Here is a 49,464-nt window from a genome sequence, read left to right as displayed (position 1 = left end):
GCGGCCAGCGCGGCGGCGGTGTAGCCGACCGCCACCGCGACCGCCACCCCGCGCACCCCGGCCGGCCGGTAGAGCGCCAGCGCCGCGGCCACCGTCACCCCGTTGTTGACCAGGTAGAGCCCGAACGCCGTCCGCAGGTCGCGCATCGCCTGGAGCACCCGGACGAAGTACAGGTACGCCGAGAAGCCGGGCAGGCCCAGGGTGAGCAGCGCCAGCACCTGTCCGGTGAGCGTGGCACCGCCGACGCCCGCGGCGCCGTGGCCGAGCAGCAGCCGGGCGATCGGGTCGGCCAGCGCCGCGAGCACGGCCGCGATCGGGACCATCAGCAGCGTCAGCAGCCGCAGCCCGTCGGCCACCTGGGCCCCCAGCTCCTCGACCTCCCCGGCCGCCCAGGTCGCCGCCCAGCCGGGTTGCCGGGCACCCGTGATGGAGACCGCGACCACGCCGAACGGCACCTGGAAGAACGCGAAGGCATAGGTGTAGGCGCTCACTCCGCCCGGTTCGGCGGCGGCCAGCAGCAGCACCGCGAACAGCCCGGCCTGGTTGGCCGCGACCATGGCGAAGGTCCAGCCGGACAGTCCGGCCACCTGGCGCACGGCCGGATGTCGCGGCCGCCAGCGCCAGCGCAGCGGCGCCCCGGTCCGCCGCACCCCACCGACCAGCACCAGCGCCTGGGCGGCCACCCCGGCGGTGGTGCCCAGTCCGAGCAGGGTGAGCAGCCCCGGCGTGCCGAGCACCGCGGTGACGGAGCTGTGCCGCAGCCGGGGTGCGGCGGCCAGCAGCAGCCCGATCAGCACCAGGTTGTTGGCGATCGGCGCGAACGCCGCCAGGGCGAACCGGCGCAGGCTGTTCAGCACGGCGGTGGTCAGCGCGACCACGCCGTAGAGCAGCACCTGCGGAGCGAACAGCCGCAGCAGCCGGACGGCGACGACGCGTTCCGGCCCGGCCGTGGCGTGCACGGTGGCCAGCGTGTAGCCGCGCACCAGCACCCCGGCGCCGCCCACCACCAGCGCGGAGGCGGCCACCAGCAGCACCAGGCAGACGGTCAGCACCGCGCTGATCCCCTCCCAGTCCGGGCGCGACCGCTGCAGCCGGGCGACGAACACCGGGATCAGGGTGGCCGAGAGCACGCCGCCGAGCACCAGGTCGTAGACCATGTTGGGGGTGGTGTTGGCCAGGTTGTAGGCGTCGGCGAGCGGGGTGACGCCGAGCGCGTAGGAGAGCGCGAAGACCCGGCCGAGACCGGTCAGCCGGGACAGCGCGGTGCCCGCGGCCATCGCCAGTTCGGGCCGGATCCGTGCGGTGCGCGGCGGCGCGGGCCCGGCCTCGTCGACGGCCTGGTCGAGGGCGGTCACGAGCGGACCACGTCCGTGTCGCCGCGGCCCGCGTCGGCGCGGCTGGCCGCCACGTGGCAGTGCACCACGCCGAGCCCGAGCCGGTCGGCCTTGACCTGCCGGCCCGCCCGCGGCCCGTCCTCGCCCCAGCCCTGGGCCAGCAGCGCGGCCCTGGCCTGCCTCCGGTCGTCGAACGGCAGGTTGTGTCCGGCCACGTACTGGGTGGTCTCGTGCCCCCGGCCGACGATCAGCACCACGTCACCCGGCTCGGCCACCGCTATCGCCAGGTTGATCGCGATCGCCCGGTCCAGCTCCACCACCAGCTGCCGGTGCTCCTGACCGAGCGTGCCGGCCAGCATCTGGTCCACGATGGCGCGCGGGTCCTCGTCGCCGGGGCTGTCGCTGGTCAGGATCGCGGTGTCGGCGGTGATCGCGACCCGCCCGGCGTCCTGGCGCTTGTACCGGTCGCGGCCGCCGCGGCAGCCCACCACCAGGTGGACCCGGCCGCCCGGCACCGCGAGGGTGCGGGCGGTGGCCAGCTGGGCGGCGATCGCGCCGGGGGTGTGCGCGTAGTCGACCAGCACCAGGAACGGCTGGCCGACGTCGACCGCCTCCGAGCGGCCGGGGATCCCGCCGCAGCGGGCGATCCCCGCCACCGCCACCTCCTGCGGCACGCCCAGCGCACGGGCCGCCAGGTAGGCGGCGGCCACGTTGGTGGCGTTGCACTCACCGATCAGCGGGGCGGACAGGTCGACCCGGCCGTCCGGGCCGGTGAGGCGCAGCCGGATGCCGCGCCGACTGGAGCGCACCTCGGTGATCCGGACCTCCGCGCGTTCGCTGAGGCCGAATCCGGTGGTCGGCACGGCGGCCTGGGCGGCGAGCCGCTCGCCCCACTCGTCGTCGACGCAGACCAGCGCGGCGCGGCAGCGGTCGGGGGTGAAGAGCAGCGACTTGGAGTAGTAGTAGTGCTCCATGGTGCCGTGGTAGTCGAGGTGTTCGGGCGTCAGGTTGGTGAACACCCCGACGTCGAAGGTGATCCCGCCGATCCGGTGCTGGTCCAGCGCGTGCGAGGAGACCTCCATCACGGCGGCCTCCACGCCGGCCGCGCGCATCCGGGCCAGGGTCCGCTGCAGGTCCGGCGCCTCCAGCGTGGTCAGCTTGGCGGACCACCGGCGCCTGCCGATCCGGGTCTCCACGGTGCCCAGCTGCCCGGCGGTCCAGCCGGCGGCGCTGAAGGCGGAGTACAGCAGGTAGCTGGTGGTGGTCTTGCCGTTGGTGCCGGTGATGCCGACCAGGGCCAGGCCGTCGGCCGGGTGGCCGTGCAGCGCGGCGGCCAGCGGGCCGATCGCCCACCGCACGCTGGGCACCCGCAGCTGCGGCACGGCCAGGTCGAGCGGGCGCTGCACCAGCAGGGCCCGGGCCCCGGCCTCCACGGCCGTCGCGGCGTGGTCGTGGCCGTCGGTGTGCGCACCGTGCAGCGCGCAGAACAGCCAACCCGGCCGCACCTGACGGCTGTCGTGCGTGCAGTCGAGCAACCCGACGTCGCCGCCGGTGTGCTCGGCCTCCGGCCAGATCGCGGCGAGCTCGGACAGCGGCACCGGGCGCCGCACCGCCGGCCACGGTGTGGTGTCCTTGTTCGATTCGCTGCTGCCCATGGCTCAGCACGCTATGCGCATGATCGGTCACGCGCAGCTTGTGGGGGGCCACCGGGGGAGCGCCCGCGGGACGCCGGGCGAGCCGCCCGCCCCGCCTCAGGCGAGTTGCTTGTAGTAGAAACTCCCGTCGCGCAGGCGGCCGAGCGGGTCGGTGGCGTAGCCGGGGACGACCCCGAACCTCGTCCAGCCGCCCGCCCGGTAGAGGGCCTCGGCGGCACTGCCGGTCTCGGTGTCGAGCAGCAGCAGGCTGACGCCGCGCCGGCGTGCCGCCTGCTCCGCGGCGGCCAGCAGGCGGGCGGCCAGGCCCTGGCGGCGGCTGGCCGGGTGCACCATCAGCTTGACGATCTCGGCGCGGTGGCTGCCGTTGACCTTGCGGGTCAGGGCGAGGCTGACGGTGCCGGCCAGGGCGCCGTCCTGGCGGCGGGCCGTCCAGACCAGCAGGTCACCGGCGGTGACGGCCGGGCGCTGCGCCCGCCACCAGTCGGCGGCCCGGGCCGGCTCGAACGGCTGGTGGAAGCCCAGCGAGGCGCCGTCGGTGACGGCGGCGGCGAGCAGCTCGGCCAGCGCGGGCACGGCGGCGTCGAAGTCGGCTGCGGGGAGCCGGGAGGGCGTCAACTGCGGTTCGTCTCTCATGGCATGACCACCAGTAGTGCGTAACGGACTTCGCTCGGACCGGGGTTGTGGAAACGGGTCGGCCCCCAGAGCCGGAACCGCAGGCAGTCCCCCGCCTCCAGCCGGTGCGCCGCGCCGCCCACCGTGAGCTCCAGTTCGCCCTCCAGCGCCCAGAGGTGCTGTTCCAGGCCGGGGACGGGCGCCTCCCGGTAGGTGATGTCCGCACCCGCCCGAAGCACGCCCTCGACGACCTCGCCGCGCAGCCCGGCATGCGGCGGGGAGACGGCGCGACGGGTGAAGCCGGCCTCCTGGTCGCGCCAGACGGCCTGCTCCTGCGCGCGCACCAGCTGCGGCGGCTCGGCCTCCACCTCGGCCAGCAGCCGGGACATGGTGCGCCCGTAGGCGGTGCAGAGGCGGCCCAGCAGGGCGGCGGTCGGGCTGATCTCGGCGCGCTCCAGCCGGGAGAGCGTGGAGCGGCTCACCCCGGTGCGGCGGGCCAGTTCGTCCAACGACCAGCCCTTGCCGGTGCGCAGTTCGGCGAGCCGTTCGGCCAGCCGGGTGGTGACGCGATCGGCCTCGGCCTCATCCGGATCAGGAGTTCTCATATTAGGGAGGATATCCCGGATACGGGCGGGTAACCTGTGAGTCAGACGGTCCCGTGCCACAGCCGGGGTCGGAGTCAACGATGCGACGGCGACACGGGGGCGCGGCATGACGGTCGACCAACTCGGGGTGACCACCGAGGAGTCGTTCTACCGGGACCTCGGCGACGGGCGCTTCGAGAGCACCGGCGCCACCGCCGGTCCTTGGAGCAGCAAGGCGCAGCACGCCGGACCGCCCTCCGCCCTGCTCGGCCGGGCCCTGGAGCGGCACCAGCCGCGCGGGGGGATGCGGATCGCCCGGGTCACCCTGGAGGTGCCCTACCCCGTGCCGGTGGGCGAGCTGGAGGTCACGGTGCGAACGCTGCGGGGCGGCTCGCGCACCGAGCTGCTGGAGGCCGAACTGATCTCCCAGGGCCGGGCGGTGATGCTGGCCCGGGCCTGGCGGGTGGTGGCCAGCCCGGCGGACACGCCCGCGCTGCGCCCCGAGCCCGGGCCGGCCGCGCTGCCCGACTGGCAGCCGCTGCACACCGTGGCCGGCACCAACGCCGATGGCTATGTCTCCGCGATGGAGTGGCGCTTCCCCAGTGGTGACTTCAACACCCCCGGCCCGGGCAGCGCCTGGGTGCGGCAGCGGATCCCGCTGGTGGCGGGCGAGCCCGACACCCCGCTGACCCGGGCCCTCACGGTCGCCGACAGCAACTGGGCGGTCGCCTTCGAACTCGACCACGTCCGCCGCATGGTGATCAACACCGACATCACGCTGGCCCTGCACCGCGACCCGGTCGGCGAGTGGCTCTGCCTCTCCGCCGCGACGGCCGCCAGCCCGGCCGGCTCCGGTCTGGCCGCCGGCCGGTTGGACGACCGGGCGGGTGACTGCGGCCGGATCCTGCAGACCCTGCTGGTGGCCGAGCGCTGACTCGACTCGCCGGAACCGGCCGGATCCGCCGGCAATCGAGCGCTGACGTCCGTCAACTCCCTGGCGCCAGTTGCCTTCCGCGCACCGATGGCACCAGCAGCGGAAGCAAGGTGAGGACGGTCAGGGTGATCCCGCCCACCACCGCCACCCGGCCCGCGCCGAACGCGGTGGCGAGCGGGATCACGCTCAACTGGCCCACCGGAATGGCGATGTAGGCGCCGAAATCGTCATAGGCGGTGACCCGCGAGATCAACTCCTTGGGGATGCCGGTCTGCAGGGTGCTGTCCCAGAGGATGCCACAGACCGCCGAACCGGCCCCCGCCGTGAAGGTGGCCGCCGCCAGCGGCACCACCCCGGCGTGCAGGCCGAGCAGCACCAGCGGCAGGCCGCTCAACGCCGCCGCCGCCATCGCCACCACCAGCGGCCGCCGCACCGTCAGTCGCAGCATCACCAGGCTGAGCAGCAGCAGTCCGACCGCCTTGGCACTGTTGGCCGCACCCCAACCCGCCGCTCCCGTGGTGTGTTTGACGATGCTCGGTCCCAGCACCTGCCAGCTGCCCACCTGGATCAGGTTGAACACGGCGAAGGTGGCGGTGAGCGACCAGACCCAGGGCAGCTTGCGGAAGTACTGCCAGCCCTCGCGCAGTTCGGCCGGCAGTCGGCGGGAGGTGCCGGACGGCCGGGCCGGGAGCCGGACTTGGGTCAGGCAGGCCGCCGAGACCAGGAACCCGGCGGCGTCGCAGGCGATCCCCCAGCCGCCGCCGATGCCGGCCGCCAACACCCCGGCCAGCGACGGACCGAGCACCTTGGCGGCGTTGCGGGTCGACGCCAGCATCGAGTTGGCCCGCTGGATCGCCTCCGGCGCCACCAGCTCCGGCACGATGCCGCGCAGCGCGGGCGTGGTGAACGCGTCCGCCACGCCGTTCAGCACGGATGCCGGCAGCAGCAGCCACAGGTTCGCCCCGCTGAGCACCACGAAGGCCACGAACGCCTGGGTGACTCCGGCCGACAGGTTGGCCAGTCGCAGCAACCGGTCCCGCCGGTACCGGTCGGCCAGCCCGCCGCCGAGGATCAGCAGGGCGATCATCGGCGTCATCTGCGCGGCGACCACATAGCCCAACCACCGTGGGTCCGAGGTGCGTTGCAGGACGGCGAAGGCCAGCGCCACCGAGGTCATCGACCCCCCGAACAGCGAAGCCGCCCGTCCGACGAAGAACCATCGGAACGGGCGGTCTCGCAGTGGATTGGGTGGCTTGGCCCGTTGGGCGGTGACGGCGGCTGAGTCGAGATCGGCGTCGGTCATGGCGGACCAGTCTGCCAGCGAACCGACCCGCCCGCCGCCGGAATTCGACCGGTAGGACTCAGCCGTGCGTCTTGGCCAGCAGCTCCAGGACGTCGGCCGTGGTGCCGGTCTCGCCGAGGCGCGGGAAGATCCGCTCCACGCTGTTGCGGTGCGCCTCCTCGTCCCGGTCCGCCATCGCGTCGGTGGCCAGCGTCACGTGGTAGCCGTGCTCGTGGGCGGCGCGGGCGGTGGACTCGACCCCGATGCTGGTGGCGATCCCGCCGAGGACGATCTGGGTGACTCCGCGACGGCGCAGCTGGAGGTCGAGGTCGGTGCCGTAGAAGGCGCCCCAGTTGCGCTTGGTCACCTGGATGTCGCCGTCGTGACCGGCCAGCTGGTCGATGATCCGGTCCCAGCCCTCGGGCCAGGCGCCGCCGGCCGGCCTCGGGGTCTCGGTGCGGCCGGGCAGGACGTCCCCGCCGTCGGCGGCGAAGGTGACCCGGACCAGCACCACGGGCAGGCCCTTCGCCCGGAAGGCGTCAGCCAGTGCCACGCCGTTGGCGATCACCTGGTCGCTGCCGAAGGGGACGGTGGGCATGGCGGTGATGCCGTTCTGCAGGTCGATCAGGACCAGTGCGGTGCGCGGGTCGAGGGTGGTGAGGGCCATGGGTGGTGCCTTTCTCCGGTGGGGTCTTCAAGGACATTCAACAAGTCATCGACGGTCGACCGGGTGCACGCCCTGGCGACACGTGCGCTGTCGGCGGCGACGCAGCGAGCGGAACCGTCCCCGCGGGGCCTGGGCCGTCGTCTCGTCCATGGCGTCTCACCGTAAACCCTTCAGCCAAAACTGTCCAGCTTGGCTGTTCAGTTCAGCTGGACAGTTAGGCTGAAGACCCGGGCCGGTCGATCCAGAGCGCCGCCCCACGAGCCGCCACCCGGGCAGCGATCCGGTCGAGCGCCTCGCCCTGCGGCAGCGGGTCGAGGCGGCGCCCGTCCCGCAGCCGCAGCGCCACCGAGCCGTCCGCCGCCTCGCGTGCGCCGAGCACCGCCTGGTACGGCACCAGCCTGGCCTCGCGGATCCGGGCGCCGAGGCTGCCCCGCTCCGGTCCGGCCACCTCGACCCGCAGACCGGCCGCCAGGCAGCGGTCCCGCAGCACCTCGGCCTGCGCCAGCTCGTCCTCGCCCACCGGCAGCAGCGCCACCTGCACCGGCGCCAGCCAGGCCGGGAACGCCCCGCCGTGCTGCTCGATCAGGTGCGCCACCGCCCGCTCCACACTGCCGATGATCGCCCGGTGCACCATCACCGGCCGGTGCTTGGCGCCGTCGGCCCCGACGTAGTGCAGGTCGAACCGCTCCGGCTGGTGGAAGTCGACCTGGACGGTGGAGAGGGTCGCCTCCCGGCCGAGCGAGTCGACGATCTGCACGTCGATCTTCGGGCCGTAGAAGGCGGCTTCGCCCTCTTCCGCCCGGTAGTCGATCCCCTCGCTCTCCAGCACCTCGACCAGCAGCTTCACCGATCGCTCCCAAAGCTCGGGTGCCGCAACGTACTTGCCGCCGGGGCCGGGCAGCGACAGCCGGTACCGGGCGGCCTCGATGCCCAGTGCCTGGTACGCCTGCCGGATCAGCCGCAGCGCGCCACGGGCCTCGTCGGCCACCTGGTCCAGGGTGCAGAAGATGTGGCCGTCGTTCAGCTGGATCGCCCGCACTCGGGTCAACCCGCCAAGGACACCGGAGAGTTCGGAGCGGTACATCGGCCCGAGCTCGGCCATCCGCAGCGGCAGCTCGCGGTAACTGTGCGACTGGGACCGGTAGATGACGGCGTGGTGCGGGCACAGACTCGGCCGCAGCACCACCTCCTCCTCACCCAGTCGCATCGGCGGGAACATGTCCTCGCTGTAGTGCGACCAGTGGCCGGAGATCTCGTACAGCTCCCGCTTGCCCAACACCGGTGAGTAGACGTGCCGGTAGCCGGCCCGCCGCTCCTCGCCGCGGATGTACTCCTCCAACTCGTGCCGCACCACGGCGCCGTCCGGCAGCCAGTACGGCAGCCCCGCGCCCACCAGCGGGTCACTCCCGAACAGGCCCAACTCCCGCCCGAGCCTCTTGTGGTCGAACATCCTGCTCTCGCCTCGCCCTCTCGAACTCCCCCGAGGGCGGGCACCCGGCCGATCGCGCGAACGCAGCAGCCCCGGGGCACTCGCCCCGGGGCTGCTGTCAGTCAAGCATCACTCAGCGCGCCGGGACCTCCACCGGCGTCGTCGTCACAATGGCGCGCTGCATCATGTGATCCACGCTAGCAGAACCCGCCCCGCAGGGCGGACCCCGTTTTCCACCGGATCCGCGAGACGAACGCCCTGATGATCTGCCCGTGGGGAGTCCGCCGACTCGCTCCATACCCGACCACCGTCCGCCAGGGCGGCCCCGCAGCCTTGTGGGACGACATCGAAAAGGTTCTCGTCGCCTGGCGGGATACGGGGAGCCCGGACATCACCGCTGTGGCGTTCCGCGTTACCAACAGGTCTCACACGTACTGGATCGGCGACCACCCGGCTCTGCGCTGGCAGCACCTCCTCGTCTGAGTCACCAGGCCCGCCGACCATGCCCCGCTACCCGCCACCATGCGGCGGGATGCGCGTGGCGGCAGATCCACACGTCCGATGTCCTTCCCCGAGGGGCGGGCACCCGGCTGATCGCGCGAACGCAGCAGTCCTGGGCGCTCCGCCCCAGGACTGCTGTTGGAACCCCTCGCTCAGCAGGCTGACGAGGCTGGACAGTTCACCCGGTCCGGCGCAATCTCCCGAAACGCCGCCCGTCCGCGGGCTCCGGCCGTCATCATGGTGATCGTGATCCCTGACCCTCGCAGCACGGTGTCACCCGCCTCGACCGAGACCGCGTCCGGTGCTGCCCCGGAGCCCCCTCAGTCGGTACTGGAGCTGTACAAGCTGGCCGTGCAGATGGCCGACCGGGTTTCCGCGCGCAGGGGCCTGGCCAACGCCTTCTTCCTCTCCATCCAGACCGCCTTCATCGGTGCGATCGGCATCTCCCTGACCACCCTCAAGGACGAACCCCTGTGGACCGCACCGGTCGTCGCCCTGGCCGGGGTGTCGATCTGCATCACCTGGTGGCTGCAGCTGCGCAGCTACCGCGACCTCAACCGGGCCAAGTTCCAGGTCATCAACGCGCTGGAGGAACAGCTCCCGGTCAAGGTCTTCAGTGAGGAATGGGCCCATCTGACCGCCGAGAGGTCGACGTCGTGGCGGGTGCGCTACGCCGAACTCGGTTTCAGCGAACGGATGATTCCCTGGGTCTTCGCGCTCTTGCATCTGCTGCTGTGTCTGGGCAAGCTGCTCGGATGAGCTACCTGAGTGACGACGCCGACCTCATCAGGTCCCACCTGTCCGAACTGGCCCGGCCGCCCGAGGACGCGGACGCGCTCTTCCTCGGCTACGCGGTGCTCCTGCGGGCGAAGGGCGAACAGGTGACGGAGGTCGACGTCCATGACGCCTGGGCGGCCTGGATGGAGACCAGGAATCCGAGGCATCCGGCCCTGGTTCCGTTCGAGGCGCTGGATGCCCCGACCCAGAGTCACGACGTGCCGTACGCCGAGGCCATCCGCGCGGCGGCACGTGACCGGGCTGCCCACCGCGCCCGTTGATCACCGGTTCGGGGACGCGCTCCCCTGGTCGATGTGCGCCAGCACCTCGTTCAGCTTGCCCGAGAAGTACTTGTTGATCCTGCGCTGGCTGCTGCCCTTCACCGCCGACCTGTCGAAGTGAGCGAGGTGGGGTTCCCAACCCTCGCCGAAGTAGACCATGGCCTTGAAGAAGAACGCCTGCGTGGCCTTCGGGTTCGCCGGTGCGGGCAGCTCCGGGAGGATCGGGGGCTGCCACAACTCGCCGTATTTCCGCTTCAGTTCGAACAGCACGCCCTCGGCCTCAGCGATGCTCGAAGCCTTGAAGCGCAGGTAGTCGGTCACGTCGGTGACCAGGATGACCAGCCGGGACGGCTCCCGGCGCCGCATGACCTCGACATACTCCCAGACCGTGCCCGGGCCGGGGCCGGCTCCGAGGATGATGAGCCGGGCATTGTCCATCAACTCCCGGACGGTGTCCTTCCAGTCGTCGACGGGGAGGTAGGTCCGGCGCGCTCCGGAGCCGCCGGGCAGTTCCTCACCGGGCCTGCCGACCGCGATCAGCGGTCCGTACTTCCGGAACGTCTTCCCGAGGTGCTCCTCGTAGGTGCGACCCGAACGGACGATCACCCGAGCGGGATTGGTGAAGGCGTTGCTGTCCGATGCCGCGGGGGCGATGCCGGAGGAGACCAGGTCCTGGGAGAACGGTCGCAGGTAGAGCACGTAGGAGCCGGGCAGCAGACCTGCCACGGACGGGAGGGTGCGCGTCAGGTGCACCCGAGCACGCCTGCCCAAGGACAGGCTGACGACGAGGAGCGCGGAGCCCACGATCATGATGCCTGCGTACAGGAGCACCGCTACGAAGAAGGGCGGCCCGTCGTAGCCCGGCGTGTTCACCGTGTTCCCCAGCGTCCTCCCCCGGAGGGCGCCGACCAGAACGCCGGCGCCGCCCACCAGGCGCATGACCCAGCTCGCGACGCGCATCGCCCAACCGCGCCCCCTGCGTTGCGCCGGGAAGGTGACATCGCCCATCCGACAGCTTCCCCTCCCCGTCTGCGAACGCGGCGCCCCCGTCGTCCGTCTCACTGTGCCAGAGGATCCGACGTGCTGTCAGGCTCCCTGCAAAAGGGGGTCCTTCGCAAAAGGGGATCCTTCAGTACCGCAGCACCGCCGCGATGGACTGGCGGTCCGTCAGTGTCTCGTCCGGCACGAAGGTGACGGTGCCGCCGGCCTGGAGGGTGCGTTCCACGATCTCGTCGACCACGTCCTCGCGGACCTCCCCGGAACCGGTGGCCTGGCCCTCGGCGGGGGCCGGGGCCAGGTGGCCGTCGGTGACCTCGACGGTCTCCTGGTAGTGCTCCTCCACCACGAGTTCACCCACCCGGCCCTCGGAGACGGCCACCCAGATCTCGTCCAGCCCGGCGGCCAGCGTCTTGCGTCCGGCCGCCTGGTCGAGGCGGGCCAGCGCCGCCTCCCGATCGGCCCGCGCCTGCTCGGCGCGCACCACGGCGAGGGCCGGTGCCAGCGCGGTGGCGGGGCCGTCACCCAGGCCGCCCTTCTCCAGCCGGGCGACGATCACCTCCCGGTGCGCGGTGACCGACTCGAACAGGCTCACCGCCTCCGGCACGCCCACCAGGTGGACCGGGCGCGGCGCCTCCTTGAGCAGGGCGTCGAGGGCGGCGTCCACCTCCCGGTAGAAGATCCGGGTGTCCTCGTGGCTGTACACGCTCTTCGTGTCGCCGATCTGCTCCTCCCGCTGCGGGTCGAACTTCTCGGGGTTGGCCGGCCGCACCGGGAACCCGCCGGCCGTCGACTCCGCCAGGTCCGGTCCGGCGCCGCCCCACAGCCGCACCTGCTCCGCCCCCAGCGTGAGCACCCAGTACGGCGCGTACACGGCGCGGGCCGCCACCAGGTTGCGGGTGAGGAAGGTGTCGGAGACCACCACCCGCGTCGGGACGGTGCGCGGCAGCCTCCACATCTGGTGCTCGCCGGGCGCGGCGAACAGCAGCAGCCCGTCCTGGGCGGCGTGCCGCAGGTCCGCCTCGCCGGCCGCCCGGTCCAACTGGTCGAGCACGTCCAGCCGCTCCGCGCGGCCGAGCGTGTCGTCTCCCTCGATCCGCCGGCGCGCCTCGGCCAGCAGGTTCTTCAGCAGCAGGTTGTCCTGCTCGGTCCCGGTGGCCTGGCGATGGGTGGGCATCGCCACGGTGACCGCCGGCCGGGGCCGGGGCCCGGCCAGCGCGGCCAGGATCGCTGGGGTGAGGTCGGTGACGTCCACGGGCGGCCTTCCGGTTCAAAGTGCGGGACGGGTACGCATCCCACCCTCGCCGTGCGGCTCCGCTCCCGCATCCGGAGGCCGCGCCGAGGGGGAAGGCGCACCGGGCGAGCCGCCGGGTGGGGGATCCGGGAGGGCGCTGAACTGGTGGTTCCACCGATTCACCCGTCCGCTGCGTGGCGCTGCGGGCCCGTCGGGGAACGAGCTGGGCGGACTACCCCCAGACCCCGAGGAGGCTCCCTTGAAGCGCCTGCTTCACGCGGCCGGCGTCGCCGCCGTCGCTGCCGCCCTGTGCCTGACCACGGCCACCAGCGCCGGCGCGGCCACCGGAACGCTCACCCTCAACGGCCGAACGATCTCTGATCCGCACGGCTGCTACAACGCGGACCGCTCGCCGATGTCCATCGGCAACCAGACCGACGAGAACGTGTACGTCTACCGGGACAGCGACTGCTCGGGCTATCCGGTGGGCCTGATGCCGCCCGGTCAGGACGTGGTCTTCAATCCCGCCAGCAGCGTCTACGTCCGCTGACGCAGTCCCCGCCCAGCGTGCGGCCGCAGCGGGGCTGCCCCTGGTGGGGCGGCCCCCGCTCGTCAGGGCTGCTCGTTGAGGGCCCGGACCGCCGCCCAGGGGTGGCCGTGGTGGGCGGCGAGGGCGGCGCGGGCGGCGGCCGGGGTGACGCCGGCGACCAGGGCGACCAGGGCGGTGGGGGTCTCGTCGGCGCAGGCGGCCAGGGTGGCGGCGGCGGTCGCCGGCGGCACCTGGCAGGCTGTCACCAGGGTGCGGACGGCGCGCTCGCGCAGCTTGGCGTTGCGGGCGGAGGCGGCGATCATCAGATTGGACCAGGTGCGGCCGCTGCGCACCATCAGGGCGGTGGAGAAGGCGTTGAGGGCCAGCTTCTGGGCGGTGCCCGCCTTCATCCGGGTGGACCCGGTGACCACTTCCGGGCCGGTGTCCAGGGCGATGTGCAGGTCGGCCAGCGGGGCGAGCGGGGCGTCCGGGTCGCCGGAGAGCAGGGCGGTCGCCGCGCCGACGGCCCGCGCCGCGCGCAGGGCGGCGGCGACGTAGGGGGTGCGACCGCTCGCGGTGACGCCGATGACCAGGTCCCCGGCGACCGGGGTGTCGTCCGGGTGCTCGTCCGGTGCGTGGTCCTCGGCGTCCTCGCGGGCGGTGCCCCGGGCACCGGGTCCGCCGGCCAGGTGGGCGACCACCGTCTCCGGGCCGACGCCGTAGGTGGGGCCCAGCTCGACGGCGTCGCCGAGCGCGATCCGGCCGCTGGTGCCGGCGCCGTAGTAGTGGATCCGCCGGCCCGCGCGCAGCACGTCGAGGGCGGTGTCGACCAGCTCGGCGAGCTGCGGCAGCGCGGCCCGGACGGCGGCCGGCACGGTGGCGTCCTGGTCGTTGATCAGCTCCAGCAGCGCGGACGTACCGAGTTGGTCGATCGTCAGGGTCGTCGGGTTGCGTCGCTCGGTGGGCGGCAGGGAGGGCATCGACGGCTCCAGGGCAAGGGGACGGGCCGCCTCGCAGCGTAGGTGACCCGAGCGGGTGAACGGGACGGTGGTCGCGCCCGGAATGTCGGTATATTGCGCGGCATGACAGCACCTGTTCCCCGCCTGAACATCCAACAACTCTCCCGCGACAACTACGCCGCGCTGCTGAAGCTGAACGGCGTCGTCGATCGGGCCGCGGTGGACGCGGGCCTGGAGAAGCCGTTGCTGGAGCTGGTGCGGATCCGCGCCTCCCAGATCAACGGCTGCGCGTTCTGCCTGGACATGCACAGCAAGGACGCCCGGCACGCGGGCGAGTCCGAGCAGCGGATCTACACGCTGAACGCGTGGGCCGAGACCCCCTTCTACTCCGAACGGGAGCGCGCCGCCCTGGAGTTCACCGAGGCGGTCACGCTGATCCACGACGGCCGGGTGCCGGACGACGTCTACCAGCGGACCGCCAAGGTCTTCAGTGAGGCCGAAATCGCCCAGCTGCTCTGGGCGGTGACCGTGATCAACACCTTCAACCGGCTGGCGATCACCTCGCGGGTGCCGGTCGGCGGCTACGTCGCGGGGGATCCGTCCACCATCTGACCGCGCGTCAGCCGCGCTGCCAGACGGTGAAGTCCTGCTCGCCGTGGCTGGTTTCGGTGGGCAGGGTGGCGAGCAGGCGGTAGCCGCTGCCCGGAGCCCTGAGGGTGGTGGTCAACTCCTTGTCCAGGGCGGCGGTCGGGCCGTCGTCGAGCACGATCAGGGTGAAGTAGCGGTCGGCGATGGCGGCGCGGTAGGCGGGCAGGTCGGTCAACTGGTGCCCGCTCGCGTCGCCGTACTGGAAGAAGTAGGTGTTGAGCCACTGCTGCGGCTGCGACTGGTCGCGCAGGTAGTAGCGCGGCACCTCGTCCTCCTCCACCAGGTAGCGGTCCTGTCCGGGGTGGACCAGCGGGCGCATCGCGCTGACCAGGCCGGACGAGTCGGGCCAGCCCTCGTACATCGGTCCGGCCGCGTGTCCGGCGTAGAAGGCGAGCACTCCGCAGGTGCCGACCGCGACCCCCGGTACCGCCCGGCGCAGCAGCGGCCTGGCACCCCGGAAGGCGGGCAGGCCGGAGAGCCCGGCCAGCCCTGCCCCGGCCACCGGTGCGGCGAACAGCAGCCCGAAGCCGATGTGCTTGTGCAGCGAGACACTGGTCCCCAGGTGCGCCTGGTAGATGGTGGCGAGCAGCGCGGTGCCGGCCAGCAGCGCCCCGAGCAGCGCGGGCGCCCAGGGACGCCGCCGGTGCAGCAGGAAGCCGACGCCCACCAGCGCCAGCACGAACACCCAACCGCCCCAGACCAACGACAACCGCACGATGTTGACCAGTGGCTCGGCGCCGGCGGCCCGGTTCACCGTGGTCTGGGAGAGCCCGGCCCGCACGTCCGGCCCGGCCACCGCCAGCCCGATGGCCGCCGATCCGCCCGTGGCCGCCGCGAGCAGGAAGCCCCGCAGCAGTCCGCGCGGCCAACTGAGCCCCGCCGCGGGCACGGTGAGCACCGCGCTGAGCACCACGGTCGGCAGGTAGAGCCCCGAGGCGTACTTGACGCCGCAGGCGAGCACCAGCGGCAGCGCGGCGACCATCACCAGCACCGGCGAGCGGTGGGCGGTGCGCACCGTCCACCAGAGTGCCAGCGCCAGCAGCAGGATTGACGGCGCGTCATAGGTGGCGAGGCGCCCGAGGAACAGGGTCGGCGCGCTGGTGGCGAACAGGGTGCTGCCGATCACCGCGGCCGGTTTGCCGTACAGCCGCCGGGTGGTGGTCCACAGCAGCGCGGTGGCGCCGAGCATCATCAGCAGGCTGAACGCCCGCACGCCCTCCAGGCCGAACGCGTCGTCCAGCACGGCCGCCACCACCGGGTAGAGCATCGGGATGCCGGAGAAGAAGCCGGCGTAGGTGTCCCCCACCGGGGTGCCGTGCAGCAGGTGGCCGAGCTCGCGGTGGCCGGCGTAGGCGTACAGCGCCTCGTCCTCGAAGGCGGTGTTGGCCAGCCGGTAGGCGAGCGCGCACTGCACCAGCAGGATGGCGATCAGCGGCAGCCGGTCGGCGAGCGCGCTGCGCAGGCGTCCGGCCCGCCGCTGCGGCACGGCGTACACGGACAGGACGTCGATGGCGGTCACTGCCCGCTCCCGGAGTGGTCGACCTTCTGGATGGTGATCTGCTGCTGGCCGCTTCCGAAGGTGGCGACCGTGGTGGAGTGGGCGATGGCGGCACGCACCGTGGGCAGTCCGTTGGGGTCCTGGCGGATGATCGAGGTGAGCACCACGTAGTCGAGGTCCCGCCAGCCGTGCGGCAGGGTGCGGGTGACGGCCGGGTCGAGGTCGACCTTGTAGAACCAGATGGCGCCGAGCCCGGGTTGGAAGCCGTCCTTCACGGTGTCCAGCCACATCGCGTCGTCGACCACGATCCGCCGGTGGGCCGGGTCGGGGACGTTGGCGCGGATCCAGTTCGCCGCGGCCACGTACTCGTTGTTGGAGTAGGCGGTGTCGGCGGTCTCGTCGCCGGCCTCCCACTGCGGCGCGACCAGGCCGGCCAGGCCGATGGCGAGCACGGCGACCAGGTCGCGCGGGCCCAGCCTCCATCGGCCGAGGCCGAGCCAGCCGAGCCTTCCGATGGCTCCGAGCCGCAGCCGCAGCAGGCCGCGCACGCAGGCGTCGGCCGTCCCGGCGATCGCCAGCGCGAAGAACGGGATCACCTGGATCACGTACATCGCGGGCAGGTAGCCGTTGGGCCGCATGGCCACCGCGACCAGCAGCACGGCGGCCACGGCGATCTCGCGCAGCCGGCGGACCGCCAGGGCGGCCAGCGAGGCGGCCGTTCCGACGTAGATCAGCAGCGGGTCGCGGACCAACCACCAGTGCAGGGTCAGGTTGGAGACCGAACCGCTCTTGAGGATGTCGCCGGAGCCGCCGCGGCCCAGCTGGTACTGGAGCGCGCCGATCAGCGAGTTGTGCCCGGGGCCGGGGAACAGCTCGCCCTTCAGCACCGCGTAGAGCAGGTACTGGGCGCCGATGGTGGCGAACGCGATGGCGAAGCCGACCAGCGAGAACTTGCGCGTCGCCTTGTCGGTGCCGCGCCAGACGGCCATCACCAGGGCCGGCGCGGCGATCAGCATGGTCTCCTTGGAGAGCACCGCGACGGCCGCGCACAGCCCGGCCGCGATGTGGTGCCACAGGTGCCGGCGCGGCGAGAGGGCGCAGGCGAAGGCGGCGAGCATCCAGACGGCGGCGAAGTTGTCCAGGTAGATCTCGCGCTGCATGGTCACCGAGAGCGGCGACAGCCCGAACACCACGGCGGCCAGTGCGGCGGCCCAGCGCGGCAGGTCGATGCGGCGGGCCACCAGGTAGACCAGGGCGGTGCCGGCCGCGCTCACCGGCAGCATGATCACCCGGGCGTGCATCACCACCAGGGGGCCGTGCCAGAGCAGCGCGGGGATCCAGGAGAGCGCGGCGATCTGCACCCAGCCCAGCGGCGGGTGGTCGTACCAGTAGCTGTAGTGCGCCAGCCCCTTGCCGTGCTGGATCGCCCAGGCCTGCGCCAGGTAGGTGCCCTCGTCGTCGCTGACGGTCGGGAAGTTGTCGATGTTCAGCCCCTGCACCAGCACCACGGTGGCCACCAGCAGTGCGGTGATCACCAAGTCCGGCCGGGAGGCGAGGAGTCGGGCGAGTCGGCCGCGGGGGTCGGGCGCGGCCGGCGCCGAAGTCGGATCCGGGCGTTCTTCATCCAGGACTGTCTCGACGACAGTTGCCATCGGGTTGGGTTCCTTCCCCGGTCAGGAGGCGGTGCCCGCCTCGACGCCCAGGTGGGCGCCGACGTGGCGGGTGAGTTCCCAGTCCTTGCGCCCGCGCATCTCGCGCCAGACCGCGCGGATCGCGGCACCGGCCAGGATCAACTGGTAGAACGGGCCTCCGATGATCAGCTTCGCGTAGTGCGACGGCCTGATCGTCAACTGGTACTGCTTGCCGAAGTCGTGCAGTCCGACGGCTTCGAAGGCGAACATCGCCACCATCGGGATCAGCGGTGAGAACGAGACCATCGCCACCACGTCGGGCACCGAGGTGAGGAGCGCGATCGCGATCCCGACCACGATCAGCAGGCCGGAGAAGGCCTGCACGAAGGGCGTGGCGAGGGTGTAGCGGGCCAGCATCCGCTGCCGCACACTGGGCAGCGAGCGCCAGTCCCGCTTGCGGTACACCTGGAGGAATCCCTGGTTCCACCGGGTGCGCTGCTTGAACAGGGAGAGCACCGAGTCCGGCGTCTCCTCCTTGGTGACCATCGCGGAGTCGTAGGCCACCACGACCTTGGCGCCCTGGCTGGACAGCCGCACGCCCAGGTCGCAGTCCTCGGCGAGGCAGTTCTGGTCCCAGCCGTCGTTGGCCCGCAGCCGGTCGGTGCGCACGAAGACGGTGTTGCCGCCCAGCGGGATGAAGCCCTTGGCGGCGTGCAGGTGCAGCCGGCTGCGGAACCAGAAGAAGTACTCCAGGCAGTTGCGCAGGCTGTACCAGCTGGAGTGGAAGTTGATCAGCTGCACGCCGCCCTGCACCACGTCGGCCGCGGTGTCGCGGAACGCGTGGTCGACGTGGGACAGCAGGTCCGGGTGGACTTGGTCCTCGGCGTCGAAGACGCCCACCACGTCCCCCCGGCAGGTGGGCAGCGCCGAGTTGAGCGCCTTCGGCTTGTTCTTCTTCTCGTGGGTGTCGGTGACCACGAAGACCTGCTCGGGGTGGCGCGCGGCCAGCCGGTGCGCCACCTCGGCGGTGTCCGGGTCGTCGTGCCCGACGATCACGATCACCTCGAAGTCCGGGTGCGTGGACTCCAGGAGGCGCAGCACGGTGCGTTCCAGGACGGCCTGCTCGTGGCGGGCCGGCACCAGCAGTGAGAAGGAGAGCGCCCCGGTCCCGTCGGGGTCGGCGAACTTGGTCGCGGCGAGTGTCTCCGGTGTGCGCCACGCGTGCAGCATCCACCAGAGGGTGAACACGGCGACGGCGAAGAGCATGAGTGAGCACAGCACTATGACTGCTGAAATCATGAAAGGTGGTCCCCCCAGCACGAACCGGTCGTTTCCCCGGTCCGACTATGGATTATTGACGAAGGTTCGGTGCCGAGGGGCGGTTTCACCTGCTTTTGACCCTCCGGTTGCGACTTGTTTCAGGACGGATCAGGAGGTGTACGCGATCGTCGGCGCGGAGACCGCGAAGGTGTCGCTGGAGGCTCCCACACCCGCGGTGAACGCCGTGAGCACCTTGCTGGGCAGGGTGACGGGAACGTCCACCTGCTGGGTGCCGTCGATCTTCACCACCAGGTGGCTGGCGGTGGTGATGGTGATGTCGATCTGATGGCTGCTGCCCTGCAGGGCCGGGATGGTGGTGTCGGCGGCCAGCGGGGTGATCCCGGAGCTGCCGGCCGCGGTGGTGCCGACTCCCAGCACCGGCGCGGTGTTGACCCCGAAGTTGCCGAACACGCAGAGCCCGGTGACCACGGCGTTCAGCCCGCCGACGCCGAGCCCGCTGCCGGCGCTGCCCAGCGCGTTGGAGCCGTTGCCGGCGGCGTCGAGCAGCGAGAAGGTCAGGCCGTCACCGGGTGAACCACTGGTGCCGCTGATCTGCTCGGTGAAGGTGGCGTGCAGGCCGAGTGGAGAGACCGCCTTGCTGTTGACGACCGACCCGGAGGCGGAGTGCTGCCCGTCGGTGGTCAGGTTGACGGTGCCCGCGTTGTCCACCGCGACTCCGTTCAACTGCCAGGAGCTGTCGGTGAATCCGGGCAGGGTGCCACCACCGGTGGTGGCCGGCTGCCCGGTGCCGGAGAGCGAGACGGTGACCGTGCCACTGGTGGTGGTGAGGGTGAAGCTGCTGTTCTGGCCGCCGGTCAGGGTCGGGGCGAAGGTGACCGGAACGGTGATGGTGCCGCCGACCGGCACGGCGGTGCCGTTGGCCGGCAGGGTGGCGCCGAACGGGGCGGCCGGGGCGGTGCTGCCGCTGACCGTCTCGGTGGCGGTGCCGTTGTTGGTCAGCGTCACCGACTGGTTGGCGGTGCTGCCCACGGTCGCCGAGCCGAACGCCACGGCGGACGGCGTCGCGGTGAGCGGCTGGGGGGTGCCGGCGGTGGTGCCCGGCGGGGTGATCACCACGTTGCTGACGGTGTGCACGTCGGTGGAGGCGCCGGTGGAGCCGGTGAATCCGGCGTAGGCGGCGGCCGGGATCGTTCCGGTGACCGGCACGTAGTCCAGCAGCGCGGTGCCGTCCAGCGACACCTTGACGTGCCCGCCGGCCACCGTGACGGCGACCGTGTGGGTGCCGGTGCGTAGATCGCTGGGCGCCTTGGCGTAGGCCAGGTAGGTCAGGTTGTCCTTGCCGCTGCCCGGCCCGGCTGCGACTGCGACGAAGTTGCCCGTTCCGGTCTGGCCGCTCCACGAGCTGACCAGGTCGACGCTGAGCCCGGGCAGCCCGGAGAAGCCGAGCCCGCCGCCGCCCACACCGGTGGCGGTGGCGCTGCCCTTGGTCGCGTCGACCAGGGCGAAGGTCATGCCGTCACCGCCGCTGCCGCCGCCCAGTCGAGCGGTGAAGGAGGCGGTCAGGCCGTCGGTGGTGACCGGCGAGGTGTAGAAGGCGGAGCCGGACTGCTGGGTGGTGGCGGCGGTCAACTGCACGGCGCCCGCGGTGGGTTGGGTGGCGCTGCCGTTGGTGTGCCAACCGGTGGGCGGAGCCGGCAGGTTGGCAAGTCCGGTACCGGTCAGCTGGACGTACATGTCGCCCTGCCCGGTGTTGCCGGTGACTTCGTAACTGTCCGACAGCGCGCCCGCGGTGGTGGGCGAGAAGACCACCGGGACGGCGATCGACTGGTCGGGGCCGATCACGGTGCCCTCGGCGATCGCGTTGGGGCTGCTGAAGGTGCCGACCGGCGCCTTGGCCTTGTTCAACGTCACCGGGATGTTGCCGTCGTTGGTGACGGTGAAGCTCAACTGCTGCGAGGTGGTGCCGACCGGGACCGACCCGAAGGCCAGGGTGCCGGGGGTGATGGTGAGGTGCCCCTGCCCGGTGACGGCGGTGCCGTTCAGCGGCACCGTGAAGGTGCCCGAGGTCGAGGTGACCGAGAACGCGTCGTTGTCGGTGCCGGCCGCCGTGGGGTCGTAGGTGACGCTGACGATGAACGAGCCGCCGGGCGGGATCACCGTGCCGACGGCCGGTGCCCCGCTGACGCTCCACGGCGCGGCCGGAGTGCCGACCGCGGTGATCGTTTCACTGCCGGTGCCGGTGTTGGTGAACTGCACGCTGGTGGCGTTCGGCACACCGGTCGGCTCGTCGTCGAAGCTGACGCCGGACGGCTCGGTGGCGAACCCGGCCTTCACCCCGGAGCCGGTCACCGAGAAGCCCACCGTGCCCGCGCTGGTGGCCAGGTTGACGATGCCCGAGGTGGCGCCGGCCGCGGTCGGCGTGAAGCTGACCGGAATCGACAGGGTGTCGCCGACGGCCATGGTGTGCGGCAGGGCCGGTGCGGTGACCGCGAACGGCGCGGCGGTGCTGACGCCGTTGACGGTGAGCGCCTGGGTGGCGGTCACGGTGAGCGTGCCGGAGCCGCTGGCGCCGACGTTGACGCTGCCCAGCGCCACCGGGGAGCCGGTCAGCGCGGAGGCCGCCGGGCGGCCGAAGGACAGCAGGTGGCCGTCCCGGGTGCCGATGTAGACGTGGCCGTTGCTGGTGGTCGGGGTGGTGAACTTGCTGGCGGTGCCGATCGGCCCCGACCAGAGCAGGCTGAGCGAACCGTCGGCGTTGGGCGTGCCGTTGTACGCGTACAGCGTGCCGCCGTTGCCGTACATGTCATTGGCCTTCTCCACCCAGACGGTGGCCGAACCGGCCGTGGTGCCCACCGAACTGACGACGGGCGAGCCCTCGTTCAGGTAGCCGAAGTTGATCTTCCCCTGGCCGACCAGGGCGAGCGCCGGAGTGCCGTTGCCCGCGGTGCCGAGCTTGAAGGCCTGCATCGGGCCGCCGTTGCCGGAGTAGTAGACGTAGCCGCTGTCACCGCCCCAGAACGCCGGGTGGCAGTAGCAGCCGTTGTAGGGGCCGAGGGTCTGCACGTTCGCGTCGGTGCCGTTCGGGCCCTGCGAGTGGCCGCCCAGATTGTCCCGGTTCAGCAGGAAGATCCGGCCGTCCTTGCCCTCCTCCACCGCCAGGTGCGGTACGGCCGGGGTGCCGTAGCCGTCGGGGATGGCCATCACGCCGCCCGAGCCCAGGTCGCGGTCGTTGGTGTCCAGCAGGGTGGCGTCGGAGGGGCTGAAGTAGTCGGTCGCCTTGAGCGAACCGTCGGGCTGCACGCCCAGGCTGATGACCGACTCCGACATGGTGCTCGGCGGGCTGGTGCCCGGGCCGGGCGGCGGCGAGACGCCGTTGCCGGTGGAGAACATGATGTGGCCCTGGGCGTCGGCGACCAGGCCGCCGCCGGAGTCCCAGATGCCGCCGCCGTGGTTGCTGGTGCCGGTCTCGTCGGCCCACAGCGCGGTCTGGGTGCCGGCGGTGGAGACCCCGGCGACGTAACCGCGCCAGGCACCGTGGTCGCAGACCGAGCCGAAGCCCGCGTACACCACGCCGTTCAGCAGGAGCAGCCCCGGCCGCTGGCCCTCCTCGACCGGGTTGAACACCACGGTCGGGTCATTGCTCGGCGAACCGCCGATCTGCACCGGGAAACCGGGCTTCTCCGCTCCGGTGGCCGGGTCGATCGCGTGCATCTTCCAGACCGGGGCCTGGTGGTACTGGCCGCCGTCCTCCTTGGAGGTGAGGAAGAGGTAGCCGCTGGCCGGGTCGTAGACCGGGGTGGAGGTGATCCCGATGTAGGGGGCCAGGTCGCCGCAGGACCAGCTGGCACCCGGTGTGGTCTCGCCCGAGGCCGGCCAGGGCGCGCCGTAGGCGTCGGTCCACTTGACGGCGCCGGTGGTGGCGTCCATGCCGTAGACGTGGTTGGTCTCCGTCGCCACGACCACGGTGTTGCCGAGCACCACCGGCGCGGCGTAGACCTGGCCGTCGACCGCGCTGGAGAACTGCTGGCCGAAGTCCGAGGAGCTGACCTGGGCCGGCGTCAGCCCCGGCTCGTTCTGGTCCCAGCCGGTGCGGTAGCCGTCGACCGAGATGGTGCCGGAGTCGGCGTGCGCGGCGGTCGGCCCGGTGACGCCGAGCGCCGTGGTGCCGAGCGCCAGCAGGGCCGTGCCGAGCAGCGCGGCGGTCGTGCGGCGCCGGGCATGGTTGAACAGGACTTTCATGTGTGTGGAACCCCCCTGGGGTCCGGACGGGTACGAGTCCGGACGACTGTGCAGAGGAGCCCAAGTTAGCGATACGTCAGATCATGTGTATGACGTTTGGTCAACTCTTGGACATCCAGCGGGCGTCTGAGGGATGGGTGAACCACTGGTCAGAGCCAGCCGCGTTCGTCGGCGACCCGCAGCGCCTCGGTGCGGTTGCGGGTGCCGGTCTTGGCGATGGCCGAGGAGGCGTAGTTCCGGACCGTCCCCTCCGACAGGTAGAGCTTCCCGGCGATCTCCGCCACGCCGGCGCCCGACCGGGAGGCGTTCAGCACGTCCCGCTCCCGGGCGGTGAGCGGCGACGCCCCCGCCGCCAGGGTCGCCGCGGCCAGCTCCGGATCCACCACCCGCTCCCCCGCCGCCACCCGCCGGATGGCGTCCGCCAGCACCTCGGCCGGCGCGTCCTTCACCACGAAGCCCACCGCCCCCGCCTCCATGGCCCGCCGCAAGTACCCCGCCCGCCCGAAGGTGGTCAGCATCACCACCTTGCAGTCCGGCAGTTGCTCGGCCAGCACCGCGGCGGCGGCCAACCCGTCCAGCCCCGGCATCTCGATGTCCAGCAGCGCCACGTGCGGCCCGTGCTCACGGGCCGCGGCCACCACCTGGTCACCGCGGCCGACGTCGGCCACCACCCGGAAGTCGTCCTCCAGGTCGAGCAGCGCCCGCAGCGCGGTGCGGACCAGTTCCTGGTCGTCCGCCAACAGCAGACGGATCGTCATACCGCGTCTCTCCCCAGCCTCACCCGCAGCCACCAACCGTGTGGGCTCACCGGCCCGGCCTCGACGGTACCGCCCGCCGCCGCCACCCGCTCACGCAACCCGGTCAGCCCCTTGCCGACCCCGGCCACCGCGCCCCCGACCCCGTCGTCGCCGATCTCCACCGAGGAGGCGGTGACGGCGACCGTGCACCTGGTCGCCCGGGAGTGCCGCACCACATTGGTCAGCCCCTCGCGCACCACCCAGCCGAACAGCTCCCGGTCGCCGGCCGCCACCATCTCGGTGGTCGTCGGCAGGTCGGCCACCACCCCGGCCGCCCGCAGCAACTCCCGCCCCCGCGCCAGCTCCGCGGCCAGCGTCACCTCGCGGTAGCCCGACACGGCCGCCCGCACATCGGCCAGCGCCTGCCGGGAGAGGCCCTCCACCCCGGCCATCTCCGCCTGCGCCTGCTCGAGGTCCTTGGGCGCGAGGCGTTGCGCCAGGCGGCTCTTCACCGTTATGGCGGTCAGCGAGTGGCCGAGCAGGTCGTGCAGATCGCGGGCGATCCGGTTGCGCTCCGCCTCCGACGCCAGCCGCGCCACCTCGGCCCGGGCCGCCACCAGCGCCCGGTTGGTCTCGGCGATCTCGGCGAACGCGCCCACCACCAGAGTGCTGAAGAGGAGCCCCAGTGCCTGGAAGAAGGCCGGACCGGTGTGCCACGGGCGCACCGCCCAGGGCACCAGCAGCGCGCCCAGCGTCCCCACCACCATCACCCGCGCCGCGTACCGCCGCCGGAACGCGGTGAAGTACGCGACGATGACGGTGGCCAGGAAGAAGGCGTCCTCGTGGGCGAACGGCAGCGTGGCGAGGAAGAGCACCGCCAGCACCCCCATCAGCACCACGGCCCGGCGCTGCCGGTTCATGACCACCGCGCCGATGGCGCCCAGGTAGGCGGCGCAGAACGCCGCCACGATCACGTAGCCCGCGATCGCACCGGCCCCGTGGGAGTGCTGCGACACCCCGACCGCGGCGAGCCCCGGGTAGACCAGCATCCCGTTGGCCAGCACCACCCGCCGCCAGCCGTGCGTCCAGCGCGCCGAGTCGCGGGGCAGCGGTTCGCCTGCGCCCTGGGCCTGGGCCTGGACCTGGACCTGGACTTGGGCCTTGGCCTCGTTCTGGGCCCACCGGTCGTCGCAGGTTCTCACGCTCGGGTCGCCTTTCACGCTCGGGTCGCTGTTCACGCGTGAGTCGCCCTTCTCCCGTCGGCCGCCGCGCTCGCCCGGAACGCCCTGGTCAGAGCGTCGCGAACAGCGTCCGCAGGTGCCGCCCGTTGGTGACGACGGCCACCCCGAGCAGCAGCAGCCCGCAGGCGACCTGCTCGATCTTCATCCACAGCGGGTACGTCCCCGGCAGCGCCACGATGACGACGATGACCGCCACCAGGATCGGCGAGAGGAACCGCAGCCGCCGGAACGCCCCGCGCGACCCGGCCGCCGCCTTGGCGGTGAAGACGAACGTCAGCACGGCACTGATCGCGACGCCGATCCCCCGGCTCATGACCGCCTGGTTCACCATCGAGTGGTCGCCCTTCATGGCGAAGATGACGACGAGGGTGACCAGACTCAGCCCGAGGTAGGCGATCACCAGCTGCCGGACGGTACGGAACGCACGCACGGTGTCCGGGTGGGTCAGGCCACCGTGGCCGCTCTGGTTCGTGTTGCTGAAGCTCATGGGTTCCATCCTGGTCGGAGTGCGGGAGATCGGGCAGTGTGCCGACGCACGGGAGTCCCATGACAAATGTCAGCGGGGCGGCAGGCGTTACGTCAGCTCGTTCCTCATGGACCGTCAACTCCCAGCCGGGCGGCAGGCGGCCCGGCTGACTTCGGACGTGGAACGCGGTGCCGCCCAGCCAACGGCAGTTGGCGACAACGATACTGCCCCCCAACCGAGCTGGGCACGCCAATAACGGCGGTTCGACGAGCCGCCCCGGTGCTCCCGCTCCCCCGGCCGAACACGGGCTGGGCCTTCAGCCGCCGTGGCTTCCTCCGCCGAAGGGGCGTGGCAGGATCTCGATGGACTATGGCATTCCTGCCGGTCGCCGCGGCGGCAACTCCGTCGCACGATGGATCGCCCGGGCCGACTGCACGGCCCCCGAACCGGAAGACCTCCCGTGCGATTCATCGATGCCTCCTCCTTCACCGCCGACCACCCCTGGGGGGCGATCGACCTCGCCGCCCTGGACGACGCGACGGTCCGGCTGCACTGGACCGACCAGCCCTACGAATGGCACGTCAATGACGGGCCGGAGGTGTTCGTCGTCCTCGACGGAGCGGTCGACATGCACTACCGCGTCGACGGCGTCGAGCACGTCGAACGCCTCACACCGGGCCGGGTGTGCTGCGTGGAACCCGGCGACGCACACGTCGCCCGCCCCACCCCGCAGGCCCGCGTCCTGGTCGTCGAGAAGCGGGACAGCGACTGACGATGTGACTGGTGGCGATCGGACCCCCACCCGGCGCAAGCCGGGTGGGGGCGGGCCGATGCGGGACCGCGTTCCGGGGGCGGCGATGCGGGCAGCGCGCGGGCCGCTCAGGGCGTGGCGGCGGCCAGATCAGCGGTGATGCGGGCGTGCAGCTGCTTCATCGCGGCGAGGGTGGCGTCGATCTCGGGACAGGGACCCTTCTCGGCGGCCAGGGCGTCGAGTTTGCGGCCGAGGGCACGCAGGTCGGCGAGCGCGGTGTGGCGGTCGAACGGGTCGTCGAGGGTGTGGCCGGGCTCGGGGGAGCTCATTGCGGGGGCTGCCTTTCGTACAGGGTTTTCGGAGTTGGGAATGGGAGAGGCGAGTCGGGTCAGTAGCGGTGCGGCGCTTCGCTCAACGCGGCGCGACGCAGCATGCGGTTGGCCCGCTCGAAGCCGAACAGGCACCAGGGAACGGCGACTTGGGTACCGCTGTCGACGGTGATCACCGGGCCCGGGGCGACCAGGGTGGGGCGGCCGCAGCAGTGACAACGACCCGGCCGCCACTTGGTGATGGGCGGCGTGGGGATCTGCCGACCGCCGGTCACCGGCGGGCCCTTCGGGAGTGGCGGCACGTGGTCGCGCCGAGCGGCGGTTCACCGGGTGCGCGGGTGGTGGTCACGGCGCCACCTGGGAGTTCCCCCCGAGCATGCGGGCAAGTGCCCCGCTGCTGCATGTGGTCCTGGATGAGGGAGCCATCCGGCGCCCGGTCGGAGGCCCGGCGGTGATGCGTCGTCAGCTCCACCGCATCGAAGAGCTGACCGACCGGCCCAATGTGACGATCCAGATCGCTCCGTTCAGGCTGGCCTCGGAGCTGCCGTTCACCATGATGGTCACCCTGCTGACCATGCCCGATCGCTCGGTGGCGGCCTACTCCGAGTGCCAGCTGCGGGGCTTCCTGGAACGAGACGGCAAGACGGCCCGCAACTGGGAAGACCAGTTCAAAGGGACCGGCTCCGGCGGTGGAACCCAGCGCCCACCCGACGCGACGGTCGGCCGCGGGGCGTGTCCGCCACCAGCTCGAAGAAACGGAAACGGCCCGCCGGGCGAGCCGACGGGCCGTCAGTGTTGTTCGGGCTTGGTGCTCCAGCTGTGGATCGCGATGTGCCACGGCCTTGGGGCTTGTCTGCCGCTGGTGTCAAAACTCGGGTGGCCTCGGCGTGCCGCCCGGGTAGAGTGGCGCCGTGCCCGAGCTGAAGCAGTTGGATGCCGGCCATGCCCCGGCGGTCCTGGCCTTCGAGCTGGCGAACCGTGCCTACTTCGCTGCCTCGGTTCCCGACCGGGGCGACGAGTTCTACGACCAGTTCGCCGACCGGTACAGCGCCTTGCTGGCTGAGCAAGAGGCTGGTATCTGCGCCTTTTACGCGCTGGTCGCCGAGGATGGATCGGTTCTGGGCCGGTTCAACCTGTACGACTTCGAGGACGGCACTGCCGACCTCGGTTACCGGGTCGCGCAGCACGTCGCCGGCCGCGGCGTAGCGACGGCGACGGTCCGGGAGTTGTGCCGGCTGGCGGCGGCGCGGCACGGGCTGCGCACACTCCGGGCAGCCGCCGCCCACGCCAATGCCGCGTCCCAGAAGGTGCTGACCAAGGCCGGGTTCGTCCCGGTCGGCCCGGCAGACCCGGCCGACCTCGGCGGCAAGCCAGGCACCTGGTACCAGCGCGACCTGGCACTCCAACCGTAGACCGCGGTCTTGCCGGTGGACCGGCTGCGGGATGGCCGCGGCCACCGTTGATCATCGTGAGTCGTGTCGACAGACTTCCACACCGGCGCCACGAGGCCGGCGGCCGGCCCTACTTGTCGTGCGCGGCGGACCGTTTGGCGATCTCGGCCTTGACCGTCTCGTGCAGCTCGTCCGATGTGAAGCCGAGGTCGCGCAGGATCCGAGCGGCCAGACCCTCCCCGGTGCGGATCAGGCCCAGCAGTGTGTGCTCCGTGCCGACCCAGTCGTGGCCGAAGTCGGCCGCCGCGCGGTGCGCCTGCTCGATGGCCTCCTTGCTCTCCGGCCGGAACGCGATGTGACCGCGCAGCGCCTTCTGCCCGGTCGGCGGCATCGCTTCCTCGATCGCGTCGCGGACGCGCTGCTCCGACTCGCCCTTCGCCACCAGCACCTCGTACGCCAGGCCCTGCGGTTCGCCGAGCAGACCGAGCAGCATGTGTTCGGTGCCGATGAAGTCGTGCTTGTACGTTCGGGCGGCCTCCTGCGCCAGCACGATGCTGTGCCGGTTCAAGTTGGTGAACCGCTGGAACGCGGCGGGTGCGTGGCGTTGCTGGGCGGCCTGCTTGGTCACCCCGATGGCGTCGCCGATCTGGGTCCACGACGCGCCGGCCTGCCTGGCCTTGACGACGTAGTGGTCGATGAGCTGGTCACCGAGATCGGACAGGGTCTGGGCACGGAGTTGCGCCTCGCTGATGCGGGCCAGGTCGTTGGCGTCGGTGAGTTCCTCGTCGAGCCGGGCGATCAGGTCGGCGAGGCTGATGTGGAGTGGAGTCATGCGTCAAGCGTAAGTTGACGCTTCATCAGTCGTCAAGCCTCAATTGACGCACCGCTCGGCCCTCAGCCCTTCTCGCAGCCAGGGCCCAAGCGGGATCGACGGCCTGTCATCAACTGGCCCGACGGCTGAACGGGAGGCCGCGGCGGTACGTCAAGCGTGCCGAACCCGCCGTCGCCGCCCCACCCCGGAAGGTCTCGATGCCATGCGCGCCATGAGCCGGATGAATCTGCTGTTCACGCTCACCTCCCTGTCCGTCGTGCTCGTCGCCGTCGAACGCTTCTCGTTCACCACCCGGGTCCTGCTCCAGCCGTACGGTTTCCTACGCCTCCACGAGTTGGTCCAGCTGACCGTGCTGATCCCGCTCACGGTGATCGTTCCGGCGCTCATCTTCCGGGAGGTCTCCCGCGACTTCTCGGCCCTGCGGTCGAGGGAGGGGAAGTGGCTCTTCCTCGCCTTCGTCATCGGCACGTACTTCTACGCCACCGGGAACGGCCTGCACGAGATGGCCTCGGCCGCCTTCAACGAGCACTGCGACGCCAACGCTTTCACCGGAGACCTCTGCGGAGGCCTCTTCTTCAACGACTTCTACACCGGCAACACGATGTTCTTCGCCGGTGCCCTGCTGATGAACACGAGCCTGCTGGCGATCGAGAGCAGGAACCCGGACGAATCGTCCGCCCAGGGATCACCGGCCGCCCTCGTGCTCAACGCGGCCGTGTACGCAGTGACCGTCCTGGCGTACGCCGGGCTCGACCGGTCCCCCGTCGGCCTGGTCTACGCCGTGGGGATGCTCCTCGTAGCGGGTGCCTTCTTCCTGAAGGTCCGACAGCACTACCGCCTGTTCCCGTTCACCACCTACAGCGCACTCGTGTACGCACTCGGCGGGTTCGCATCACTGGTGGTCCGGATCTTCCTGTGACCACCCCCACCCCGGGGCGCCGGGCATCCGTGGCCACCGACCGTCGCATCGCTGAATCGATCAGCCGAAGTCCAGCGCCAGTCGATGCCAGGTGATGCCGGTGGACAGCACGAACAGGATGCCCGGCGCACAAACGCCGGTTTCGTCCAATGCGTGATCGCCGCGCCCAGGAACTGTTGTCCCGTAACTGCCGGCCGTCACTGGAGGGCGGCGCGTAGGTCCCGGGTGTACCAGTCGAACCGTGTGCCGCCCTTGCTTTGCGTCTGCCGGCCGGGGGTGAATCCTGCCCGCTGCGCCACTGCGGCAGATGCGGGGTTCTCCCTGGCCGCGCTGGCGGCCCGTTCGGCGATCGACACCACCCTCGACATCGGCGACCTCGGCACGGTCCCCGCCGCCGTCGAGGCCGTGGCGTACTTCACGATCGCCGAGGCGCTCACCAACGCCGCCAAGCACAGCCGGGCCACCCGGACCGCCGTCCGCGTCGCCCGCGACGGTGACCGGCTGTCGATCGAGGTCATCGACGACGGAGTCGGCGGCGCCGACGAGACGCTGGGTACCGGCATCGCCGGAATCCGCCACCGTGTCCTGGCGCTCGACGGCAGCGTCCACCTCCACAGCCCCGGCGGCGGTCCGACCACGATCACTGTGGGCCTGGCATGCGGGTCGTGATCGCGGAGGACAACGTCCTGCTGTCCAACGGGCTGGAACTCCTGCTGACCACCAAGGGTTTCCACGTCGCCGCGATCGCCCAGGACGGCCCCGGCTTCCTCGCCGCCGTCGCCGAACACCGACCGGACGTCACCATCGTCGACGTGCGGCTACCGCCGACCTTCCGCGACGAGGGCATCCACGCCGCCCTCCAGGCCCGCCGCCGGCACCCCGGCCTGCCCGTGCTCGTCCTGTCCCAGTACGTCGAGCAGCAGTACGCCGGTGAGCTGGTCTCCGACAAGCGCGGCGGCGTCGGCTACCTGCTCAAGGACCGGGTGAGCCGGGTGAGCGAGTTCATCGACGCGCTGCGGCGGGTCGCCGCCGGCGGTACCGTCATGGATCCCGAGGTGATCGGGCAACTCCTCACCGGTCACGCCCACGACCCGATCGCCGCGCTGACGCCACGGGAACGCGAAGTCCTCGCCCTGATGGCGGAAGGCAAGGACAACGCCACGATCGCGGCCCGGCTCGTCATCACCGACAACGCCGTCCACAAGCACATCGGCAACGTCTTCGCCAAGCTCGGCCTCTCGCCGGCCGACAGCGGCCACCGCCGGGTCCTCGCGGTCCTCACCTATCTCAGCCGCCACGGACGTTGAGCCGACCGCCGGCCCACGCCCACGCCCGGGCAGCGGCAGGGGCAGGAGCAGGAGCAGGCAGGGGCAGCGGCAGGAGCAGGCAGGGGCAGGGGCAGGGGCAGGGGCAGTACAGCCGACCGCTACCCCGGGCCGGGGCAGGGGCAGCGCATCAGTCCTGGTCCGCCCTGGACAGGGCGTCGGTGATCATGCGGGCAGCGAAGTCGTTGTCCTGGGTGATCCGGTTGATGCGCTCCGCGAGCAGGACGGCCGTGGCTTCCAGGGGAGTCATCTCGGCACGCGTCCAGTCACCGTACTGCGCGCGCCACAGATTGGGGCTCAGGCCGGTGGCCGCGGCGATGAGCAGGCCGGTCATGGTCGGAATGACCTCGGGCCGGAAGGTCCTGGGCATCATGCGCATCGTGGCCACGAGGCTGGGCACCACGTACTCGATGACGTCCTCGTCATGGTCCTCGCAGGCCAGCCGCAGCCACCGCATGTACATGTAGATGAACGTGCACGCGCCGTCCAGCAGCGCGTCGAATCCGGCCCGGTCCATGGACGCGGTGAACTGGTCGACCATCTGCCGCTGTTCGAGGTCCCTCTCGGTCCTGCCGTCGTAGATGGCCTTGAGCTGCGAGTCGATCACCATGAGCGCGGCACCCACGTCACCGACGGGAGCGTACTCGGGATCACAAGGCGATGACACAGGACTCCTCCTCAAGCAGCCACAGCAGCCGCAGCAGCCGCAGTGGGTAGCGACGCGCGTTCGTAGCGTATCCCTCCGTGCGAAGGAGCCGGTGAATCCTGATGGTGCCGCCTGCGGCGACCGCCCATCAAGTCGCCCCTTCCGCCCGCCAGTTCGGAACGGACGGACGCAACTCGAACCCTTGCGCCGGAGCTGGGCCCGGACCCAAGGGGGTCAGCCCACGTCGCCCGGTGCCGTTCCGGCACCCGCCCGGCCTCGGCGTGCGGCGGGCGAGGTACCGCGGCGTGCGGCGGGCGGGGTACCGCGGCGTGCGGCGAGCGGGGTACTGCGGCGGGCCAGCACGACGGCCCCGACGGCGATCCATGCGCCGTTGAGCACCGCGGACGGCCAGGCGTGGTGGTACCCGGAGTTGACCGTCAGCGCGGCGGAGCCGAGCAGGTTGAGGAGTTGGAACCCGGAGCCCGCGGCGCGGATGCGCGCGGTCGACGCGAGGGCGTAGGCGGCGAGCAGCAGCCCGGCTCCGAGCCATCCGACGGCGGTGACCGCGGCGCCCATCCGGCTACCGCTCCTCGCCGGGCAGCACCGCGTAGGCGCGGACCGGGAAGGTGCCCATGCCCTCGACGGCAGGCGGCGCGGCGTGGAAGCGGAAGCCATCCACGGGCAACTGCGCCAGGCCGCGCAGGTGTTCCACGACCGGGATGCCGGCAGCCAGCAGGGTGGTGTGGGCGGGTCGGGTCGGGTCCTCGGTGTCGTCGATGTTCAGCGAGTCGATGCCCACGAGCGCGGGCCGCTGATCGGCGAGCCACGCGGCGCCCCGGGCGGTGAGGAAGGGGTGGCCGCCCGAACCGTAGCGGTCGGTTCCCCAGTGCCCGTCCCAGCCGGTGTGGATCAGCACCGCCCGGCCGGTGACCTGGTACGGCAGCAGCGCGTTCCGGTCGACGGCGCGGCCTTGCGCACCGGTGACCCGGACCACCAGCCCGTCCAGGTCGACCAGCCCGTCGAGGGGCAGTCCCGCCAGGTCCAGCCCGTCACCGAAGCGGTGGAAGGGGCTGTCGAGGTAGGTGCCGGTGTTGGCGACCATCGAAATCCGGCCGATGTGGAACTCGGTGCCGGGCGCGTAGTGGTCGCGGGAGGCCTCTCGCGAGAGGTGGTCGCTGATCTCGGGCGTGGGCAGGCCAGGAAGGGTGACCATGCCGTGCCGGATCGGGTGGCTGAGCTCCACTGTCCGGCGGCCTGCCGCCCGCGGGGCCGCCCCGCCGGTGCCACGACCGCCCTTGTGCGGTTCGCGCAGCATCCGCTTGCCGCTGATGCGCACCGTTTCGACCATCAGCAGCCCGAGGTGTCGCACGAAGAGTTCGGCGAGTTCGTCGTCGGCGAGGTCCGGGCCGGGCACGTCCAGCCTGAACTCCCGGGTCTGCAGGCCGCCGCCGTTGGCGAACACCACGTCCGCGTCGAACTGCGCACGCCACTGCCCGCCGTCGGCACGGCCGGGGTCCTGGTCCATGTTCTCGGTCTCCATGTCCTCGATGATCACTGAAGCTGCACTGGAGGACAATCGAGGATTTCTTAAGTGCCGCTACAGTCAGGGTTATGGAACTCGACCCCAGACGTCTCCGGGTGCTCCACGCGGTGGCCGTGCGGGGCGGCGTGGTGGACGCGGCGCGACTGCTGCACCTGACCCCCTCGGCGGTCTCGCAGCAACTCGCCCAACTGGAGCGGGAGGTCGGCCAGCCGCTGGTGGACCGCTCCCGGCGCCGGGCCGGGCTCACCCCCGCCGGGCAGCTCCTCGCCGCCCGCGCCGAGCGGATCGAGCAGGAGCTGGCCGAGGCGCGCCGCGAACTCGCCCAGGCGAGCGGGCGGGTGACCGGCCCGGTCGTCATCGCCGGGTTCTCCTCGGCCATCTGCCACCTCCTGGTCCCAGCGCTGCGTCGACTCACCGACGAGCAGCCGGAGCTGGAGCCTCGGGTGGTGGAACTGGAGGGCCCCGCGGCGCTGCGCGAGCTGCGGACCGGCGGGCTCGACCTGGTGGTCACCGAGTACGACGTGGGCGGTCCCGGCACCACCGCGGCCCCGGCCGGTCTCTCCGCCGCGCCGGTCGCCGACGACGAGTACCGCGTCGTGCTGCCCGCCGACTGGTCACCTGCGCCCGGCAGCGTCAAGGACCTGGCGAACCGTCCGTGGGTGGCCGGACCTCCCGGGAGCGCCTGCGGGCGGGCGCTGGAGCGGATCTGCGCCGAGTACGGCTTCAGCCCGCGCCGCGTGCACACCGCCGTGGAGTTCCCCACTGTTCTCGCCCTCGTGGCGGCGGGCCTCGGCGCGGCGATCGTCCCCACCCTGGCCCTGGGCGGCGCCCGCGCCGACTTCGTCGAACTCCCCGCCCTGCCCGTCGCCGGCCACCGACGCATCGCCGCGCTCCGACGCTCCTCGGGCTCCGGCCCCGACCCACTGACGGACGCCGTGGTCGCGGCTCTGCGTCAGGCTGCGACGGCGCTGAGGCTGAAACCGCCGGCCGGCGAAGCCATCTGACGGGCTGCCCCGGCGACGGCGCTGAGGCTGGAACCGCCGGCCGGCGAGGCCACCTGACGCACGGACGGCGACCCGAGCCGGGGACGTCCGGGTCCGGCCCCCACCATGACCGTGGTCCCAGTGTCAGAGGTGTCTGCCAGGCTCCCGCCATGGAGATGACGCTGCAACTGACGATCGACTGCGCCGACCCACAGAGGCTGGTGGCGTTCTGGAGCGAAGCTCTCGGGTACGTACCCGAGCCTCCGCCGGGTGGCCATGCCACGTGGCGGGAGTACTGGGCAGCCATCGGGGTGCCCGAGGAGGAGTTGCCCGTCGGTGCGGGCGATGCCCCGGAGTCGATCGTCGATCCGGCAGGGCACGGGCCGCGGGTGTGGTTCCAGCAGGTTCCGGAACCCAAGGCCGCCAAGAACCGGATCCACCTCGACCTGAGGGTCGGCGGCGGGCGCGACATCCCGTTGGCGGTCCGCACCCAGCGGGTCGCCGGCACGGTGGAACGGCTGGTCGAAGCCGGCGCCGGCGTGCTCCGGATCACGGATGAACCGGACGCGGGGCAGTACGCCGTCCTGCTGCAGGATCCGGAGGGCAACGAGTTCTGCGTCGTCTGAGAGCGACCGCTCCGGCTCCCGGCGCCCGCCCGACCGGCCGCAGCCGTCGCCCCCGCGGCTGTGGCCGCTCTAGTATCAGCGTGCTGACTTACCGTCAGCAGACTTCCGAGCGAACAGGGGTGGGCGCTGTGACGGATGGCACCGGCTGGATGAGGCGCGGGATCGACGATTCGGTGGCGGCGCCGGTGGACCTTCGGGTCGACGTTCCGCACTCGGCTCGGATGTACGACTTCTGGCTCGGCGGCAAGACGAACTTTCCGCCCGACCGGGCCCTGGGCGAGGCGTTCGAGGAGGCGATCCCGAGCATCAAGGTCATGGCGCGGGAGAACCGCCGGTTCCTCGGCCGGGCCGTGCGTCACCTGGCCGGTGAGGCGGGTGTCCGCCAGTTCCTCGACATCGGCACCGGCATCCCCACGGAGGGGAACACGCACGAGGTCGCCCAGGCCGTGGCTGCCGACAGCCGGGTGGTCTACGTCGACAACGACCCGATCGTCCTCGCGCACGCCCGCGCGTTGATGGACAGCACCGGTTCGGGGCGTACCGCCTACATCCACGCCGACCTGCTGGAGCCGGAGAAGATCCTCACCGATCCCGTTCTGCTCCGCACCCTGGACCTGGACCGCCCGGTGGGTCTGACCCTGGTGGCCGTCCTCATGCTGATCGCCGACGAGGACGACCCCTGGGCCCGGGCCCGGGTGCTGATGGACGCCCTGGCGCCGGGCAGTTACGTGGCGATCACCCATCCCGGCTGGGACTTCGACCCGGCCGCGATGGCCGCGGTGGTCGAGGCCGCGGGCAAGGGGCAGATGACCCTGGTGCCGCGCACCCGCGAGCAGGTGGCGCGGTTCTTCGGTGACTGGGAGCTCCTGGAGCCCGGTGTGGTTCCCGTGATGGGTTGGCGCCCGGACGGCGAACCGCCCGCCGACCCCACCGCCGCCTACTACTGGTCCGGAGTGGCCCGCAAGCGGTGACGCGGGCACGGTGGTTCGGCTTCAGGGCGCGTCGAACTCCACGTACTCGGGGGCCGCGGGGAGGCGCCTTCATGCCACCGAGTGCTTCGGCTCCCGGTCGGCCCAGGGGACGCCGACCGGCAAACCGACTCGCCCCGGGTGCCCGCTCACTGAGATCCTCCAGGCATGGAGTTCTTCATCTACCACCGCGACCGTGCCGACTCCGGGGGCCTGCGCCGCCGCCTCGTGGAGCAGCACTGGTCCTACATGGACCAGTACGCCGCCGAGTTGATCGCCCGTGGCCCGACGCTCACCGACGAGGGGGCGGCCACCGGCAGTGTGCACATCGTCGACCTGCCGGACCCGGCCGCCGCCCGGGCGTTCGCACTCGACGAGCCCAACTACCAGGCGGGGGTGTACCGTGACGTGCTGATCCGGCGGTGGCGCAACCTGCTGGGGCGCACCATGTGGGAGTTCCCCGGGGGTTCGAGCGGCGGCCACCGGTATCTGGTGCTCGGGCTGGGCCCGGTGGGTGCCGTCGAAGCCGGCCTGCCGGCGGAGCAGGGCGACCTGATCGCCTACGGCCCGCTGCTGTCCGATGACGGCGCGCACCTGCTGGGCACGGCGGCGCTGGTCCGGGCGCCGGCCGCGGCGGCGGCACGCGCCGTCCTGGCGCCGGAGCGGTATGCCGAAGTCGAGGTGCACAACTGGGAGTTCGGCGGGCGGCGCTAACCTCCGCTCCGCCATCACCGCAGCCGGGCGCGGGAGCGGAAGGTGCGGCGGTAGCTGTCCGGCGGCACGCCGACCGGGCGGTTGAAGTGCCGGCGCGGCGTGGTGGCGGTGCCCAGGCCGGTCGCCTCCGCGATGTTGTCCACGCTGTGGTCGATGGTCTCCAGCAACTCCTGGGCGCGGCGGATGCGTTGGGTCAGCAGCCACTGCAGCGGGGTGGTGCCGGTCACCGTCCTGAAGTGGCGGCCCAGGTGGCGTGGGCTCATCCGGGCCTGGCGGGCCAAGTCCTCGACGGTGAGCGGCTGGTCTAGCCGTTCGAGGGCCCAGGGAAAGAGGTCGGCGAGCGGGCGGTTGTCCGGAGCGGGCATCGGGGTGGTGATGAACTGGGCCTGGCCGCCGTCCCGGTGGGGCGGCACGACCAGGCGGCGGGCGAGCCGGTTGGCGGTGGTCGAGCCGTGGTCGAGGCGGACCAGGTGCAGGCAGAGGTCCCTGGCGGCGGCCTTGCCAGCCGAGGTGAGCACGCTGCCGTTGTCCACGTAGAGGACGTCGGGGTCGACCGTGACCTGCGGGTACCTGGCGGCCGGCACGTCGCTGTGGGCCCAGTGCGTGGTCGCGCGCCGGCCGTCCAGCAGGCCGGCGGCGGCCAGCACGAACGCGCCCGTGCAGAGGGATACCACGCGGGCGCCGGCCTGGTGGGCCGCGCGCACCGCGTCGACCAGGTCTCCGCGGGCGAGGTCTTCGACGCGCCGGAGTTCCTGAGCGCGCTGTCCTCGCACATCTCGGTGGAGCTGCGGTAGCCGGGGCGCCCGTGCGGCCGGCGGGGATAATTCAGTGGCCGTTCGGGAGCGCGGGCTCCATGCTCGTCAGGTCATGGAAGAACCCGACGTCCTGGTGGACGAACCCAAGTACCGCATCCGCGCGACCCACACCGCGGACACCGTCACCGTCTACCAGGCCTACCGGCCGGAGATCGGCCTGGCGGCGGCGCGCGACGGCCGCTTCCCGGCGGCCTGGAAGCGTGACCGGATGACCTGGATCAAGCCCTCCTTCCTCTGGATGATGTACCGCTGCGGCTGGGGCACCAAGGACGGGCAGGAGACCGTCCTCGCCGTCGAGATCAGCCGCGAAGGCTTCGACTGGGCACTGCGGAACGCCTGCCTGTCCAGTTACCAGCCCGGCCTGCACACCGACCGGGTCTCCTGGCAGCGGCAGTTGAAGCGCTCCCCGGCCCGCGTGCAGTGGGACCCGGAACGGGACCTGCGGTTGCAGCCGCTCCCGTACCGCTCCCTGCAGCTGGGCCTGGCCGGTGAGGCCGCGCACCGGTACGCCGACGAGTGGGTCACCGCCATCACCGATGTGACGCCGCTGGCCCGGCAGATCCACGAGCTGGTCCGCGAAGGGCAGTTGGCCGCCGCCGGGCGCCTACTGCCGACCGCCGGGCCGTACCCCGCCGGGGACGAGCTGCTGGGTGCGCTGCGCGGCTGACACCGGGCTGCCCGCCTCCGCTTGCCCGCCTACCGCGAGAACAACCAGGCTGCCGCGCCCACGCGTTGTCATGCGGAAGCGTGCTCGGGTCGACGACCCGTCAAGCCGATCAACCGGTCCGCCAGCGGAGCGTCCGCCGCCACCGGTACCGGGGCACCGAAGAGCCCAGGGCTGCCGTTCGGCTGTTGCTCGACCACCGTGCGGACCCAGGCGTACGCCGTCTCCAACGCCTCGGCCAGCGCCGGGTCCTCGCCCGGAAACCGCTGACCGGTGGCGACGGCCAAGTCCCAGCCGTGCACCAGCACCTCGTCCACGGCCGCGGCCCCCGCGACCTCGGCCGGCATCTCGCCCCCACCCACCCGGGCGGTCCCCCGCCAGGCGTCGGCCGGGCGCCAAGCCTCGGCCAGGGCGTCGAGTTGGGCCGCGAGCCGGTCACGCCAGTCCGCGCCGAGGCGGCTCGCGTCCGGCGTGCGGGGCCGGCCACCGTCCGAGCGGTCCTCCTTGGCGCCGGCCGCGGCGAAGGCGATGCTCAACCCGTCGATGTGATCGAGCAGTTCGCCGACCGTGAGGCCACCGCACGGGGTGGGCGCGGTCAGTTGGCCGTCCTTCACCTCGCGGATGAGGGCGGCGAGTGCGCTGGTCGCGGGTGCGAGGTCCAGGGTCACGAGGTCACCGACTCCGTCCTTGCCGGGGCACGCTTGCGGGATGCCGTGGTCACACGTCCCCATTGTCGGCCGCCCCGAGCGTCTTCACCGGCCTCGACGCGTTCGGGCCTTCCCGGATCGGCCGAACGGCGGTACGCATGGGGACATGGACCGCCCCTTGCTCCTCCTCGACGTCGACGGCCCGCTCAACCCCTACGCGGCCGAACCCGAAAGGCGCCCACCGGGGTACCTCACCCTGCGCGTGCCGCGCATACGGGAACCCGGTGCCACGCTACGGGTGTGGCTCAACCCGGACCATGGTGCGGCGCTGCTGGCGCTGGAATTCGAGCTGTGCTGGGCCACCGCCTGGGAGGCTCACGCCAACCGCTGGGTCAGCCCGGCCGTCGACCTGCCCGAGCTCCCCCACATCGACTTCGGCACCGCCCTCCTCCAGGAGCGCCCCGACGGCGTGCACTGGAAGACCGAGCGGGTGGTGGAGTACGCCGCCGGCCGCCCGTTCGCCTGGGTGGACGACGAGTTGAGGGAGGCGGACGAAGCGTATGTGGCCGCTCACCATCATGGGCCCGCGCTGCTGCACCACGTCAACCCGAGGATCGGGTTGCGCGACGGGGACTTCACGGCGCTGGCTGACTTCGCCCGCTCACTGCGCAGCTGACGCGACGTCAGTCATGGCTTGACACTCTGCGCCGGTAGACCTGCCGGGAGCCGCCCTCCGGACCGGGCCCGGCGGCCTCGGCCGGGGTGAACCCGAGGCGCTCGTAGAAGACGCGGGAGCCGCCGGCCACCGCGCCCGGGTGGTCGGCACCGAAGGTCACCACCTCGAGCGTGCCCGGTGCGGCCACGAACCTGCGGACGGCGTCTTCCACCAGGGCGCGGCCGGTGCCGTTCCCGCGTTCCCCCTCGGCGACGACCAGCCAGTGCAAGTGGTACGTCGGGGGCTGCGCACCGAACAGCAGCGCGCCGTGCAGCCGGTCCGAGGCCGGGGAGGCGGCGACCAGCGCGGTCGACCGGCGGATGTTCTTGCGCACCGCCTCGTGGAACCCGGCGTCGCCGACCATCGGGCCGAACCACTGCTCGACCTGGCCCGCCAGGTCGAGGAAGCCGTCGAAGTCCTGCTCACGCGCCAGTCTGACGATCATGCGGTCATTCTGGCAGCCGGCACGGTCACTCCGCTGCCAGGTCGTAGACGGTGACCGGGACCCCACGGCCCGTCAGCCGCTCCCGCACCAGCGGCTCCACCAGCTCCCAGCGCCCCTCCGCCAGCCCGCACCCGATCCTCGGCATGTGCACGGACGCCCCGAGCCGCCGCGCCTCGCCCCCGAGCCGCCGCAACGCCTCCCCGATCGCCTCGTACCGCACCGGCGCCGGCGCCCCGGGTGCGCGCCGGCTGCGCACCCCGTGCTGGCCCACCATGTTCGCCACCCACAACTCGGGCTCCACCTGGACCAGTTGCAGCGCGCCCAGCCCGAAGTCGTTCCCCGCCCGCCCCCGGTACCACCCCCGGAACGCCTCCTCCGGCTGCGGCCACCGCCGGGAGATGTCCACCACGATCCCCCTCCCCCAGCGGCCCGCGTCATTGCACACGTGCGCGATCACCCTCGGCCCCTCGCCGTGCGGTGCGGTGGCGTCTCCGGTCCGATAAGTGATCGTCTCGCTCATGCGTCCGAGGGTAGCGACGGCGGCTGACAGCAGCCCTGAGCTCAACGCAGCCGGATCCCGCTCCCGCTCGGACCGACCGGGCCCGGTCAGCGGTAGCGTCGACAGTATGCGGGCAACCCGGGTCGTGCTCATCGGTGGCACATCGAACGTCGGCAAGTCGACCGCCGCCCAGGCCGTCGCGCGGCGGCTCGGCTTCGACTGCCTGTCGACCGACGGGCTGGCGCGGCACCCTGGGCGGCCGTGGCGGACGACCGAGCGGGAGGTGCCGGCGCATGTCGCCGTGCACTACAGCACGCTCACGGTCGACGAACTACTGGCCTCGGTGCTCGCCCACTACGAGCGGCTGTGGCCCCGGATCGAGCAGCTCGTCACGACATACGCGACCGGAGGGGGCGCGGGCCTCGTGCTGGAGGGCTCGGCACTCTGGCCGTCCCGCGTCGCCACCCTGACCGCTCCGGGCACGGCTGCCGTCTGGCTCACCGGGGATGCCGCCCTGCTCCGCGACCGGATCCGCACGGCCGGGCGCTACGGCCAGGCGACGGAACAGGAGCGGCATCTGATGGACAAGTTCACCGCTCGCACGCTGCGCTACCAGGCGGCGATGCTGGACGCCGTCGCCGCACTGGGCCTGGACCGCGTCGATGTGGGCAGCGGCCGGTCCGTGGCGGAGGTGGGGGACGCGGTGCTGGCACTGGCCGGATGACGGGCGGCAGCACCAGGTCCCAGGGCTAGCGTGGTGGACCATGAAGATCCTGATCGTTGGCGGTAGCGGCTTCCTGGGCCGCGAGTTGGCCCAGCGGGCCTCGGCGGCCGGGCACGCCGTGGCGGCGACCTTCGCGACCCGCGCCGGCGACCTCCCCGGGGTCCGCTGGCTGCACATGGACCTGGGTCGTGGCGAGGAGGTCACACGCGCGCTCCGCGGAACCCGGCCGGACGTCGTCATCAACGCGGCCTACCGCCAGTCCGATTGGACGACCACGGCCGACGGCGCGATCCGCCTGGCGATGGCTGCGAATGAGTGCGGCTCCCGGCTGGTGCACGTCTCCAGTGACGCCGTCTTCTCCGGCGCCGACGTCCACTACGACGAATCCGCCACACCTGACCCGATCACCCCTTACGGGGCCGCCAAGGCCGCCGCCGAGACGGCGATCCGCCTGTTCGTCCCGGCTGCCGCCATCGCCCGCACCTCGCTGATCATCGGCGACGGCGGCTCGGCGCACGAGGCCTTCATCCACGACCTGGCCACCGGGCGGCGCAGCGGCGTCCTGTTCACCGATGCCGTCCGGTGCCCCGTCCATGTCGCCGACCTCGCCCGCGCCCTCCTCGAACTGGGCGCCTCCGACCATGCGGGCATCCACCACCTCGCGGGATCGGATGCCCTCAGCCGCTATGAGCTCGGTCTGCTGGTCGCCGACCGCGACGGACTGGACGCCGCCGGGCTGACCGCCGGCCGCCTCGCCGACACCGGCTCCCGGGGACCGCTGAACGTGCGCCTGGACAGCACGCGGACCCAGCGCCTGCTGCGCACCGCGCTGCGCGGTGCCCGGGACTTCCTGCGCCGCGAGCACTGACCCTGGACCAGGAGCCATGGCATCGGCGTGATGGGGCCGCAGCCGCCGGCTCACGCGGAGACGGCCAGTCCGCTGACGAAATCCAGCACCCGCCGCGTCAGCAGCCGGCGGCCTCCGGGTAGCAAGTCCCCGGGATGTCGCGACGTCAGCCCAGCAGGCGCCAGTCACGTGGCAGGTCCGCACTGAGGAGTTCTCCGACCTCGGTCGGCGGGAAGGCCGGCCATGTCCTCGTCGCCTCGTGCCGGCGATTGAGGCGATGATCGAGGAAGCGCTGCGTCCGTCTCAGCCCGTCAGCGGCCTGGCCGGGACTGATGCGTCCGTCCTCGAGGGCGTCGGCGTAGTCATTCAGGTCAAGCAGGCGGTAGGGGTGGTCCGGCGGCCCGATGATGACATCGATCCACATGTCCTGGGTCTTCAGAAGACCATGGCCGGGGCCGCCCCACTCCAGGCTCACGAGGTCGCAGTACCACCAGCCGGCCTGCTCCGGTGGAAACATCACTGGCTGGTTGATCTGCATGTGCTCGTCGAGCAGTACGAACGTGCGCTGGACGTAGTCGGTCCCGTCCTCGTGAAAGCCCCAGTCGTAGGCGACGACGTTGCCGCGGCGGATTCCTGCTGCCCTCAACCTGTCGTTGTGCAGAACGGTCACTCGTTCGTCGGAGGTCACGGGGCACGGTATCAATGCCCAGCCCAGTTCAGCACCTCGCTGACGACCGACCGGACGGCAGTGTCGGCGACAAGCGACGTGTTCCCGGCCGCAGGAGGGCCTCGCGCACAGGCCCTCGCCGAAAGGTACCGCCCCGCGAACCTGTCGTGTCCGGTCAAACGAGCTCGGGGCATTCGGCTCCGCGCTTCACAACCCGCGAGCCAAGTCCCATCCCGCGCGGCCCTGCCGACCCGCACCGCACCGCCCGCCCCGGACCGGCGAGGGCTGCGGCCTACCCGAGCACCGGCGCCTCCCAGCCGTACGTGCGCGCCAGCCGACCGAGCACCAGGCGCTGCGGCAGCACCCCCGTCGCGGCGAGCAGCGCATCGCGGACCAGGACGCCCACCGGGGTACTGCGGGCCACCAGGGCGCCCACCCGACGGGAGCCGGCGACGATGGCGGTGGTGCGGGCCAGGCGGGCGGCGGTGTAGGCGGGGAGAGCGGCGACGGGGTCGACGGGGTCGGCGCCAAGGGTGGCGGCGAGGACCAGGGCGTCCTCGATGGCCTGGCAGGCGCCCTGCCCCTGGAACGGGGACATGGCGTGGGCGGCGTCGCCGAGGAGCGCGACCCGGCCGTGGTGGTGGGCGGGAAGCGGGTCGGTCAGCTCCCAGACGTCGTGCCGCAGCACCCGCGACGGGTCGGCGGCGGCGAGGAGTTCGGGTACGGGTTCACACCAGCCGCCGAAGTGGCGCCGCAGCTCGGCGAGTTCGTCGCCGTCGTCGGCGCGGCCGCCATGATCGGCCAACGCGGCGGCGTACACGTAGAGTTGACCCCCTTGGAGCGGCACGACGCCGACCAGTCCCCCACTCCCCCAGATCTCGCCGACGGCCGGTGGCGTGCGCGGCGGCTCGGGGATCAGGGTGCGCCAGGTGGTGAAGCCGGAGTAGCGCGGGCCGGGGTGGCGCGGGAAGAGGGTGGCTCGGGTGGCGGAGCGGATGCCGTCCGCGCCGACCACCAGATCGGCCGTCCGCTCGCCGTCGGCGGTGCGGACCACGGCGGGGCGGCCGGCGGTGCCGTGGTCGAGCAGTTCGGCCGGCGAGCCGGTGCGGACGGCACCGGGCGGCAGGGCAGCGGCCAGCGTGTCGACCAGCACCGAGCGGGCCACGGCCACCAGCTTGTCGCCGAAGACGTCGGCCATGGCGTCGTGGTCGACGCGGGCCAACCAGCGACCGGAAGGACGGCGCAGGCCGGCGGCGGGGTGGTCGGGGCCGGCGTGTGCGCGCAGGCGGTCGCCGACGCCGAGCCGATCCAGGGCCCGCAGGGCGTTGGGGGCCACGGCGAGGCCGGCACCGACGGGTTCGAGGGAGGCGGCCCGCTCGTGCACCGTGACCTGGTGGCCGAGGCGGTGCAGGGCGAAGGCGGCGGCAAGGCCGCCGATTCCGCCGCCGATGACGATTGCTTCCATGATCCAACCCCCGGAATACTACAGGCGTAGTTCGCATTGCATGTCGACGATACTACGGATGTAGTGAGGTTTGAGGCCGAGGGAGCGGAACAGCGATGATCGGAGCCATGAAGCAGTCCCAGCACCCCAAGCCCGGCCGCCCGACGTTGATCGCCGACACGGCGGTCGCGCTGATCGCCGAACGCGGCCTGCGGGGGCTGACCCACCGGGCGGTGGACGAGGCCGCCGGGCTGCCCACCGGCTCGACCTCCAACCTGGCGCGGACCAGGGCGGCACTGCTGGAGCTGGCGATCACCCGGATCGCGGACCTGGAGGCACCCGACGGCGCGGCCGAGCCGACCGTCCAACTGAACGGTGAACCGCGCGAGCTGCTCGCGGAGCTGGCCGCCGACTCGCTGCACCAGGCGCTCACCACCGGGCGCGCCCTGACCATCGCCCGCTTCGAACTCGCCCTGGAGGCCACCCGCCGCCCCGAACTACGCGCGGTCTACGACAAGTTGGGTGCCGGATTCGTGGACTTCGCAGCGACCCTGCTGGCCCGCTGCGGCTCGACCGCCCCGGAGGCGGACGCCCGCCGACTGGTCCGCTGGTGCGACGGTGTGCTGTTCAACTCGGCGGTGGGCAGCGGAAGTGGGCATCCACTGAATCGGTCGGAGCTGCGCGCGGAGGTGGGCGGCTACCTCGACGCCCTGCTGCCGGGCGGGCGCTGACGGGCCCGTCGACCGACGGCACCCACCGGTGGAAGCCGGCGTCACGGTCGCCGTCGGGGTCAGCTGCCCAGACCATGGGAACGGAAAGCATTGCCCCGCCCAGCGGAGACCGTGCCGTCGCGGCCGGGAAGGCCGACTGACCCTCCGTCAGACCTGCTGCTGCGCCAGCCATTCGTCGAACGTGGTCGGCGCGATCCGGGCTCCCTCGCCCGGCAGCAGGACGTTGCCCGCTGCCGCCGGGCCGAACGGACCGTCCCAGGTGGGCCGCAGCTTCACCGTGCGGCCGCGCACGGCAAGGGTGCGGCGGGCCATGTCGACCAGGTCCTGCGCTTCGGGGCCGGCGATGTCGGGGTGGCGGCCCCGCGCCCCGCCCACCACCAACTCGGCCAGGATGGCGGCCACGTCGTCCGGGGCGATCGGCTGGAGCAGCAGCGGGGGCACGAGGGCGGCGCCATCGTGTTCGGTCCAACCCACCACCATCTCGGCGAAGTCGTGGAACTGGGTGGCCGGGACGATGGTCCACGGCAGCGGGCCGGCGGCCACCAGCCTCTCCTGTTCGCACTTGCCCGCGTAGTGGGCGTTGCCGGCGATCCGGTCCATACCGGCGATCGAGAGCAGCACATGGTGGCGAACGCCGGCGCGCTCCCCGGCGGCGAGCAGGTTGCGGGTGGCGGCGCCGAGGTACGCCACCGTCTCATCGCGATCGAGCACCGGCGGGCTGATGGCGTCGACGACGGCGGCCACCCCGGCCAGTGCGGCGTCGAGCCCCTCACCGGTCACCAGGTCCACACCAAGTGCGCGGCTGATCCGGACGACCTCGTGCCCGTCGCGCTCCAGCGCGGCAGCGGTGCGGGCCCCGATGTTCCCGGTCGCACCGGCGACTGCGATTCGCATGATCGTCTCCCCAATCGGTCTCTGCCTGTTGATCTGTCGATCTGTCGATCTCCGCTTGCGCCGGATCCGGGATCGCCCGGACCGGCTGCGCCAGGCTATCTCGGACTAAAGACATCCGCAATGTCTTCAATGGGCTCGCCCCGGCTAGACTGACGGCCATGAAGTTGCCCGTGAGTACCGAGTGGGTCCTGCACTGCACCACCACGCTGGCCCAGCTCGAAGCCGGGGCGACGGCATCGGCGGCGCAGCTCGCGCTGTACTTCGACGTCCCGGCGCCGTACCTCGCCAAGCAGCTCCAACCGCTCGTCAAGGCCGGGGTACTGGCCGCGTCGACAGGCCCCCGGGGTGGATTCCGGCTGGCCCGGCGGCCGGAGGAGATCACACTGCTGCAGATCGTCGAGGCGGTCGACGGCGCGGCCTCGCCCTACGAGTGCCGGGAGATCCGCCAGCAGGGTCAGGGCGCGCTGTCACCCGACCAGTGCCGCCACACCTGCATCCTGGCCGCCAAGATGGCCGAGGCCCACGAGGCCTGGCGGACCACCCTCGCGAGCACCTCGATCGCCGACATCCTCGCCACGCTCCCGGCCGGCGCCCAGGCCCACACCCGCCGGCGGCTGACGGGCGCAGGCACGGGAACCACGGGGACAGGAACGAGCACGGGTACGGGGACGGGGCGCACCGGGACGGGGCGCCCGGGGGCGGGCACGGCATAGGACGCGACGGGATCGTCCTCTCCGGGTGACGACGCGCACGACGGAGCGTGTGCGGCGGCCGATCGGGCGGCAGCTCGCCCGGCCGGCCCTCTCAGCGGGGCTCGCTAGTGTTTATCGACCGCACATCGAGAGGCACCCCACTGATGGCCGAGAAATCCAAGGCACTCCTGCAGTTGTCCAAGGTGAGTCGCTGCTACGACGACCGGATGGCGCTGCATCCGATCAGCCTGTCGCTGGCGGCGGGCGAGTGCGTGGCACTGCTCGGGCACAACGGCTCGGGCAAGTCGACGCTGCTGCGGGTGGCCGCCGGGCGGGAGCGGCCGACGGCGGGGACGGTGTGGTTCGACGGGCTGCCGATGGACGAGAACGACCCGCGGATCCGCGCCCGCGTGGCGGTGGTCGGCGACACGGTGGCGCACTACCCGGACCTGACCGTGCGCGAGCACCTGCTGCTGGTCGCCGTCGCGCACGGGGTGGCCGACCCGCAGGAGTGGGTGGCCCAGGTCCTCGCCGACCGGCTGCTCACCGAGCGGGCCGACGTGCTGCCGTCGGCGCTCTCCTCGGGGCAGTTGCAGGCGCTGCTGCTGGCCTGCGCGCTGGTGCGGCCGCGTGACCTGCTGCTGCTGGACGAGCCGGAGCAGCGCCTCGACCCGGAGGCCCGGCGGAAGTTGGCCGAGTTGCTGCGTGGCGAGCTGGCCGACGGGGTGGCGGTGCTGCTGGTCACCCACCACGCCGACCTGGCGCGTGACGTGGCCGACCGGGTGGTGGTGCTGGAGGACGGCCGGGTGCTGGCCGAGGGTCCGGCGGACGAGGTGCTGGCCCGGGCGGGTGTCCGGTGACGGCCTCGCGGACCGAGGTGCCCGCGCCCTGGACGGAGGCGGACGACTGGACTCCGGAGGCGTTGGCGCTGCTGCGCCGGCTGCGGGCCCCGCACCGGGCGGGCCGGGCCAAGCAGCTGGCGTTCGCGCTCTACTGCGTGCTGCTGGCGCTGGTGGTCTGGGGTGGGATGCCGAGTCTGGGGCTGTTCCTGCAGCAGCGGATGGGCGCCGACTACACCGGGCACGGCGGCCAGTTGCTCGCGGCGCTACCCGCCGGCGTGACGGCGGTCGCACTCGGCACGCTCCTGGTCGTGCTGCGGGATGCGATGTGGCGCGGGCCGGTGGTGCCGCCGCGGGCCGCGATGGACTGGCTGCTGGCGCATCCGGTGCGACCCCGGCCGGTGCTGCGGCCCTGGTTCTGGCTCTCCTGTGCGCTGGCTGCCTTTCCGGGGCTGCTGGCCACCTGCGGTGCGATGGTGGCGCTGGGGCTGATGGACCGGGTGGGGCTGGCGGCGGCGTTCGGCTGGTGCCTGGTCGGCGGGCTCTGCGTGCCGCTGCTGGCCACCAGCGCGGCGGTCTGGGTGGAGCGCAGCGACCGGGCCGCGCACTGGGTGCGCCGGCTGACGCCGGCCGTGGTGCTGGCGGTGCTGGGGCTGGCGGTGCAGTGCGGGTTCGCGGTGGCGGGGCACCGGGTGGGGTGGCTGGAACGCGGTGAGCTGTGGTCGGGGCCGTGGGGGTGGGCCGGGATCGCGGCGCTCGGGCCGACCCGGGCGGCCGTGCCCGGGGCCTGGGTGGCGGCGGCGCTGCTGGTCGGCGGCACCGGGGCGGCGCTGGTGCTCGCGGACCGAACGGCGGCGGCGATCCCGCTGCACCGGCTGCGCGAGCGGGCGCGGACGGCCGCGGGCGTGCTGGCCGCGCTGCGCAAGGTGGAGCTGCGGGCTGCCCGGCTGGCCGTCAGCAGTGCCGGCGGCTCGCGGCCGTGGCACCGGCTGCGGTTGCCGGTGCCACGGCAGAAGTGGCTGATCGTGCCGTGGCGGGATGCGACGGCACTGCTGCGGGCGCCGTCCCGGCTGGGGCGGGCGGTGCTGCTGACCGGGCCGGCGATGCTCTGCGCGGTGCCGGCGCACGACAGCCGCGGGCTGCCGGCCTGGGTGGCGTCGGGGGCGGCGTTGCTCTTCGGGTACCTGGCGGTGGCGCAGCTGCTGGAGCCGGCCCGGGTCGATACCGACGATCTGCGGCGCTCCTCCTGGTCGCCGTACCGGATCACCGGGTTGATGCTGCGGCACGCGATCGTGCCGGTGGTGCTGGGTGGCCTGCTCGCCGTCCTGGCGGCGCTGGCGGTGACGCTGGCCGGGGGCGGCCCGGCGGTCTGGCTGGCGCCGGTGCTGGTGCCGGCGCTGGTGGCGGCCGGCCTGGTGAACGCCTGCCGGGGAGTGATGCGGCGCGACCTGATCTACTCGCCGGCGAAGGGCGCGGGCGGTGGCACCGGACCGCTGGTGTTCGCCGCCTGGTACGCGGCGGGGCCGGCGCTGACGGTGCTGGTGCTGTCGGCGCCGCTGTCGGACGCGGTGCGGACCGACACCAGCACGGCCTGCGTTCCCGTGGGCGTGCTGGGGCTGGCGCTGGCCGCGGTGCTGGGCTACTGGGGCTGGGAGCGAGCGGGGAAGCTGACGGCGCAGTAGCCGAGGGTGCGATGAGGGCGATCGGATGCATTGTCGCATCGGATACGCGGGCGTATCTTTTTCGGGGCCAGCCTCCGCTCCGAAGGGACCCGCCATGAGTGCGCCCATCGAGGACACCGAGCCCGTTGCCGGCCTGATCGGCCCGACCCCGACCGACCCGGTCATCCCGCTGCCGCCGAGCTTCGACACCGTCGAGGAGGAACGGCAGTACCGCAAGGAGCAGTTGGCGGCCGGGTTCCGACTGTTCGGCAAGTTCGGCTTCTCCGAGGGCGTGGCCGGTCACATCACGGTGCGCGACCCGGAGAACCCGAACTGGTTCTGGGTCAATCCGTTCGGCATGTCGTTCAACATGATCAAGGCGTCGGACCTGCTGCTGGTCGACCACCAGGGCAACCTGCTGTCCGGGCGGCGGCTGGTGAACAAGGCGGCGTTCGTGATCCACTCCGCGGTGCACGCGGCCCGGCCGGACGTGGTCGCGGCGGCGCACTCGCACTCGCTGCACGGCAAGGCGTTCTCCAGCCTGCGCCTCCCGCTCGACCCGATCACCCAGGACGCCTGCGCCTTCTACCAGGACCACGGCCTCTACGCGGACTTCCGCGGCGTGGTGACCGAGGAGG

At 72.3% G+C, this 49,464-nt stretch carries 52 protein-coding genes and 2 pseudogenes (1 of these 54 only partly in view); 24 read left to right on the top strand and 30 right to left on the bottom strand.

What is annotated here, in order from left to right; genetic code table 11:
- From LN042_RS15675 to LN042_RS15660, 4 genes are all read right to left on the bottom strand, one after another.
- Positions 1-1,355, bottom strand: a 1,355-nt coding sequence (locus tag LN042_RS15675) for a lipid II flippase MurJ (RefSeq protein ID WP_230051822.1), incomplete at its 3' end; no start/stop codon positions are given.
- Positions 1,352-2,989 carry a UDP-N-acetylmuramoyl-L-alanyl-D-glutamate--2,6-diaminopimelate ligase gene (locus LN042_RS15670; protein ID WP_230051821.1) on the bottom strand — a complete coding sequence of 546 codons (1,638 nt, stop codon included), beginning with the start codon at positions 2,987-2,989 and terminating at the stop codon, positions 1,352-1,354. The genes LN042_RS15675 and LN042_RS15670, both read right to left, overlap by 4 nt.
- Positions 2,990-3,085: 96 nt before the next feature.
- Positions 3,086-3,622 (bottom strand): GNAT family N-acetyltransferase, encoded by a 537-nt coding sequence (locus tag LN042_RS15665; protein WP_230051820.1) that lies wholly within the window; start codon positions 3,620-3,622, stop codon positions 3,086-3,088.
- The gene (locus LN042_RS15660) at positions 3,619-4,206 is read right to left on the bottom strand and encodes a helix-turn-helix domain-containing protein (RefSeq protein ID WP_230051819.1); all 588 of its coding nucleotides are present in this window, start codon (positions 4,204-4,206) and stop codon (positions 3,619-3,621) included. The genes LN042_RS15665 and LN042_RS15660 overlap by 4 nt, the downstream gene beginning before the upstream one ends.
- A gap of 106 nt (positions 4,207-4,312) precedes the next feature.
- On the opposite strand from LN042_RS15660, the gene LN042_RS15655 reads away from it, so the two are divergent.
- Positions 4,313-5,119, top strand: a complete 807-nt coding sequence (locus tag LN042_RS15655) for a thioesterase family protein (RefSeq protein WP_230051818.1) — start codon at positions 4,313-4,315, stop codon at positions 5,117-5,119.
- 52 nt (positions 5,120-5,171) lie between these two features.
- On the opposite strand, the gene LN042_RS15650 is transcribed toward LN042_RS15655, so the two are convergent.
- The 3 genes from LN042_RS15650 to thrS form a co-directional block, all read right to left on the bottom strand.
- Complete coding sequence (locus tag LN042_RS15650) at positions 5,172-6,422, bottom strand: MFS transporter (protein ID WP_230051817.1); 1,251 nt, start codon at positions 6,420-6,422, stop codon at positions 5,172-5,174.
- Between the two features lie 58 nt (positions 6,423-6,480).
- Complete coding sequence (locus LN042_RS15645; protein WP_230051816.1) at positions 6,481-7,068, bottom strand: hydrolase; 588 nt, start codon at positions 7,066-7,068, stop codon at positions 6,481-6,483.
- A 214-nt stretch (positions 7,069-7,282) separates the two neighbouring features.
- Positions 7,283-8,518 (bottom strand): threonine--tRNA ligase, encoded by a 1,236-nt coding sequence (thrS, locus tag LN042_RS15640; RefSeq protein ID WP_230051815.1) that lies wholly within the window; start codon positions 8,516-8,518, stop codon positions 7,283-7,285.
- A gap of 717 nt (positions 8,519-9,235) precedes the next feature.
- Between thrS and LN042_RS15630 the strand changes: the two genes are divergently transcribed.
- Positions 9,236-9,757, top strand: coding sequence for a RipA family octameric membrane protein (locus tag LN042_RS15630; protein WP_372495748.1), 522 nt, complete (start codon positions 9,236-9,238; stop codon positions 9,755-9,757).
- Positions 9,754-10,056 carry a DUF7701 domain-containing protein gene (locus tag LN042_RS15625; protein WP_230051813.1) on the top strand — a complete coding sequence of 101 codons (303 nt, stop codon included), beginning with the start codon at positions 9,754-9,756 and terminating at the stop codon, positions 10,054-10,056. The genes LN042_RS15630 and LN042_RS15625 overlap by 4 nt, the downstream gene beginning before the upstream one ends.
- Here the strand turns inward: LN042_RS15625 and LN042_RS15620 are convergent, their stop codons facing one another.
- Together LN042_RS15620 and LN042_RS15615 are read right to left on the bottom strand one after the other, a co-directional pair.
- Positions 10,057-11,064: a hypothetical protein gene (locus LN042_RS15620; RefSeq protein ID WP_230051812.1), complete on the bottom strand. Its 1,008-nt coding sequence runs from the start codon at positions 11,062-11,064 to the stop codon at positions 10,057-10,059.
- Positions 11,065-11,185: 121 nt separating this feature from the next.
- Positions 11,186-12,307 (bottom strand): baeRF3 domain-containing protein, encoded by a 1,122-nt coding sequence (locus LN042_RS15615; RefSeq protein WP_230051811.1) that lies wholly within the window; start codon positions 12,305-12,307, stop codon positions 11,186-11,188.
- A gap of 238 nt (positions 12,308-12,545) precedes the next feature.
- Between LN042_RS15615 and LN042_RS15610 the strand changes: the two genes are divergently transcribed.
- A complete protein-coding gene (locus tag LN042_RS15610; protein WP_230051810.1) occupies positions 12,546-12,836 on the top strand; it encodes a hypothetical protein in 291 nt (96 codons plus the stop codon).
- A 62-nt stretch (positions 12,837-12,898) separates the two neighbouring features.
- Here LN042_RS15610 and LN042_RS15605 read toward each other — a convergent pair whose 3' ends face one another.
- Positions 12,899-13,795: an N-acetylmuramic acid 6-phosphate etherase gene (locus LN042_RS15605; protein WP_230051809.1), complete on the bottom strand. Its 897-nt coding sequence runs from the start codon at positions 13,793-13,795 to the stop codon at positions 12,899-12,901.
- A gap of 102 nt (positions 13,796-13,897) precedes the next feature.
- Here LN042_RS15605 and LN042_RS15600 point away from each other — a divergent pair, with 102 nt between their 5' ends.
- Positions 13,898-14,386: a carboxymuconolactone decarboxylase family protein gene (locus LN042_RS15600; protein WP_230051808.1), complete on the top strand. Its 489-nt coding sequence runs from the start codon at positions 13,898-13,900 to the stop codon at positions 14,384-14,386.
- A gap of 7 nt (positions 14,387-14,393) precedes the next feature.
- Here the strand turns inward: LN042_RS15600 and LN042_RS15595 are convergent, their stop codons facing one another.
- The 7 genes from LN042_RS15595 to LN042_RS15565 all read right to left on the bottom strand — a co-directional run bounded on the left by LN042_RS15595 (position 14,394) and on the right by LN042_RS15565 (position 25,536).
- Positions 14,394-15,941, bottom strand: coding sequence for an ArnT family glycosyltransferase (locus LN042_RS15595; protein WP_230051807.1), 1,548 nt, complete (start codon positions 15,939-15,941; stop codon positions 14,394-14,396).
- Positions 15,938-17,572: an ArnT family glycosyltransferase gene (locus tag LN042_RS15590; RefSeq protein WP_230051806.1), complete on the bottom strand. Its 1,635-nt coding sequence runs from the start codon at positions 17,570-17,572 to the stop codon at positions 15,938-15,940. Before LN042_RS15590 ends, LN042_RS15595 begins: the two co-directional genes overlap by 4 nt.
- Before the next feature lie 21 nt (positions 17,573-17,593).
- The gene (locus LN042_RS15585) at positions 17,594-18,850 is read right to left on the bottom strand and encodes a glycosyltransferase (RefSeq protein WP_230051805.1); all 1,257 of its coding nucleotides are present in this window, start codon (positions 18,848-18,850) and stop codon (positions 17,594-17,596) included.
- Between the two features lie 129 nt (positions 18,851-18,979).
- Positions 18,980-23,071 carry a choice-of-anchor D domain-containing protein gene (locus LN042_RS15580; protein WP_230051804.1) on the bottom strand — a complete coding sequence of 1,364 codons (4,092 nt, stop codon included), beginning with the start codon at positions 23,069-23,071 and terminating at the stop codon, positions 18,980-18,982.
- Positions 23,072-23,220: 149 nt separating this feature from the next.
- Complete coding sequence (locus LN042_RS15575) at positions 23,221-23,829, bottom strand: response regulator transcription factor (protein ID WP_230051803.1); 609 nt, start codon at positions 23,827-23,829, stop codon at positions 23,221-23,223.
- Positions 23,826-25,010, bottom strand: a complete 1,185-nt coding sequence (locus LN042_RS15570; protein WP_230051802.1) for a sensor histidine kinase — start codon at positions 25,008-25,010, stop codon at positions 23,826-23,828. The genes LN042_RS15575 and LN042_RS15570 overlap by 4 nt, the downstream gene beginning before the upstream one ends.
- Before the next feature lie 88 nt (positions 25,011-25,098).
- Entirely contained in the window at positions 25,099-25,536 is a 438-nt protein-coding gene (locus LN042_RS15565; RefSeq protein WP_230051801.1) for a hypothetical protein, read from the bottom strand.
- A gap of 439 nt (positions 25,537-25,975) precedes the next feature.
- Between LN042_RS15565 and LN042_RS15560 the strand changes: the two genes are divergently transcribed.
- The gene (locus LN042_RS15560) at positions 25,976-26,287 is read left to right on the top strand and encodes a cupin domain-containing protein (protein WP_230051800.1); all 312 of its coding nucleotides are present in this window, start codon (positions 25,976-25,978) and stop codon (positions 26,285-26,287) included.
- 107 nt (positions 26,288-26,394) lie between these two features.
- Here LN042_RS15560 and LN042_RS15555 read toward each other — a convergent pair whose 3' ends face one another.
- Positions 26,395-26,595 carry a hypothetical protein gene (locus LN042_RS15555; protein ID WP_230051799.1) on the bottom strand — a complete coding sequence of 67 codons (201 nt, stop codon included), beginning with the start codon at positions 26,593-26,595 and terminating at the stop codon, positions 26,395-26,397.
- Positions 26,596-26,654: 59 nt separating this feature from the next.
- Positions 26,655-26,870, bottom strand: coding sequence for a hypothetical protein (locus LN042_RS15550; protein ID WP_230051798.1), 216 nt, complete (start codon positions 26,868-26,870; stop codon positions 26,655-26,657).
- A 101-nt stretch (positions 26,871-26,971) separates the two neighbouring features.
- On the opposite strand from LN042_RS15550, the pseudogene LN042_RS38015 reads away from it, so the two are divergent.
- Positions 26,972-27,253 (top strand): annotated as a pseudogene (locus LN042_RS38015) (Scr1 family TA system antitoxin-like transcriptional regulator); the annotation flags it as partial.
- Between the two features lie 253 nt (positions 27,254-27,506).
- Entirely contained in the window at positions 27,507-28,007 is a 501-nt protein-coding gene (locus LN042_RS15545; protein ID WP_230051797.1) for a GNAT family N-acetyltransferase, read from the top strand.
- Positions 28,008-28,116: 109 nt separating this feature from the next.
- Here the strand turns inward: LN042_RS15545 and LN042_RS15540 are convergent, their stop codons facing one another.
- The gene (locus LN042_RS15540) at positions 28,117-28,818 is read right to left on the bottom strand and encodes a Clp protease N-terminal domain-containing protein (protein WP_230051796.1); all 702 of its coding nucleotides are present in this window, start codon (positions 28,816-28,818) and stop codon (positions 28,117-28,119) included.
- Between the two features lie 211 nt (positions 28,819-29,029).
- On the opposite strand from LN042_RS15540, the gene LN042_RS15535 reads away from it, so the two are divergent.
- The 3 genes from LN042_RS15535 to LN042_RS15525 all read left to right on the top strand — a co-directional run bounded on the left by LN042_RS15535 (position 29,030) and on the right by LN042_RS15525 (position 31,044).
- Positions 29,030-29,737 carry a hypothetical protein gene (locus tag LN042_RS15535; RefSeq protein WP_230051795.1) on the top strand — a complete coding sequence of 236 codons (708 nt, stop codon included), beginning with the start codon at positions 29,030-29,032 and terminating at the stop codon, positions 29,735-29,737.
- Between the two features lie 276 nt (positions 29,738-30,013).
- On the top strand, positions 30,014-30,406 hold the full coding sequence (locus LN042_RS15530) for a sensor histidine kinase (protein ID WP_230051794.1): 393 nt from the start codon (positions 30,014-30,016) through the stop codon (positions 30,404-30,406).
- Positions 30,394-31,044 carry a response regulator gene (locus LN042_RS15525; RefSeq protein WP_230051793.1) on the top strand — a complete coding sequence of 217 codons (651 nt, stop codon included), beginning with the start codon at positions 30,394-30,396 and terminating at the stop codon, positions 31,042-31,044. Before LN042_RS15530 ends, LN042_RS15525 begins: the two co-directional genes overlap by 13 nt.
- Positions 31,045-31,192: 148 nt before the next feature.
- On the opposite strand, the gene LN042_RS15520 is transcribed toward LN042_RS15525, so the two are convergent.
- The 3 genes from LN042_RS15520 to LN042_RS15510 all read right to left on the bottom strand — a co-directional run bounded on the left by LN042_RS15520 (position 31,193) and on the right by LN042_RS15510 (position 33,248).
- Positions 31,193-31,729: a hypothetical protein gene (locus LN042_RS15520; protein ID WP_230051792.1), complete on the bottom strand. Its 537-nt coding sequence runs from the start codon at positions 31,727-31,729 to the stop codon at positions 31,193-31,195.
- A gap of 213 nt (positions 31,730-31,942) precedes the next feature.
- Complete coding sequence (locus LN042_RS15515) at positions 31,943-32,284, bottom strand: CBU_0592 family membrane protein (RefSeq protein ID WP_230051791.1); 342 nt, start codon at positions 32,282-32,284, stop codon at positions 31,943-31,945.
- A 4-nt stretch (positions 32,285-32,288) separates the two neighbouring features.
- Positions 32,289-33,248 (bottom strand): cyclase family protein, encoded by a 960-nt coding sequence (locus tag LN042_RS15510; RefSeq protein ID WP_230051790.1) that lies wholly within the window; start codon positions 33,246-33,248, stop codon positions 32,289-32,291.
- Between the two features lie 71 nt (positions 33,249-33,319).
- Here LN042_RS15510 and LN042_RS15505 point away from each other — a divergent pair, with 71 nt between their 5' ends.
- From LN042_RS15505 to LN042_RS15490, 4 genes are all read left to right on the top strand, one after another.
- Entirely contained in the window at positions 33,320-34,255 is a 936-nt protein-coding gene (locus LN042_RS15505) for a LysR family transcriptional regulator (protein WP_230051789.1), read from the top strand.
- A gap of 149 nt (positions 34,256-34,404) precedes the next feature.
- A complete protein-coding gene (locus LN042_RS15500) occupies positions 34,405-34,860 on the top strand; it encodes a VOC family protein (protein WP_230051788.1) in 456 nt (151 codons plus the stop codon).
- Between the two features lie 128 nt (positions 34,861-34,988).
- On the top strand, positions 34,989-35,831 hold the full coding sequence (locus LN042_RS15495) for an SAM-dependent methyltransferase (protein ID WP_230051787.1): 843 nt from the start codon (positions 34,989-34,991) through the stop codon (positions 35,829-35,831).
- 165 nt (positions 35,832-35,996) lie between these two features.
- Positions 35,997-36,542: a YciI family protein gene (locus tag LN042_RS15490; protein WP_230051786.1), complete on the top strand. Its 546-nt coding sequence runs from the start codon at positions 35,997-35,999 to the stop codon at positions 36,540-36,542.
- 14 nt (positions 36,543-36,556) lie between these two features.
- Here LN042_RS15490 and LN042_RS15485 read toward each other — a convergent pair.
- Positions 36,557-37,261 (bottom strand): annotated as a pseudogene (locus LN042_RS15485) (helix-turn-helix domain-containing protein); the annotation flags it as partial.
- Between the two features lie 148 nt (positions 37,262-37,409).
- Here LN042_RS15485 and LN042_RS15480 point away from each other — a divergent pair.
- Positions 37,410-38,024 (top strand): DUF4291 domain-containing protein, encoded by a 615-nt coding sequence (locus LN042_RS15480; RefSeq protein ID WP_230051785.1) that lies wholly within the window; start codon positions 37,410-37,412, stop codon positions 38,022-38,024.
- Between the two features lie 68 nt (positions 38,025-38,092).
- Here LN042_RS15480 and LN042_RS15475 read toward each other — a convergent pair whose 3' ends face one another.
- The gene (locus LN042_RS15475) at positions 38,093-38,689 is read right to left on the bottom strand and encodes a TIGR03086 family metal-binding protein (protein WP_230051784.1); all 597 of its coding nucleotides are present in this window, start codon (positions 38,687-38,689) and stop codon (positions 38,093-38,095) included.
- Between the two features lie 145 nt (positions 38,690-38,834).
- Here LN042_RS15475 and LN042_RS15470 point away from each other — a divergent pair, with 145 nt between their 5' ends.
- On the top strand, positions 38,835-39,344 hold the full coding sequence (locus LN042_RS15470; RefSeq protein WP_230051783.1) for a hypothetical protein: 510 nt from the start codon (positions 38,835-38,837) through the stop codon (positions 39,342-39,344).
- 7 nt (positions 39,345-39,351) lie between these two features.
- On the opposite strand, the gene LN042_RS15465 is transcribed toward LN042_RS15470, so the two are convergent.
- Together LN042_RS15465 and LN042_RS15460 are read right to left on the bottom strand one after the other, a co-directional pair.
- Entirely contained in the window at positions 39,352-39,828 is a 477-nt protein-coding gene (locus LN042_RS15465) for a GNAT family N-acetyltransferase (RefSeq protein ID WP_230051782.1), read from the bottom strand.
- A 25-nt stretch (positions 39,829-39,853) separates the two neighbouring features.
- Positions 39,854-40,348: a macro domain-containing protein gene (locus tag LN042_RS15460; RefSeq protein ID WP_230051781.1), complete on the bottom strand. Its 495-nt coding sequence runs from the start codon at positions 40,346-40,348 to the stop codon at positions 39,854-39,856.
- A 106-nt stretch (positions 40,349-40,454) separates the two neighbouring features.
- Here LN042_RS15460 and LN042_RS15455 point away from each other — a divergent pair, with 106 nt between their 5' ends.
- Positions 40,455-41,051, top strand: coding sequence for a P-loop NTPase family protein (locus LN042_RS15455; protein WP_230051780.1), 597 nt, complete (start codon positions 40,455-40,457; stop codon positions 41,049-41,051).
- A gap of 40 nt (positions 41,052-41,091) precedes the next feature.
- Positions 41,092-41,919 (top strand): SDR family oxidoreductase, encoded by an 828-nt coding sequence (locus tag LN042_RS15450; RefSeq protein ID WP_230051779.1) that lies wholly within the window; start codon positions 41,092-41,094, stop codon positions 41,917-41,919.
- A 145-nt stretch (positions 41,920-42,064) separates the two neighbouring features.
- Here LN042_RS15450 and LN042_RS15445 read toward each other — a convergent pair whose 3' ends face one another.
- Together LN042_RS15445 and LN042_RS15440 are read right to left on the bottom strand one after the other, a co-directional pair.
- The gene (locus LN042_RS15445; protein ID WP_230051778.1) at positions 42,065-42,586 is read right to left on the bottom strand and encodes a DUF402 domain-containing protein; all 522 of its coding nucleotides are present in this window, start codon (positions 42,584-42,586) and stop codon (positions 42,065-42,067) included.
- Between the two features lie 271 nt (positions 42,587-42,857).
- Positions 42,858-44,030, bottom strand: a complete 1,173-nt coding sequence (locus LN042_RS15440; protein ID WP_230051777.1) for an FAD-dependent monooxygenase — start codon at positions 44,028-44,030, stop codon at positions 42,858-42,860.
- Positions 44,031-44,137: 107 nt separating this feature from the next.
- On the opposite strand from LN042_RS15440, the gene LN042_RS15435 reads away from it, so the two are divergent.
- Positions 44,138-44,740, top strand: a complete 603-nt coding sequence (locus tag LN042_RS15435) for a TetR/AcrR family transcriptional regulator (protein ID WP_230051776.1) — start codon at positions 44,138-44,140, stop codon at positions 44,738-44,740.
- A gap of 147 nt (positions 44,741-44,887) precedes the next feature.
- Here the strand turns inward: LN042_RS15435 and LN042_RS15430 are convergent, their stop codons facing one another.
- The gene (locus tag LN042_RS15430) at positions 44,888-45,634 is read right to left on the bottom strand and encodes an SDR family oxidoreductase (protein WP_230051775.1); all 747 of its coding nucleotides are present in this window, start codon (positions 45,632-45,634) and stop codon (positions 44,888-44,890) included.
- A gap of 158 nt (positions 45,635-45,792) precedes the next feature.
- Here LN042_RS15430 and LN042_RS15425 point away from each other — a divergent pair, with 158 nt between their 5' ends.
- The 4 genes from LN042_RS15425 to LN042_RS15410 form a co-directional block, all read left to right on the top strand.
- Complete coding sequence (locus tag LN042_RS15425) at positions 45,793-46,347, top strand: RrF2 family transcriptional regulator (RefSeq protein ID WP_230051774.1); 555 nt, start codon at positions 45,793-45,795, stop codon at positions 46,345-46,347.
- A gap of 143 nt (positions 46,348-46,490) precedes the next feature.
- Positions 46,491-47,186: an ABC transporter ATP-binding protein gene (locus LN042_RS15420; RefSeq protein ID WP_230051773.1), complete on the top strand. Its 696-nt coding sequence runs from the start codon at positions 46,491-46,493 to the stop codon at positions 47,184-47,186.
- Complete coding sequence (locus LN042_RS15415) at positions 47,183-48,847, top strand: hypothetical protein (protein ID WP_230051772.1); 1,665 nt, start codon at positions 47,183-47,185, stop codon at positions 48,845-48,847. Before LN042_RS15420 ends, LN042_RS15415 begins: the two co-directional genes overlap by 4 nt.
- A 94-nt stretch (positions 48,848-48,941) precedes the next feature.
- On the top strand, positions 48,942-49,464 hold the 5' portion of the coding sequence (locus LN042_RS15410) for a class II aldolase/adducin family protein (protein ID WP_230051771.1). The gene runs 293 nt beyond the window's last position; the window shows 523 of its 816 coding nt (coding positions 1-523); it begins with the start codon at positions 48,942-48,944; the stop codon falls past the right edge of the window.

The sequence above is a fragment of the Kitasatospora humi genome, assembly GCF_020907985.1.
Classification (GTDB): Bacteria; Actinomycetota; Actinomycetes; order Streptomycetales; family Streptomycetaceae; genus Kitasatospora; species Kitasatospora humi.
Note: the sequence above shows the minus strand (reverse complement) of the source record. Positions and strands in the feature narration are given on the sequence as shown.

Bases quoted from the DNA above. Each gene is read 5' to 3' on its own strand.
- LN042_RS15625 (WP_230051813.1), top strand. From the start codon at position 9,754: ATGAGCTACCTGAGTGACGACGCCGACCTCATCAGGTCCCACCTGTCC.
- LN042_RS15555 (WP_230051799.1), bottom strand. From the start codon at position 26,595: ATGAGCTCCCCCGAGCCCGGCCACACCCTCGACGACCCGTTCGACCGC.
- LN042_RS15535 (WP_230051795.1), top strand. From the start codon at position 29,030: ATGAGCCGGATGAATCTGCTGTTCACGCTCACCTCCCTGTCCGTCGTG.
- LN042_RS15500 (WP_230051788.1), top strand. From the start codon at position 34,405: ATGGAGATGACGCTGCAACTGACGATCGACTGCGCCGACCCACAGAGG.
- LN042_RS15630 (WP_372495748.1), top strand. From the start codon at position 9,236: ATGGTGATCGTGATCCCTGACCCTCGCAGCACGGTGTCACCCGCCTCG.
- LN042_RS15515 (WP_230051791.1), bottom strand. From the start codon at position 32,284: ATGGGCGCCGCGGTCACCGCCGTCGGATGGCTCGGAGCCGGGCTGCTG.
- LN042_RS15590 (WP_230051806.1), bottom strand. From the start codon at position 17,572: ATGGCAACTGTCGTCGAGACAGTCCTGGATGAAGAACGCCCGGATCCG.
- thrS (WP_230051815.1), bottom strand. From the start codon at position 8,518: ATGTTCGACCACAAGAGGCTCGGGCGGGAGTTGGGCCTGTTCGGGAGT.
- LN042_RS15605 (WP_230051809.1), bottom strand. From the start codon at position 13,795: ATGCCCTCCCTGCCGCCCACCGAGCGACGCAACCCGACGACCCTGACG.
- LN042_RS15440 (WP_230051777.1), bottom strand. From the start codon at position 44,030: ATGGAAGCAATCGTCATCGGCGGCGGAATCGGCGGCCTTGCCGCCGCC.
- LN042_RS15490 (WP_230051786.1), top strand. From the start codon at position 35,997: ATGGAGTTCTTCATCTACCACCGCGACCGTGCCGACTCCGGGGGCCTG.
- LN042_RS15670 (WP_230051821.1), bottom strand. From the start codon at position 2,989: ATGGGCAGCAGCGAATCGAACAAGGACACCACACCGTGGCCGGCGGTG.
- LN042_RS15420 (WP_230051773.1), top strand. From the start codon at position 46,491: ATGGCCGAGAAATCCAAGGCACTCCTGCAGTTGTCCAAGGTGAGTCGC.
- LN042_RS15665 (WP_230051820.1), bottom strand. From the start codon at position 3,622: ATGAGAGACGAACCGCAGTTGACGCCCTCCCGGCTCCCCGCAGCCGAC.
- LN042_RS15470 (WP_230051783.1), top strand. From the start codon at position 38,835: ATGGACCGCCCCTTGCTCCTCCTCGACGTCGACGGCCCGCTCAACCCC.
- LN042_RS15660 (WP_230051819.1), bottom strand. From the start codon at position 4,206: ATGAGAACTCCTGATCCGGATGAGGCCGAGGCCGATCGCGTCACCACC.
- LN042_RS15575 (WP_230051803.1), bottom strand. From the start codon at position 23,829: ATGACGATCCGTCTGCTGTTGGCGGACGACCAGGAACTGGTCCGCACC.
- LN042_RS15430 (WP_230051775.1), bottom strand. From the start codon at position 45,634: ATGCGAATCGCAGTCGCCGGTGCGACCGGGAACATCGGGGCCCGCACC.
- LN042_RS15565 (WP_230051801.1), bottom strand. From the start codon at position 25,536: ATGAGCTTCAGCAACACGAACCAGAGCGGCCACGGTGGCCTGACCCAC.
- LN042_RS15465 (WP_230051782.1), bottom strand. From the start codon at position 39,828: ATGATCGTCAGACTGGCGCGTGAGCAGGACTTCGACGGCTTCCTCGAC.
- LN042_RS15450 (WP_230051779.1), top strand. From the start codon at position 41,092: ATGAAGATCCTGATCGTTGGCGGTAGCGGCTTCCTGGGCCGCGAGTTG.
- LN042_RS15540 (WP_230051796.1), bottom strand. From the start codon at position 28,818: ATGACTCCACTCCACATCAGCCTCGCCGACCTGATCGCCCGGCTCGAC.
- LN042_RS15435 (WP_230051776.1), top strand. From the start codon at position 44,138: ATGAAGCAGTCCCAGCACCCCAAGCCCGGCCGCCCGACGTTGATCGCC.
- LN042_RS15455 (WP_230051780.1), top strand. From the start codon at position 40,455: ATGCGGGCAACCCGGGTCGTGCTCATCGGTGGCACATCGAACGTCGGC.
- LN042_RS15460 (WP_230051781.1), bottom strand. From the start codon at position 40,348: ATGAGCGAGACGATCACTTATCGGACCGGAGACGCCACCGCACCGCAC.
- LN042_RS15645 (WP_230051816.1), bottom strand. From the start codon at position 7,068: ATGGCCCTCACCACCCTCGACCCGCGCACCGCACTGGTCCTGATCGAC.
- LN042_RS15650 (WP_230051817.1), bottom strand. From the start codon at position 6,422: ATGACCGACGCCGATCTCGACTCAGCCGCCGTCACCGCCCAACGGGCC.
- LN042_RS15585 (WP_230051805.1), bottom strand. From the start codon at position 18,850: ATGATTTCAGCAGTCATAGTGCTGTGCTCACTCATGCTCTTCGCCGTC.
- LN042_RS15580 (WP_230051804.1), bottom strand. From the start codon at position 23,071: ATGAAAGTCCTGTTCAACCATGCCCGGCGCCGCACGACCGCCGCGCTG.
- LN042_RS15425 (WP_230051774.1), top strand. From the start codon at position 45,793: ATGAAGTTGCCCGTGAGTACCGAGTGGGTCCTGCACTGCACCACCACG.
- LN042_RS15510 (WP_230051790.1), bottom strand. From the start codon at position 33,248: ATGGAGACCGAGAACATGGACCAGGACCCCGGCCGTGCCGACGGCGGG.
- LN042_RS15620 (WP_230051812.1), bottom strand. From the start codon at position 11,064: ATGGGCGATGTCACCTTCCCGGCGCAACGCAGGGGGCGCGGTTGGGCG.
- LN042_RS15480 (WP_230051785.1), top strand. From the start codon at position 37,410: ATGGAAGAACCCGACGTCCTGGTGGACGAACCCAAGTACCGCATCCGC.
- LN042_RS15525 (WP_230051793.1), top strand. From the start codon at position 30,394: ATGCGGGTCGTGATCGCGGAGGACAACGTCCTGCTGTCCAACGGGCTG.
- LN042_RS15600 (WP_230051808.1), top strand. From the start codon at position 13,898: ATGACAGCACCTGTTCCCCGCCTGAACATCCAACAACTCTCCCGCGAC.
- LN042_RS15655 (WP_230051818.1), top strand. From the start codon at position 4,313: ATGACGGTCGACCAACTCGGGGTGACCACCGAGGAGTCGTTCTACCGG.
- LN042_RS15505 (WP_230051789.1), top strand. From the start codon at position 33,320: ATGGAACTCGACCCCAGACGTCTCCGGGTGCTCCACGCGGTGGCCGTG.